A 57,671-nucleotide genomic window follows, 5' to 3' on the forward strand; every position below is an offset into this window, starting at 1 on the left:
CTTCGCCCCCCTCGAAGTGCAACTGCTGCGCATGGACCAGGCCGAGCTGGGTGCGGATGAGCAGGCGCGCCTGGAACATGGCCTGTACGCGGTGCGCATTGGCGAGTGGGGTTATTACGAGACGGTGCTGGCACCGCTGGACAAGCAATGGCTGGTGCGTCTGCACTCACCGCCAGACCCGCTGGACATCAATGTACTGTCGTGGGGCGTGACCGTGCTGATCGGTGCGGCCATGCTCGGTTGCCTGCTGCTGTGGGTATGGCCGCACTGGCGCGACCTGGAACGCCTCAAGGAGACGGCCCGGCGCCTGGGCCAGGGGCAGATGGCCGAGCGTACGCACATCTCGCCGCACTCCAACATCGGTGAGCTGGCCGGGGTATTCGACACCATGGCCAGCGACCTGGAACGCCACGTCAACCAGCAGCGCGAGCTGCTCAATGCAGTGTCCCACGAGTTGCGCACGCCGCTGACCCGGCTGGATTTCGGCCTGGTGCTGCTGTTCGACGAAGTGCCGCCGGCCAGCCGCAAACGCCTGCTGGAGCTGGTCGGGCATGTGCGCGAACTGGATGAACTGGTGCTGGAACTGCTGTCCTACAGCCGGCTGTACAACGCCGACCAGGCCCGGGAGCGGGTCGAGGTGTCGTTGCTGGAGCTGGTCGACAGTGTGCTGGGTGGCTTTGCCGAAGAGCTCGATGGCCGGGATATCCAGTGGGAAGTGCGGGCCGAGGGTGATTTGCCGCGTTTTGTGCTGGACCCGCGGCTGACGGCACGGGCGGTGCAGAACCTGGTGCGCAATGCCATGCGCTATTGCGATGAAAGCCTGTTGCTACGCTTGCGCCTGGAAGAGGACGGCGCTTGCCTGTTGACGGTGGAGGATGACGGGATTGGCATTCCGGTGGAGGAGCGGGAGCGGATTTTCCAGCCGTTCTACCGACTGGACCGTAGCCGTGACCGCAATACCGGCGGGTTTGGCCTGGGCTTGGCGATCAGCCGGCGGGCGATCGAGGGGCAGGGGGGGACCTTGACCGTGGCGCAGTCGGCGCTGGGTGGCGCGCAGTTCCGCATTCGTTTGCCTGCGGGGTGATGTGTCGCCTGTGCCCGCGAAAAGGCCGGGCCTGCTAATCCTGATCTACCAATTGGCTTGACCACAGCACAAAGCGGTCCTTGCCACCGTGCTTGGCCTCGTACAATGCCTGGTCGGCGCGCACCAGCGCGGTAGTCAGGCTGTCCCCCGGGTCCACCCGGGCCAGGCCGATACTGATGGTCACCGCGTGCTCGCCAATATCGTCGCGCACCCGTTGGCACAGTGCCGCCACCCGTTGCTCGGCGCCTTGCTGGTCCAGCCCGTGGAAAAAGATCGCGAACTCCTCACCACCCAGCCGGGCAATTTCGTAACCGACCATGCTCGCCTGGATATGCAGGGCCACGCGCTTGAGCACTTCATCGCCCACGTCATGGCCAAAGCGGTCGTTGACCCGTTTGAAGTTGTCGATGTCGACCATCGCCAGGTACTGCCCGGCCGTGGCCAGACGCAGTTGGTGGTCGGCCTTGGCCATGAACGAACGGCGGTTGGGGATTTCGGTCAGGGCGTCGACGTAGGCCTGCTCCAGCAGCACCTTGGATAGGTAGAAATTGTGCAGCTTGGCCTGGCGCATCTGCAGGTAGCTGTAGGTGACCAGGCCGCTGACGAACACCGCATAGCTGATCAGCATGGTGCCTTCGAGTTCATCGGGCGCGATGCGGGTGTGGTAGAGCGGGTTGAGCACCAGCCAGGTGATAACCATGGTGCAGAAGAACGACCACTGCCGCACCGGCAGCACCGACACCGCGTACAGCACGGTGGAGACCCCGAGTATCAGCCACACCGGGCGCAGGGCGACTGGAATGCCGTCGATCACCAGGCGCAGGCCCAGGGTGATGGTGGCGACGAACAGCAGGTTGAGCACATCGAAGTGCTGGCTGCGGCGGGTAAAGTACAGCACCACGGTGAGGCAGCCGAGCAGGGCGATGAACAGGTAGGAGCGCCAGGTGAAGCCCTGGCCGCCGAGGAAACTGACGAGCAGGTCGAAGACCAGCCAGATGAGGATGCTGACGCAGAACACCAGCAGGCAGAACGGGCGCATGGACTCGAATTCGTGTTGGCGGAACTCGGCGCGCAGGGCGGCGGGGGCTACCTGTTTGCGCACGTGCTGTTCGATGGTCTTGAACATGAGCGCTCCTGTGAGTACGGCAATGCCAGGCCCGGCCCCATCGCCGGCAAGCCAGCTCCCACAGGTTCACCAGGGCTCTTGAGATCTGTGCTTCACCTGTGACAGTACTGCTTTATCAGGCCCGGCCTCTTCGCGGGCTCGCCCGCTTCCACAGGAAACGCACAGTCTTCAGATACTGTGGAGGCCCTGTGGGAGCGGGCGTGCCCGCGAAGAGGCCGGGCCTGGAGACTCAATTCTGTGGCAGAAGCCCCCTTGCCCAAGGCCGGTAGCGCAAGGCGAACACCGCCTCGGCATGGCACCCGCCGCCCAGCTTCGGTTCGGCAGGTTCAGCCCGAAACGCCTGCCCCGGGGCACTCACCTGGCGGAACGCCTCGCGCACCACGCCCACCCGGCACGGCAAGGCAAGGCCTGTTCGTAACCTTGGCGCACCAACGCCGGCAAACGCCCGGTGCCGGCACCGTCCTGCCACCACACAGTCAAGCCCAACCCGGCCAGTTGATCCAGCCACGCGGCATTGGCTCGCGGGGACAGTTTGCCTGCGCTGAAGGCACTGATGTGCAAGGGCTTGTCCAACTGGCGGTTGAACGCCTGCAACTGGCTGTGCAGCGCAGTGCGCCGCTCGGCATCGCGAAAATGCTGGTCGTCCAGTTCCATGGGCAGGTACCAGCCGTCCACCGGCAGTTGCCAGGCTTGGCGCAGTTGCTGGTACTGGCTGAGCGAGCGCCCCAGTTGCGCCTTCCAGTAGCTGCTCAGGCCTTCGCCGTCCAGCTCGTCCAGGCGTTGGTAGTAGGCGGGGTCCATATACAGGCCCACTACCAGTTGCAGGCCTTGGGCACGTGCCGTGCGCAGGCTGTTGGCCAGCCAGCCCTGGGCACCGCCGAAGTCGCTGTCGCCATAGGCGCTCCACTGCACGATCAGGGTCTTGCCACCCTGGGCTACGGTGGCCTGCCACAGCTGTTGCCATTGGGCGGGGGTGACACTGGCATCGCGGTTGAGGGGTTGGTAGAACAGGCGCTGGTCGGCTGTGGCAGGCAGGCACAGGGCAAGCAGGCAGAGGGCCAGGATCGTCCGCATCAGAAGGTCATCTCCACACCGACCAGCACGCCGTTGGCGCGCTCGTATAGATTGCCGCCCAGCGACTGCTGGTACTCAGCGCGCACTTTCAGCGAGCCGCGGTAGGCGTTGTAACGGTCGTCATCGAACCACCACTGCCAGCGCACACCGACCCCGGCCCGGGCGTCCTGGCGCCAGTCGTTGCTCGGGTCCTGGCTGGAGAACTCGACAAAGCCATAGGGCATGATGGTTTGTGGCGAACTGCCGGGCAGTTTCCAGGCGTGGCCTTGCTGGAAGCGCGACAGCCAGGCATGGTCGCCGGCACGGGTCCACCAGGCGGCGTCGAGGTAGAGGAAGCGCTCGTTCCATTGGTCTTCATCGACCCGCCAGTCGTTGCGCCACTCGCCCTGGTCGAGGAACGAAGCGGTGGCGCGCAACAGCAGGTCGTTGCTCGATTCGGCGTGGTGGCGCAGGTCGCCCCAGTTGCCGCCGACCTTGGCCGGGCTCAGCAGTTGGCCCAGGCTGAGGCCGCGGTAGTGTTCGTCGTCGATCTGCCGCTGGTGGTACAGCTCGGCATACAGGTTGAGGTTGGCCTGGCCGAACGGCTTGTAGCGCAGGCCGACGCCGGTACCCAGGCTTTGCGCATAGTCGGTGCGGCTCTGGCCACCGAACAGTACCCGGCCATACACCGACAGGGTGCTGCCGTTGTGGCTGGGCTCTTCGCCCAAGGCGTGGTCCCACATGGCCAGCTGTACGTTCTGGGATTGCGCCCGGCGCGAACTGCCACTGCGTTGGCCGTTGTCGAGGAACTTGTCGTTGGTCGAGGTGCCGGCGGGCGACCAGGTGCTGGCCAGGGTGATGGTATCGCGCCGCGACAGGCTTTCGTGGGCGCGGCGCTGGCGGTACTTGCGGGCTCCCAGGCTGCCGTATTCGTCGTCGCCGTCGACCAGGTTCTGTTCCACATCGAGGATGCGGCGCAGTTCACGGCGTGCTGCGGCGCTGTCTTCGACTTCGTCGTAGCGCAAGGCCAAGGTCTCGCCAAGGCGGTAGTCCTCGGGGAAGTCGTGGGTGGCGCGCTCCAGGTAGGGGATCGACTGGCGGCGCAGGGCCTTGTCCGCCGAGCCGGCCAGGCGCATGGCGTAGTCCGCGCGATAGCGTGGCTGCTCCGGGGCCAGGCGCACGGCTTCGGCCAGCCAGGCCGTGCTCTGGGCGCTGTCGCCGGCCAGTTGTGCGGTACTAGCGGCGGCATAGTAGTGGTCGGCGCGCGGGTTGTGCGCCAGGGCCTGGCGCTGGAAGCCCAGCGCGGCCTGAGGGTCGCCTTGGCGCTGGGCGATGGCGGCGCCTAGCGCCCAGTCATCGGCGTTGTGGTGCGCGGCGGCGTTCCAATAGCGCCGTGCTGCATCAGCGTCGCCTGCATTCAGCGCACCGCGGGCGGCGGTGAGGCGGGCGTTGTCGGTCCAGACGCTGTCCGGCAGGCTGCGCCAGATGGACAGGGCGGTCTCGGAGTCACCAGCAGCCTCCAGCGCGTAGGCCAGGGGCAGGCGGTTGTCGCGCTTACCCAGGCGTTCGGCGGCCTGGTAGTAGACCACTGCTTCGCCGGGTTGGTCGGGCATGGCGCAGCGGCCCAGGGCACGGTACTGCCCGGGCTCGCTCGGGGTGGCCGGGACCGCCCGACGCACGGTGTCGCACTGGCCGGCCTCGGCCAGTCGGCCGAGCAGTTGGGCGCGGGTATTGGCGTCGACACGGGGGACCAGGCCGAGCATGCGGCGGTTGTCCAGTGGCCCGTCGTTACGCGCATACAGGTTGCCCAGGCGCTGCAGCAGTGACGGCGTGAGGCGGCCCTGACGGCGGTCGTAGGCCTGCTCCAGCAGTTGCCGGGTGCGCTCGTATTGGCCTTGTTGCATCAGCAGGAAGGTGGCTTGCTCGAGTGCAGTCAGGTCGCCGCCCTGGCGGTAGCGCGTCTCCCATTCGGCGGCGGTACGCGGTTGTGCCGGCTGCGGTGGGTCGCCGTACAGGCGTTGCTTGAGCACGGCATAGGCGCGAGGGTTGGTGCTGGCGCTGCAGCCCTTGAACTGTTCGCGCGCCAGGTCCGGGTCCCGGCGTGACAACCAGTCGACGGTTTCCAGGCAGGGGCGTTGCAGTTCATTGCTCAGGCGCTGTACCAGCGGGGCGTCATGGCTTTCGCGGGCCAGTTCCCACAGCTGCTGGCGTTGCTCGGGGCGGTTCAACTGTTCGGCCGGGAGTGCATGCAGCCAACGCATGGCCTGTTGCTTCTGCCCGACGGCGATGGCCCGGTTGGCCATGGCCAGGCGCGCCTGATCGCCCGCTTCGCGGGAGGGGGCGCTGGCCAGCAGTTTGCTCAGCCCGGGTTCATCCACCTGCTGGATATAGGCATTGGCCAGGCGTTGCCAATCTTGCGCTGGCAGTTGGCCTTTGTCGGCCAGGGGCTGCAGCTGTTCGATGGTTTCCTTCCAGTTGCGCAATTGCTCGGCGAAGTTGGCCCTGGCCAGGCGCAGGACCTGGCCATCCTCCCGTGGCGGCAGCTGGTTGAGCCAGTCCAGCGCCTTGGCGGCGCCACCGAACTTGGCCAGGCTCAGGCTATAGGCCTGCCATAGGCGCACCCGGTGGGTGCCTTCGCTGGTAGCGAGCCATTGTTCCACCTGGCTGGCCGGGGGCGGGTCCTGCTCGATCCAGGTCAGGCGCAGTTCGAGCAGCGCGTTGGCGTATTCGGGGCTGCCGCCCAACTGTTCGGCCAGTGCTTGGGCTTCCTTGTAGCGGCGCTGGTGGGCCAGGGCTTCTACCAGCAGCGCGCGGGCTTCGTCGTTGTTCGGCACCCGGCCCAGTACGTGACGGGTCAGGCGTTCGACCTCGGCCCAGTTGTCTTTCTTGGCCTCACGGTAGCTGCGCTCCATGAATGGGTAGCTGGTGAACCGCTGGAATTCGGTCATCGGCGCCGAAGCGGTGGCGGGCAGGGTGGCAGAGCATAGCAGCAGGCCCGTGAAAGCGAGGGAAAAACGCGGCTTCATGCCACCTCCCGGGTCAGGTCAAAGGCGGCCCGCTGTTCGCTGGCCTGCTCGATGAGGGCCTGCTGCAACACCTCTTCGGTGATGATGCCGCGGGCGATCAGGTGCTCGCCCAGGCTATGGTGTGCGGGGTCGAAGTCGATCAGTGCCTGGTTGAACAGGGTGACCGGAACCATGCCGCGTACCTGCAGCACGGTGCCGAGCATGACCTGGTGGTGGCTGACCCGTTCCAGCAGTGCTTCGTCGTCCTGGTGGCGTTCGAGGATGGCAAGCATGTCGTGGGTTTCTGGCTGCTGCCAAGGGCTTGGGTAGTGGTAGCGCAGGCCCAGGGTGACGCGCCCCTGTGGCGCCAGGCGCGCTTTGACCGGGCGTTTCAGCTGGCGGCTGATGACCCCCAGCGACACTTGGCTGACCGGGCTTTCGCTGGCCAGGATCAGTGTGTCGCCATCTTCGTCCACCGGCAGTACACCGTAGTGCGTGGCCAGTTTGCGCGGCAGCTTGGCGATCAGTTGCGGGTCGAGCTTGAATGGGTTCAGCGTTGCCCAGGGCAGGTCTAGCTGCTCGGCCAGGGTCGCCACCAGCTGTTCGCTGTTCAGCCAGCCGCGCAGCAGCAGTTCACGGCCCAGGCGTCGGCGCACCGGGCTGGTGATTGCCTGTTGCAGCTGCTCATCGCTGATCAGGCCCTTGGCCACCAGGCGTTGGCCCAGCGGCGTGCGGGCGGGGGTGGCGATGGCGGGGAACTCGTGGGTGGTCTTGTCCCAGGCCACGCGACGCGAATCGCCCATTTCCATCACCTGGCGCAGGGCGCGCAGGTTGGCGAAGAAATTGACGAAGTTGCTCCACATCATTCGCGGCGCCGACAACAGGCCTTCGCCGATGCCGTAGAAGCGGGTGACGAACCAGCCGCGCTGGAACAGGCGATTGAGCAGTAACAGCCCGTTCAGCCACAGCAAGGTCGACAGCAGCCAGCTGTCGCTGAGGATCGACATGAAACGCCACGACTCCGGCGCGATCACCGTCACCAGCCACATGGCCAGCAACACCAGCAGCAACAGGTTGACCAGGAAGCTCAGCAGGTAGGCGAACAACCCGCGGCGGTCACGCCAGAGAAAGTAGTTGAGCGCGCCCTTGCGACTCCAGCCCAGGTTGCTGGTGCCCTGGAACACGATGCCGACGATCCACCGCGACTTCTGCCGAATGGCATGCTGCCAGTCGCGCGGAAAGTGCTCGCGTACGCAGATCACCTGGGAGAACTCGCGGCTCATGCCCAGGCGCCATTCCTGCTTCAGGGTCAGCGCCGGGTCGCTGATGGAGTAGCGGGCAAAAATGCACTTCATGCCCTTTTGCTTCAGGCGGAAACCGATGTCGTAGTCTTCGGTGAGGCTTTGCACGTCGAAGGCGATGCCGTCACCGTCCTCGAGCAGCGCGCTGATGGCACGGCGGCTGAAGCAGGTGCCGACACCGGCGCTGGGCACCTGGCCGGTCAATGCTTCGCGCACGATCACGTCCTTGCCATGGTTCTCGGCGAACTCGTCGACATAGTGGCCGGCGGTGAAGCCTTTCCACTCCGGTGCGTAGGGGTACACCGGGATCTGGATCATGTCCTTGTTCGGCAGCAGGTAGTTGAACAGGCGCAACTCCATGGGCGAGATCACGTCTTCGGCGTCGTGCAGGATGAAGCCGGCGAACTCGATGCCGGCGTCCTGCTGGAAACGCAGCAGCGCGTCGATGATGTTGTTCAGGCAGTCGGCCTTGCTGGTGGGGCCGGGGCGGGCGCACACCACCTTGTGCACGTTGGGGTAGTGCAGGCATACCGCATCGACGTCGGCCTGGGTTTGCGGGTCGTTGGGGTAGGTGCCGACGAAGATCTGGTAGTTCTCGTAATCGATGGTCGAGGCCGCCAGGCGCGCCATCTCACCTACCACGCCCACTTCGTTCCAGGCCGGGACCATGATGGCCACGGTTTTTCCGGTACTTCGAACAGGCGTTTTTCGTCGGCCTTCTCGAACTTGTCGTAGATACGAAAGCGCCGGATCAGCTTGCGCCCCCAGTAGCACAGGTCGATGAACAGGTCATCCAGGCCCAGCAGGAACATCAGCGAGGCCAGGATGATCGCGAGGATCTTCAGGCCGAACAGTACGTAGGTGAGAAAATCGATGAATACCAGGTTCATGTGCCGACCACCGGTAAGGCGCAATGGGCCATCGTCTTTATCCCCGTTCGACTCCTTGGACGAAGTTGTACGACATGTCGCCGTTTGTACTGGATAGATACAAGCAGCCGAACACGGGGTTGTCCAAATTTCAGGGTTTTTCTTGTGGGCAACTTCTTGTAGTTTTACAGGTCGTTTACCCACGGAGCTGAACATGCAAGGCAAGGCACGCAAGATCGTCCAGGCCATTCTTTACGAAGCCATCGCTGTCGCCTGCGTGGCGCCTGCGCTGGAGCTGGCGTTCGGTGCCGGCATGGCGCAGTCGACCGTGCTGTCGGTGCTGATGTCGGGCATCGCGATGAGCTGGAACATGGCTTACAACTGGGCGTTCGAGCGCTGGGAAGCCCGCCAGCGCCAGCGTGAGCGCACCTTGCTGCGGCGCCTGCTGCATGCACTGGGCTTCGAGGGCGGGCTGGTGCTGATCCTGCTGCCGCTGGTGGCGTACTGGCTGGACGTGAGCCTGTGGGCGGCGCTGCTGACCAACCTGGCGTTGTTCGTGTTCTTCTTCGTCTACGCCTTTGTCTTCCAGTGGGGCTTCGACAAGGTGTTCGATGTGCCGTTGTCGGCGCAGCAGGTCAAGTGTTGACTTACCAAGGTGCGGCAGGCTAAGTTGCCATCCCATGAATACTTTCCCGCACGTGAACGCCATTATTATTACCGCCATTATCAGCTTGGCGGGCTAGCGCGTACGTGCACCGAACCCGCCCTGGAGGCGGGTTTCTTCTCTCTGACTCCTGGGCAACGTGAAAACAGCCAAGGAGTCATCGATGACCAGTTTCAGCGCCAGCCTACGTACCCCCGTCACCCCCCAGCAACTGCTGTCGGAGCAGGTGCGGCGCATTCTTGCTGCCCCGGTGTACGACCTGGCCATCGAAACGCCGCTGCAAGCTGCGCCTGCATTGTCTGCCAGCCTGGGCAACCAGGTATTGCTCAAGCGTGAAGATTTGCAGCCTACCTTCTCGTTCAAGATCCGTGGTGCCTATACCCGCCTGTCACGCCTGAGTGTCGCGCAACGCGAGCGCGGGGTGATTACCGCATCGGCGGGTAACCACGCCCAGGGCGTGGCCCTGGCAGCATCGCACCTGGGTATGAAGGCCACCATCGTCATGCCGACCACCACACCGTCGCTGAAAGTGGAAGGGGTACGTTCGCGGGGCGGGCATGTGGTGCTGCATGGCGAGAGCTTCCCGCATGCCCTGGCCCACGCGCTGAAGCTGGCCGACAGTGACGGCGCTACCTTCGTGCCGCCGTTCGACGACCCGGACGTGATCGCCGGGCAGGGCACCGTGGCCATGGAAATCCTCCGTCAGCGCCCAGGTGCGCTGGACGCCATCTTCGTGCCGGTGGGCGGTGGTGGGCTGATCGCCGGCATTGCCGCCTACGTGAAGTACCTGCGCCCTGAGGTGAAGGTGATCGGTGTCGAGCCAGAGGACTCCAATTGCCTGCAATCCGCCATGGCTGCCGGCGAGCGGGTGATCCTGCCGCAGGTCGGCACCTTCGCCGATGGTGTGGCGGTGGCGCAGATCGGCGCCCATTGCTTCGAGCTGTGCCGGCACTTCGTCGACGAGGTGGTGACGGTGAGCAGCGACGAGCTGTGCGCGGCGATCAAGGACATCTACGATGACACCCGCTCGATCACCGAGCCGTCCGGCGCCTTGGCCGTGGCCGGGATCAAGAAGTACGTGGCGCGCGACGGCGTGCAGGGGCAGACCCTGGTGGCCATCGACTCCGGGGCCAACGTCAACTTCGACCGCCTGCGCCATGTGGCCGAGCGGGCCGAACTGGGCGAGCAGCGCGAGGCGATCATCGCCGTCACCATCCCGGAACAGCCCGGCAGCTTCCGCGCCTTCTGCCAGGCGCTGGGCAAGCGGCAGATCACCGAGTTCAACTACCGTTATTACCCCGGCAAGGAGGCGCGTCTGTTCGTGGGGGTGCAGACCCACCCGCTGCATGATCCGCGCGAGCAGTTGCTGGCTGGCCTGCGCGAGCAGGGCTATAGCGTGCTGGACCTGACCGATAACGAACTGGCCAAGCTGCATGTGCGCCATACCGTGGGTGGCCATGCGGCGCCTGGCGCCGATGAGCGGGTGCTGCGCTTCGAGTTCCCCGAGCGCCCAGGGGCGCTGCTGGGTTTCCTGGAGCGCTTGGGCAAGCGTTGGAACATCAGCCTGTTCCATTACCGCAATCATGGGGCGGCGGAGGCCCGGGTGTTCGCGGCGTTGGAGGTGCCGGGGGATGAACTGGCAGGGTTGCCGTTGGCGCTGGATGAGATGGGGTACCGGTATTGGGATGAGACCGACAACCCGGCGTACAAGCTGTTTCTGGGCTGACAGGTATAGCGTTAGCCAGAAACCTGCACAGTACCTGTGGGAGCGGGCGTGCCCGCGAAGAATCCAGCGCGGTGAATGGCACCGGCTTTGCCGGTGTTCGCGGCTAAAGCCGCTCCCACAGGTTCTGCGTAGCTGGTAAAAAAGTTTTCAGCGTTCGCGCATGAAGAAGCCGGCGACGAATTTGCGGAAGGTTTCCAGGCTCTTGAAGTCGGCATAGCGCTTGAAGTTCTCGGCATCCGGTTCGGGCCCTATGGGCTGCTCCAGCAGCGACACCGACAGGACCCGGTCCTGGTCCGAGGTCATCACCAGTTCATCCATCACCTGGCCGCCGATCACTGGCCGGCGCATCTGCACCTTCACGCCCTTGCTGGCCATCCAGTCGACCAGTGACACCAGGGCCTTGAGCGGCTCGCGTTCCTCGTCGCGATACACCGGGAACAGGTGGGCGCGTGACAGCACCGGCACGCTGGCCACGTGAATCAGTTCGTAGTAATGGCTGCCGGCGCTGGTCGGTGAGTACAGCGCCAACGCGAGCAGCGGCCCGGTGGTGCGGTTGCCGCCCCAGTACAGGTGGTGCCCCTGGAAGTCGAAGCCGTCTTCACTGCGGTTGTTGAACAGCTTGCGCCCCTTGATCTGGTCCACGCAGTCGAGCAGCAGGCCATGGCGGCGGTGGTTGCCGAATACCTTGGCTTCGCGCAGGCGGGACTTGAGCATCATCATGTGCTTCATGTCCAGGCGGGTTTCCAGGTAGTTGCTGGCGGGGACCCGTTCCAGCAGCGGGTAGCGGCTGGCCACGCTGCGCAGTTCGGCAAACTGCCCGGTCAGGTCCTTCTTCAGGTGCGTGGCGTACAGGTTCAGGCCGCTGGTTTCGATCCAGGTCAGCAGCAGTGACAGCAGGCGCTGCTGCTCGCGCCGCTCGTTGCCTTCGCCGCCGGCACTGGCGGTGCCACTGCGAAAGTCGCCGATCAGGCGCAAGGGCGTGTCGGGCGGCAGCCAGGCCGCAGGGGGCGCGGGGTCGTTGTCCTGTTCGGCGGCTTCCCGCTCGTCCTTGGTGAACGGGCAGCCGGGCGCGTGGTCGGCGGTGCCCGGGTTGTTCTTGAGGAACAGCGTGCCGGTGTTGCCATTGAGGGTGACATTGAGCACCGGCAAGGCGTCGTTGCGGCAGTCGCAGGCCAGCCACTGGTTGGCGCTGCGCACCTTCATCAGCAATTGGTTGGCCTGCAGCAGGCGTGGCCCGGCGAGGCTGCCGGTGGCAAAGCCGACCAGCAGCTCCTCTTCGGCGGGGGTCAGGCTGCGCACCTGGGCGGCGGTTTTGTCGATGATTCGCATGAAGCAGCTCCAAGCTACGAGCCTCAAGCTTCAAGCAAAGTCGCGCCGCTTTCAACTTGCCGCTCAGTTGCCAGCGAACATCTTCGCGGCGCGGGCGCGGATTTCGTCAGGGGTGAGGTCCTCCTTGTGGGTGGAGACGAACCAGATATTGCCGAACGGGTCTTTCAGGGTGCCGCTACGGTCGCCGTAGAACTGGTCGGTCAAGGGGCGCAACTGGGTGCCGCCGGCGGCCAGGGCCTGGGCGTAGACCTTGTCGCAGTCTTCAACGTACAGGTGCAGGCCTACGCCTGCGCCGCTGAGCTTCTGGCTGGCGGTGAGGCCGCCTTCCATGTCGCAGGGGTCGCCGAGCATCAGCGAGGAATCACCGATCTTCAGTTCGGCATGGCCCACGCGACCGTCGGGTGCGTCGAGGCGGAACATCTCGACGGCACCGAAAGCCTTCTTGTAGAACTCGATGGCCTTGGCGGCGTCGTTGATGGCCAGGTAGGGGGTGATGCTGTGCTGGCCTTCGGGGATGGGTCTGGCTGCCATGTTCGACTCTCCTTTGCAGTGGGCGCCGGTCGGCGCCCTGTTGCTTGGAGTCGTTTGCACAGACGGAAAATCGACAGTGACGCTAGACCGATTCTCTATAAGCGCGACAGTCAGAAGATATAGTCGGTGGTCAGGAAGCTCGACTGGCGGTTGCGGATGATTTCACTGATCAACTGCTTGTTGGCTTCCTGGAAGCGGGTGGCGACCAGGGTACGGATCGAGAACACGCGCAGGGCGTCATGCACCGACAGGGTACCTTCGGCGCTGTTCTTGCGGCCGTTGAACGGGTAGGTGTCCGGGCCGCGCTGGCATTGCGCATTGATGTTGATACGCCCGACCTGGTTGGCGAAGATGTCGACCAGGCTGCCGATGGTCGCCGGGTCGTTGCCGAACAGGCTCAGCTGCTGGCCGTAGTCGGAGTCCAGTACATAATCGATCACCGTCTGCAGGTCGCGGTAGGGCACCACCGGTACCAACGGGCCGAACTGTTCTTCGTGGTACACGCGCATGTCGTGGTTCACCGGGTACAGCACGGCGGGATAGAAGAACGAGCCGCGGCTGTGCCCGCCACCTTCATTGAGCACCCGCGCGCCCTTGGCCGTGGCATCGGCGACCAGGCCATCGAGGTAGTCGACCTTGCCGGGCTCGGGCAGCGGTGTCAGCGCCACGCCAGGCTCCCATGGCATGCCGGGCTTGAGCGCGGCCAGCTTGCGCTGGAACTTGTCGAGGAAGGCTTCGACCACGTCTTCGTGGACGAACAGGATCTTCAGCGCCGTGCAGCGTTGGCCATTGAACGACAGTGCTCCGGTGACTGCCTCTTCGACAGCGTTGTCGAGGTCCACCTGGGGCAGCACGATGCCTGGGTTCTTGGCGTCCAGGCCCAGTACGGCGCGCAGGCGGTGTGGGCGTGGGTGCAGCTTTTTCAGATCGCTGGCGGCCTTGTGCGTGCCGATGAAGGCGAACACATCGACCTTGCCGCTGGCCATCAGCGCGCTCACCGTTTCCCGGCCACGGCCATAGATGACGTTGATCACCCCCGGCGGGAAGCTGTCGCGGAACGCTTCGAGCAAGGGACGAATCAGCAGCACGCCGAACTTGGCCGGCTTGAACACCACGGTGTTGCCCATGATCAGCGCCGGGATCAACGTGGTGAAGGTTTCGTTCAGTGGATAGTTGTACGGCCCCATGCATAGCGCCACGCCCAGTGGCGCACGGCGGATCTGGCCTAGCGTGCCCTGTTCGAGCTCGAAGCGGCTGGAGCGGCGGTCGAGGTCCTTGAGGGCATTGATGGTGTCGACGATGTAGTCGCAGGTGCGGTCGAATTCCTTTTCCGAATCCTTGAGGTTCTTGCCGATTTCCCACATCAGCAGCTTGACCACGGCCTGGCGTTGCTCGCGCATGCGCGCGAGGAAAGCTTCGACGTGCTGGATGCGTTCGGCCACACGCATGGTCGGCCAGGCGCCGCGGCCTTTGTCGTAGGCCTGCACGGCGGCATCGAGGGCGGTGAGCGCGGTGTCGGCATCGAGCAGCGGGGCGCTGCCCAGCACCACCTGGTGCTCATCGGTACCTTCCTTGAGCCAGACCGGGCTGCGCACCGTGGCCAGGGGGCCGTCCCAGCGCCTGAGCTCACCATTCACCAGGTAGTCGCGTTGTTCCAGAGGGGCTTCCAGGCGCCAGGTTTCCGGGATGTTCTCGGCGCTGGGGAAGAGTGAATCGAGCAGACGGTCCATGGGTACTGCACCTCACATTGCTGGGTGGGTTTCGAGCCTAGTGAATCGCTTCAGCATATGAGCATGCACCGGCTATGGGAAAAACACCAGTGTGGTTCACGCGGATGGGCTGCGCCTGTCTGTGAAGGCGGCTACCACGATGCTGCTTTTTTGCAGCGAACTATCGGACGGTATTGCTCTATAGCAAGGTGGTAATGGGATATCACCCGGTGTCGGCACGCTTATAGCGAAGTTCTGCTGTTGCGGGCATTTCATGGAGGAAATTTGACGCCAGCAAACTTCATGCAAATCCACGCAGAGTGCCGCTTGCCAAACTGTTTTCGGCCATCTTAAATTGTTACTGAATGTGGAGTAGGGGTTAGGGGCTAACCCGTAACTATCAGATTGTTAAGCGTTTTTCTGAATTATTGTCTTTCTCCGATAGGCCCTGGGCACTTCAAAGGACGACGAAGAAGAAATGAAAGCGACCTTGACGGCAGTGGCGCGAAGGTTCATATCGCCCTCCCTGCGCTACGAATTGAGACATCTGGCCAACAACGTGCGTGAAGTGATGGCGCGTGCCTGTTTCTGGCGCTGGGAAGTTGCCCGGTTTCGGTTGCAGCAGGAGAGCCCCTACGAGATCGTCTATGTCGGCAGGAAGCAACAACGGGAAATGGCCAAACTGCTGATTGCCGGCAAGGGCCAGGGTAGTGCGTCGATCGTTGACAGCGCAAATGCCACGGTGGCTGCCAACCACGTGGTGCTGGTCAGCGAAATGCCGACTTCCGGTGCCTTGTCGGTGCCGCACTACCTCAGCGCCGTAGTGCCACTGGGGCGCGCGCTGGAGGACATCACCGCGCGCTACGACAGCGAACTGCGGCGCAGCATTCGCAAGAGCCGCCCGCTGTACCAGATGCGTCAGACCCTGTCGGACGACGAGATCGCCATGGCTGACCGCGACCTGCTGCGCCCCTATGCCAGTGCCCGGCAGGGCATCCACGCCGCGCAATTCCCTACGGATGAGGTATTTCGCATCGCCAAGGGCGTCGGCCGGCTCGACTTGATCACCTTGGGCGACGAGGTCATCGGCTGCCACCTTGGCTGCGAAGTGGCACGTGGCGGCAAGCGTTACTGGAGCACCTTGCGTTTCGGCTATTGCGAGGCGGTGTTCAGCGATGCCAGGAAGTTGCGCGAGGTGAATTCGATCACCACCTTCATGGCCCTTGAATGGGCACTGGAGCAGGGCTACGACTACTACGACATCGGCCTGTGCCTGGCACGGCCGGACGACGGCTTGTTGAAATGGAAGCGCCGCCGCGGTGGCGATATCGATTCGCTGGGCAATCATGCCTACCTGTTTGTCCGCTTGCCCAAGACCGGCACGGCGAAGTTTCTCTGGGACACACCGATGTTCGCGATGGAAGGCGACAAGCTCACGCTGCACCTGGGGCTGCCCGAGGGGCCGAGCGATGAGGAAGTTGCCAGCCGCTACCACGAAATGGTGTTTGGCGGCCTGCACAAGATCTACCTCTATGGTGGCGACGCTGCGGGTGAGTCGTTCATGGAAACCTTGCGTAGCCGTTATGCCAACCTGCAGTCGCCGCCCAGTATGGAAAGGGTCATGTGCAACTGACCTGTTGCCGTGATAAGCGTGTAGTATCTGGGCACATCGCAGTAGCAGCCAGCGGGGCTAGGGATGATCGAGGTATCACGGTTCTGGCGCGACCCTGCGTTGCCTTTCATCGAAGCCCGGCGGGTAGGGGATGGCCGCCAGGTGTGCTACGCCGCACATTCCCACGAGAGCTTTTCCATCGGGGTGATCACCGCAGGGCGCAGCACCTACCTGAACGGCGACCAGCGCATCGAGGTGGCGGCGGGTACCACGGTGTTGATGAACCCGGGCGTGGTACATGCCTGCAACCCCATTGCTGGGGAGCCGTGGTCGTACCTGATGCTGTTCGTCGACTGGCCGTGGCTGCAGGCGTTGGGGTTTGCCTTGCCGGCACAGACCTGGAGCACTTCAGCGGTCTTGTATTGGCGGCTGTTACAGGCCTCTGCCGACCTGTTCGATGCCCGCCTGGCGGATCGTGAAGCCCGCCTGGCTGCCCTGTTCAGTGCATTGCCAGGCTTGCTTGGCGGCAATGCCAGTGTGGGCGGCGAGGGCAACCCGCGGCTGGACGCGGCGGCGGCTTTCATCCGCGCCCATCGCAGCGACCCGCTGAGCCTGGAGGATATCTGCGCGGCCTGCGGCCTGTCGCGTTCCTACCTGATTCGTGCGTTCCGCCAACGTTTCGGCCTGACGCCGCATGGCTATCTGCTCGACCAACGCGTGCAACTGGCCCGCGCGCAGTTGCGCCAAGGCCGGGCGATTGCCGAGGTGGCGCAGGAGGCCGGGTTTGCCGACCAGGCGCACCTGCAGCGGGCATTCAAACAGCATTTGGCCGCAACACCGGGGCATTACCGCAACGCCGACGTCAGATGACCAGATAAACCGCGCTGCCCACCAGCAACACTGCCAGGCCCCGATTGAGCAGGCGCATGTGCCGTGGGTTGCCCAGATACTGACGAACAACGCTCCCGGCCCACGCCCAACTGGCCACTGAAATGAAGCAGATCGGCCCGTAGATCCAGGTAAACAGCCATAGCAAGTGCTGTTCACCGCCGGTATAGGCGCCGATCCCGGCCACCGCCGCCAACCAGGCCTTGGGGTTGAGCCATTGCATTGCTGCACCGTGCCAGGCCGACGGTGCTGGCGCGGCATCGCCGCTGGCCAGTTGTCCGTTGTCGGCTGCCAGTTTCCACGCCATGTACAGCAGAAACACCACGCCGCCCCAGTGCAACAGCACGCCCAGCAATGGCCAGCGCAGCAGCAATTGATGCAGGCCCAGCCCGACCAGTACCAGCAGCAGGCAGAAGCCCAGCGTGGCACCGGCCACATGCGCCAGGCTGGCGCGCAGGCCATGGCGGGCACCGCTGCCCAACGCAACGATGTTGACCGGGCCGGGGGAGATCGAAGCCGCCAGTGCAAAAGCGGCCATGGACAGGGAAAGGCTCATGGGGGAGTCCGTCTGGTTGGAGGAGGCCTTCATCCTCGGGCTTCGACAAGCTGGCGGTATTGAAGAAAAGTACCCACTCCGCCGCCGGGGCGACTGTATTGATCCCTGCTTGCTCCTGAGGCTTACGCCCGAAGTGTTGCTTCCGGGCGTAACCCGGTCGTGGGTCCGAATCATCGCGCCTCGCTCACCGGCCCAAAGCACCTGCCAACTCGCTCCAAGGCAGCATATCTGGCTGTTCGCCAGCTTCTGATAATCGCCTCCGACATCGAGTCCCCGATTTTGGAGCGCGCCATGCACAACAACAATAAGCACCTGCCGCCTCGTTTCCTGGCGGCTGCCATCGTCAGCTTTTCGAGCCTGGGCCTGAGCGCTGTCGCCGAGGCCGAGATCATGCTGTACGACAAGGACCAGACGACGTTTTCCACCGATGGCTATATCAACGCCTTCTACGTCAACAGCGATGTCGACCGCGCGGGCGACCAGTACGATCGCCGCCAGTCGCGGGTGAAGATGGGGTTTCTGCCCAACTACCTGGGCTTCAACATGGGTAAGCAGGTGGATGAGCTGAAGCTCGGGGCGCGCGCCTCGTTCTGGGTCACCATCAACGACAGCGAAACCAATGGCACTGACACTGCCATCGACGTGCGCCAGTTCTACGGCACCGTGGCCAACCCCGAGTGGGGCGAGGTGCTGATCGGCAAGGACTTCGGGTTGTTCGCCCGTTCCAACATCCTGCTCGACGAACTGCTGGCCGGTTATGGCCAGGTCAGCGATACCCTGGGGCTGGTGGACGGGGGCGGGGTGTCGTTCGGCAACATCGGCAGCGGTTACCCGTACCCATTCCCCACGTCGCAGATCACCTACCGTACACCGGTGATGGACGGCCTGCGGGTGGCAGTGGGCATCATGGACCCGGTGGACACCAACGACAGTAGCCCAACCGGCAAGGCCTACCAGGAAAACCCTCGCACCGAAAGCGAGATCACCTACCAGTTCGACCTGGGCGGGGCGCAGATCTACAGCTGGGTCAACGGTAGCTACCAGACCTCCGACAACACTGACCCTGCGGTGCAGTCGGTCACCTCCAAAGGCGTGGGTTATGGCGTGCAGGCCAAGATGGGTGGGCTGTCGCTGACCGGCTCGGGGTTCCAGGCCAAGGGCATCAACCCGTTCTTCACCAACAATGCCGGCGAGCCGGTTTTGCGTAATGTCGACAGTGATGGCTACCTGCTGCAGGGGTCGTACAAGATCGGCAAGAACCGTGTGGCGCTGTCCTATGGCAAGACCAAGGACGATGGTAACGGCGCGGTGGGCAGTGGTGCGGATTACGAGACCCGCGGCGTGGCGCTGTTCCATGACGTCAACGACAACCTCAAGCTGGTGGCCGAGTACAACCAGTTTTCCATCGACGGGCATGACAGCAGTGCGCAGAACGAAGACACCGATACCTTCGCGGTGGGGGCGGTGTTGACCTGGTAAGACGTTGGGGCTGCTGCGCAGCCCTTTCGCGACACAAGGCCGCTCCCACATAGACCGCGCAAACCCAAATTACGAGGTGTACGCGGACATTGTGGGAGCGGCCTTGTGTCGCGAAAGGGCCGCACAGCGGCCCCAGCAATTTCAAGTGAGCAACATTACTCCCATGGAACCGCCCACCCGCTACCCAAGTAGCATTCGTCCTCCGAGGCGCCCTTCGTACACTCATCGCTCAGCCCCGCGCCGGAGACCACCATGCAGCAGGCTCACAACGACGGTGTGGTCAGCGCCATGTCCCAGGCAACCGACGCCCGGTTGGCAGCCCAGGAACTGGCGCGGCACTTGCTGCACCCGCACCTGGGCTTCGTGCTGTTCTTCTGCTCCGCCGAATACGACCTGCAGGTGCTGGGCCAGGCCTTGGAGCAGGGTTTTGGCGGCATTCGCCTGGTGGGCTGCACCAGCGCTGGCGAAATCACCCCGCTGGGCTACGGCCGCAATTGCGTGACGGCGGTGGGGTTCGATCATCGGCACTTTTCCATCGCCACCGAGCTGATCGACGAAATGGAGCGCTTCAGCCTGATCGATGCGCAGCAGATGGTCGAGCGGCTGGTCGGCAACTGTCGCAGCAATACCCTGGCGCCAATCAAGGGCCACAGCTTTGCCCTGACCCTGCTCGATGGCTTGTCCAGCCGCGAGGAAATGGTACTGGCTGCCCTCAGCGCGGCCCTGGGGGACATTCCGCATTTTGGCGGCTCGGCTGGCGACGACAACTACCTGACCCGCACCCATGTGTACTTCGGCGGCACCTTCCACAACGGCGCGGCAGTGGTGGTGCTGGTCAATACCTGGCTCGACTTCGAAGTGTTCACCACGCACCACATCCTGCCACGCCAGGAAAAACTGGTGGTCACCGGTGCCGACAGCGCCCAGCGTCGGGTTTTCGAACTGAATGCCGAGCCCGCTGCCGAGGAGTACGCGCGGCATATCGGCGTGCCGGTGGCCGAACTCGACCACCGGGTATTCGCCGCCCACCCGTTGGCCGTTCGCATCCACGATCAGTATTACGTGCGGGCGATCCAACAAGTGCACCCGGACCTGAGCCTGAGTTTCTACTGTGCGGTGGAAAACGGCATCGTGCTCACGGCCATGGCCCCAGGCCCGCTGTTGCCGAACCTGCATCAGCTGTTCGACGGGCTGCACCGGCGCCTTGGCCCGCTGCTGCTGACCATCGGTTGCGACTGTTTCCTGCGGCGCCTGGAGCTGGAAGGCCAGCACAGCCTGGAGCAGGTCGGTGCGTTCCTGCGGGAGCAGTGGGTGATGGGGTTCAACACCTATGGAGAACAGTTCAATGGCATGCACATCAACCAGACCTTCACTGGGGTCGCCATTGCCCGCAGCCGGCCTCCAGTCAGTCGCTGAACTGCAGGCCCAGGTCGCCCGGCTGCAGCGCGAAAACCACAAGCTGCAGCGGATCAATGGCGCGCTGATCGAACGTGTCGAATCTGGTGTAACGCGAGGCAACGACCCCTATGCGGCGTTCCAGCATTCGGTGGTGCTGGCCGAGCAGGTGCGTGAACGCACAGATGCCCTGAACCAGGCCATGGCTGAGCTCAAGGCCGTCAACCACTTGCTCAGTGAGGCCCGGCAGCGGGCCGAGACTGCCCACCAGCACCAGATTCGCCTGATTACCGACAATGTCCCGGCGCTGATCGCTTACTTGAACGCCGATCTGGTCTACGAGTTCACCAACAAGGTTTACGAACAATGGTATTGCTGGCCGCACGGCGTGATGCTTGGCCAGAGCCTGCGCGAGGCCCACAGCGAGCAGCACTACCAGCGCCTGGAAACCTACGTGGCGCGGGCATTGGCGGGGGAGAGCGTGACCTTCGAGTTTGCCGAAACCAACAGCAACGGTCAGGAGCGCTACATGCTGCGCTCCTATGTACCGAACCGCCTGGCCAACGGCGAAGTGGTGGGCATCTTCGTGCTGATCCGTGACATCACCGAGCGCCGTAATACCGCGCAGGCGCTGCACCAGGCCTATCAGCACCTGGAGCAACGGGTACGCGAGCGCACCGCTGAACTGACCAACCTCAACGAGCAACTGCTGCGCGAGATCGATGAGCGCAGCCGGGTCGAATCACGCCTGCGCGAGGCCAAGCGCGAGGCCGAGCAAGCCAACCTGTCGAAAACCAAGTTCCTCGCCGCAGTCAGCCATGACCTGTTGCAACCGCTGAACGCGGCACGGCTGTTCACCAGCGCCTTGCTCGAACTGCGCGAGCCGCAAAACAGTGCTCACCTGGTGCGTAATGTCAGCAACTCTCTGGAGGACGTGGAGAATTTGTTAGGCACCCTGGTGGATATTTCCAAGCTCGACGCCGGGGTGATCAAGGCCGATGTCGCGCCCTTCGTCCTCAGCGAACTGATGGACAACCTCGCCGCCGAATACGCCCAGATGGCGCGCAGCGAGGGGCTGGAGCTGCACTTCGTGGGCTGTTCTGCAGTGGTGCGCAGTGACATTCAGCTGCTGGCGCGGATTCTGCGCAACCTGCTCAGCAATGCCATCCGCTACACCCGCAGCGGCCGTGTGGTGCTGGGCTGTCGGCGCCAGCGCGGCTGCCTGCGGATCGAAGTGTGGGACAGCGGCGTCGGCATTGCCGAAGAGCGCCTTGAAGAGATTTTCCAGGAGTTCAAGCGTGGTGATGTACAGCGTCCGGACCAGGACCGTGGGTTGGGCCTGGGCCTGGCGATCGTGGAAAAGATCAGCGGCATCCTCGGCCACCGGATTCGCGTGCGTTCATGGCCGGGCAAAGGTTCGGTGTTCGCCGTCGAAGTACCGCTGAGCGCAACCGCGCCCAAAGCCCAGCCGTGCCAGGCGATCTGCGAACCGCTGCTCGAGCGCCTGCGCGGGGCACGGGTGTGGGTACTGGACAACGATGCGGCGATTTGCTCCGGCATGCGCACATTGCTGGAAGGCTGGGGTTGCCGGGTGGTCACCGCGCTGTCGGAGGAAGACCTGGCGCGGCAGGTGGACAACTACCACGCCAAGGCTGACCTGCTGATCGCTGACTATCACCTGGACAACGACTGCAATGGCGTCGATGCGGTGGCGCGAATCAATGCCCGTCGCGCCCTGCCAATACCGGTGTTGATGATCACCGCCAACTACAGCAACGAACTCAAGCAGCAAATCCGCGAGTTGGGCCATACCCTGATGCACAAACCGGTACGGCCGATGAAACTCAAGACTGCGATGAGCCACCTGCTGGCCGGCCGCGAGGCACAACCCCTTCAGCGGCGCAGGTAGTCGGCAAAATCGATATCGCCGGCACTGAGGATCGCCTGTACCCGGTTGTGCACGTTGAGTTTGCGCAGGATCGCCGAAACATGGGCCTTGACCGTGGTTTCGGCGATATCCAGGGTGTAGGCGATCTGCTTGTTCGATTCGCCCTTGGCCATGCGTTCGAGTACCAGCAGTTGCTTGCGGGTCAGGGCTTGCAGCATCTCGGGCGGGAAGCTCGGGGCATCGTTCAGGCGCCGGCTGGTGCTGCTCTTCTGAGCGCGAATGATGTCGGGCGGCAGGTAGACATTGCCGTTGAGGATTTGCTCGATCGCCTCGATCATCTGCGAGCGCGGCGAGGACTTGGTGATGAAGCCCACGGCGCCGTAGGTGATGGCCTGCAGCACGATCTGCTTTTCCTGCTCGGCCGAGACGATCACCACCGGCGTGGTCGGTGCCTCGTTGCGCAGTGTGATCAGGCCATTGAGGCCATGCATGCCGGGCATGTTCAGGTCGAGCAGGATCAGGTCGAGGTCGTCATGCGCCTGGGTCAATGCCAGGGCGCTGTCCAGGTCGGCAGTTTCCATGACTTCGCTGCCGGGGAAACCATCGCTGATGACATTGTGGATGGCTTCGCGAAACAGTGGGTGATCGTCGGCAATCAGAATTTTGTACATGGCCTTTTCACCTCGTTCTTGTTGGATGGGGCAGGGCTAGCGCACGCCGGCGGTCACTTCAGGGAAAGGGCTCGGGCTGTGCCGGCTGAAGCGGCAGGTTGGCCTCCTGCCAGGCGTCCAGGCCGTCGCGGTACCAATACAGATTCTTATAGCCCAGGGTCGCCGCGCGTTTTACCGCGTTCCAGCTTAACCAGCAATCGGCGCGGCAGTAAAAGACCAGCGGTTGGTCCGTGCGCCCGGCGGTGGCTTTTTGCAGGTTGCGCACCAAGTAATCCTGCCAGGCCGGGCTCAGCTCGCCGTCGCCGGTATTGGCCAGCCAGAGGCTGCCAGGGAGGTTGGCGTGGGGTTGCTCTTCGATGAAGCGGCCTTTCAGCCATTGCCGACGATAGACGTCGATCAGCACCGGCCTGGGTGTCTGGCCCAGCAAGTCTTGCAGCGCGGCCGTGTCGATGACCCGGGCGCCATCGACCTGGGGCGGTGTCGGGCTGCGATAGAGGGCGCTGCGGTAGCCTTGGGCGGAAAACAGCGGTGTGGTGTCGGCTTGGGCGACGCCCAGCGACAGACTCAGTGAAAGGGCCACCAGCAAAGGGTGCGGCAGCCTGGGCACGGCATGTGGCATGGGATTTATCCTTTTTGTTATAGGCCCATTACATGCCGGCGGCGGTGCTTTGTGAATGCGACGATAGACAGCAAAGGCAGTACCAAAGTAGTAGACGGACGGGATTGAGAAGGGAAGCCAAGGCGTCACACGACAGATGGCGCCAGCATGGGAAGCCCACCGCGAAGGGGGAAATATGCAGAAAGTAGCGCTCGGCCGGTACCAAGGTAGTAATTCACCACGGGAGCCTCGGTCTTACGATGGGCTACCGCCCTTGACCCTGGCGGCTGCAACCCTGAGGAGAACTGCCCCATGCGCCTCATCGACCTGTCGGCCCTTTGGCGTATCAACCTCTGGGTCACGTTTTGCTTCGCCCTGGTGACGCTGGCCTGTGCCGGCTTGCTGTTGCACCAGGCGGTGGCCGATGTCGAGCGTGAATTGCAGGCCACTGAAGCGGTGGTGGAGTACCTCAGCGACACCGCCGTGCGCGACCCGGCCAGCCTGCAACCGCGGCTGACCCAGAGCTTGCGCCATGTGCGGGTGCATTGGCTGGCGGCGGATGAAGCGGCGAGGATACCAGCGCAGGCAGGCCTGGACGCCTGGCTGGGCCGCCAGCTGTTCGGCGAGCGCCACAACAGCAGCCGCCTGCTGGACCTGAGTGACGGGCGCCGGGTGTTGATTGCCGTGGATACGCGGGATGCAGTCGCTGACGTGCGGGATGCCCTGCAGCAGTTGCTGAGTGTGTGCGGCCTGGCCTTGTCGTTGAGCCTGCTGACCATCCGCTGGGCGGTGCGGCGCGGCATGGGCTTGTTGGATGAGCTACTGCAGGCCTTACGCCAGGTCTCGGGCGGGCAATTGACCGCGCGCCTGCGCGAAGCCGGCCTGCCGGAGGCGCGCCAGTTGGCGGAGCATTTCAACCGCATGGCCGCGACGCTGGAGCAGGCCCAGGCCGACAATGCCCAACTGACCCAGGCCCTGCTGGCGGTGCAGGAACAGGAACGCACCCACTTGGCGCAGACCCTGCACGACGACCTCGGGCAATACCTGGCGGGGATCCGTGCCCAGGTCTGCCTGCTGCGCATGGTAGCCGACCAGCCCACCGTGGTGGAGCAGACGGCGCGGGCCCTTGCGCTCAATTGCGAGCGCCTGCAGCAGGGCTTTCGCGCCCTGGTACACGACCTGTATCCGGTGGCCTTGCAACACCTGCCGCTGGCCGAAGCCTTCGGCCTGCTGGTGAGCCAATGGCAGGCCAGCCAGGGCATCGATTGCCGCCTGCGGGTTGGCGAGCACCTGCCGCTGCTGCCTGGGGCGAGCAGGACGCACTTGTATCGGTTGCTGCAGGAGGCGTTGACCAATGTCGCCCGGCATGCCGACGCCAGCCAGGTGCGGGTACGCCTGCAACGCAGCGCCAAAGGCTTGCGCCTGCTGATTCGTGACAACGGCTGCGGCGCGAGCCAGCCCCAGCGCCCCGGGGTGGGGCTGCACTCGATGGCCGAGCGCGCCCGCAGCCTGGGGGGCGAACTGCGTATCCTCAGCCGCCCGGGTGGCGGTTGGGCGCTGGCGCTGAACATTCCCCTGGAGGTGTGATGAATATCGTATTGGTCGATGACCACGCTGTGGTCCGTCAGGGTTACGCCAGCCTGCTGCGGGCGGTGCTGCCGGCGATGCAGGTGCGCGAAGCCGCCAGTGGCGAAGAGGCCTTGGTCCGGGTTCAGGAGCAAGTGCCGAACCTGGTGATCATGGACTTCGGCCTACCCGGTATCAGTGGCCTGGAAGCCACCCGCCGGCTGCGCCAGCGCCTGCCACAGCTGCGGGTGCTGTTTTTCAGCATGCACGACGAACTGCCCTTGGTGCGCCAGGCGCTGGAAGCAGGGGCCTCGGGTTACTTGACCAAGAACTCGGCGCCCGAGGTGTTGATCGAGGCGGTGCATCGGGTGTTGGCCGGGCATGCCTATATCGAACAGCCCCTGGCCACCCAGCTGGCCTGCACGTCGCAACAAAGCGCCAGCGACCCACGCTTGCAGCGCATGACCCAGCGTGAGCTGGAGATCTTCGTGATGCTGGCCAAGGGCACCCCGGTGCGGGCGATTGCCGAGCAGCTATGCATTAGTGCCAAGACTGTGTCCAACCACCTGACTTTGCTCAAGAGCAAGTTGCAGGTCAGCTCGCATGCCGAGCTGGTGCACCTGGGGATCGATCTGGGCGTGGTGAGGGTGGCGGGGTGATCGTGATCGATGGGCACAGGCCTTGTAGGAGATCACCTAGCCCTATGAGCTGCGCTGTCGCGCAGGGAACAAGGGGCCATTGTGGGAGCGGGTTTACCCGCGAAGCAAGCAACGCGGTGGTTGGCACCGGCTTTGCCGGTGTTCGCGGGTAAACCCGCTCCCACAGAGACCCTGCTGAATCAATAAGTCATGTGTTGTTCTATGAGGGCGGCCTGTGCCGGTTGGATGTAGCTGTTCAATTGTCCCAGGTCTCAGGGCACCCCATGCACCCCTCCATGTTGGCGTCCTGAAAATTTCCATAGTGCCGGCGTGCCCCTCGCAAATCGGCATGCGCCAGGTTGCTCTGGCCAAACTTGGCCTCCTGCAGATTGGCATCGCCAAGGTTGGCGCCTTGCAGGTCGGTCTTGCTCAGCCAAGCCATTTCCAGGTCTGCCGCTCGCAGGTTGGCCCCATGCATCTTCGCCCCGGAAAGCCTGGCGAACTGCAAGTAGGCTGCGCTGAGGTCGGCATTTTCAAACTGTGCACCCTGGGCGAACAGGCCCCAGCCTTGAATGGCCATGAGCCTGCTATTGCTCAGGTCTGCCAGGCGCAGGTTGCTCTGCTGCAAGCTGGCACGGGTCAGGTTGGCGCCCTGCAGGCGGGCTTTCTCCAGGTTGGCCAGGTCCAGCCTGGCGTGGCGCAGGTCGGCATCGCGCAGGTCGGCGCCGGCCAGGTTCATCTTGCGCAGGTCCTGGTTGGCCAGGTTGGCGCCGCGCAGGTTGGCCCCTGGGCACTGGCTGGCTTCGGCGATCACGCAGCCGTTTACGGTCAAGGGGGCATCGTTGCCATCGTCGTCGGCGCTCACGGCCAGGGCAGGGGCAAGGGCCAACAGCAGGGCAAATGGCAGGTAGTTCATGGCGAAAGGCTCTTGGCGAAAGGAGTGCAGTTGCGGGGAGGGGCAAGCCGCTCCCCGCAGGTGGTCAACGCTGTGCGGTCTTGTTATCCCAGCTCGGGATCTTGAACACCCAGAACGAGCCGCCCTGGGCCACCGGCTTGGTTAGCTCGGCCATGTCGCCGCCCCACAGCGGCACGGCGCCGCCGTAGCCCACGGTCACGCCGATGTACTGCTCGCCGTCCTGTTCCCAGGTGATCGGCGGCGAGACGATGCCGCTGCCGGTCTGGAACTTCCACAGTTCCTTGCCCGTCTTGGCGTCGAAGGCCTTGAAGAAGCCGTCACCCGTGCCGGTGAATACCAGGTTGCCCTTGGTCGCCAGTACACCGGCCCACAGTGGCAGGTGCTCCTTGTGCTCCCAGACCAGCTTGCCGGTAGTCGGGTCCATGGCGCGCAAGGTGCCAACGTGGTCGTCGTACATGCGCTTGATACGGAAGCCCATGCCCAGGTAGGCCGAGCCCTTCTTGTAGTTCACTTCCTCGGTCCAGTACTCCTCTTTCCACTGGTTGCCGGGGATGTAGAACAGGCCGGTGTCCTGGCTGTAGGCCATGGGGTTCCAGTTCTTGCCGCCAAGGAACGGTGGCGAGACCTCCACCGGTTTGCCCTTGGTTTCGCCCGGCAGTGGTTTGGCTGGCCGCTGGCCGGGGTTTTCCACCGGGCGCCCGGTCTTGAGGTCGATATGGCTGGCCCAGGTGATGTTGTCGACGAAGGGGAAGGCGTTCTGCAGCTTGCCGTTGTTGCGGTCCACCACGTAGAAGAAACCGTTGCGGTCGGCATGTCCGGTGGCCTTGACCACTTTGCCGTCCTTGTCCTTGTAGTCGAACAGCACCAGTTCGTTGTTGCCGGAGAAATCCCAGGCATCGTTCGGCGTGTGCTGGTAGAACCACTTCACCTCACCGGTGCTCGGGTCGACGCCGACCTGGCCCGAGGTGTAGAGGCTGTCGTAGTCGTGCGGGTTGCCATCCTTGGACGTACGCGCCCAAGTATTCCACGGGCCCGGGTTGCCGGCGCCGACGATGATGGTGTTGGTCTCGGCATCGAAGCTGGCGCTCTGCCAGGGTGCGCCGCCGCCGTGGCTCCAGGCCTCGACCTTGCCGGTTTCGGTGGTAGGGTCGTTGGGCCAGGAAGGCGCCTTGACGTCACCGGTCGGCGTACTGTCCTTGCCGTTCAGGCGGCCCATGTGGCCTTCGACGAAGGGCCGCATCCACACTTCTTCACCGGTGTCCGGGTCGCGGGCGAACAGCTGGCCGACCACACCGAATTCATCACCGGAGCTGCCATGGATCAGCAACACCTTGCCGCTGGTCTTGTCCTTGATCAGCACTGGGGCGCCGGTCATGGTGTAGCCGGCGCTGTGGTCGCCGAACTTCTTGTTCCACACCACCTTGCCGGTGTGCTTGTTCAGCGCGATGACCCGGGCGTCCAGGGTGCCGAAGTAGATCTTGTCGCCGTAGATCGCCGCCCCACGGTTGACCACGTCGCAGCATGGGCGAATGTTGTCCGGCAGGCGGTGGCTGTAGGTCCACAGGCGTTTGCCGGTCTTGGCATCGAGGGCGAATACCCGCGAGTATGAGCCGGTAACGTAGACCACGCCGTCGCTGACGATGGCCTGGGACTCCTGGCCGCGCTGCTTCTCGTCGCCGAACGAATAGGACCAGGCCGGGGTCAGCTTGAACACGTTCTGGTCATTGACCTGGGCCAGCGGGCTCCAGCGTTGGGCGTTGGTGCCCATGCCGTACTGCAGCACGTCCTGGGTGGTCAGGTGGTCGTTGGCGATGTCTTCCCAGGTTACGTTCTTGCTGGCAGGTGCCGCCGGGGGAGTAGCCGCCGTGGCCACATTGCCCAGGGCCAGGCTACCGGCCAGCAGCAAGACCCGCACGCTCAGGGCCAGAGGGGAAAGGGCGGGTAGCGATCTTATTGTCATGGTTGCAGTTCCCTGTGGAGGTTTTGGCCTGCACAGGGTGGGGTGGGGCGGCTGTCGGGGGATACGGAAAAATTCCCGCCCTTGCGGGGAAAAGTTCCCGTGGGGCACCTCATTTGGCCTTTCACCACAAGCCCTACTACCAAGGGAGTACGGCCTGGCCACCAAAGCAGCATTCGGTGACTTGCGGGCTGTTCCTAAGATGGTGGCACGGCCTCTGTGGTTGAGGCTTTGCGTGCAATCGTGAGGGCATAACAATGACAAAAAAACGCAACGTCTTGCTCGCCACCGGGCTGCTGGCCGCTGCCTTGCTGAGCGGCACGGCCTGGGCCCATGGCAACGTGGTGCCCCAGGCGGTGGAAACCCAGGGCCTGACCCCGATCAAGGACGCTGGGGTAACCCTGGATGGCGACGGCTGGGCGGCAGTCAACCCGTATCGCACCTCCGCCGAGCACGACAAGGCCGTGGAAATCGGTGCCTCGGCCTACAACCAGAACTGTGCCGCCTGCCATGGCCTGGAAGCCAAGTCCGGTGGTATCGCCCCGGACTTGCGCATGCTCGATGCCGGCGAGGCTGGGGATGAATGGTTCGTCGAGCGGGTGCGCCACGGCGCGGTTCGTGACGGCCGGGTGTACATGCCGAAGATGGCCGATTACCTGAGCCAGGAAGCCCTCTGGGCAGTGCGCACCTACCTGGACAGCGTGCATGTCGAGGAGTGATGACGACACACCGCATGGTGTTCTTCGCGGGTAAAACCCGCACCCGCAAGGGGCCTGCCAAATCAATGAGGAACGGGCCATGAACTGGCGAGCGACTTTCCTGCTGGCCTGCTGGATGCCCTGGGCAGCCCAGGCCCTGGCCGCCGAACAGAGCGCCAACCCAGACCCGGTGCCGTCGGTGATGTGGGACTTCTACCACAAGCAGTTGCTGGGGCAGGCGGCGTTCGTTTTCGATGACCGGGTCAAGCTGTTGGCGCCGCCCTTCGCCGAGGACGCGCGCCAGGTGCCGCTGGAGATCGATGCCCGGGCGTTCGCCGGCGAGGTGGTACGGATCCTCGCCTGGGCCGAGCTCAACCCGCTGCCGCGCATTGTCGACTTCGAGCCCGCTGCGCGGGTGCTGCCCTGGTTGTCGATCCGCATCCGCATCGAGCAGGCCACGCCGCTGCGCGCCGCCGTGCTGACGCGCGACGGCCTGTGGCATGTTGGCTCGACCCTGATCGATGCGGCCGGCGGCGGCTGCACCGCACCCAGCGTGGTGCGTACCCAGCCCGGCTGGGAGGAGCACCTTGGGGAAACACTGGGCGGGCGCTATCCGCGGGGCGCTGGCAGCCGTTTGCGCTTGCAGGTGGCCCACCCGATGGATAACGGCCTGGTCAGCGGCATTCCCGAATTCTTCCTCAACCATGCCGAGTTGCAAGGTGCCGATGGCCAGCGTTTGGCCAGCATCGAGCTGTACCCGGCGGTCAGCGAAAACCCCAGCCTGGGCTTCGATATCCAAGGCTCCGGGCCGATCCGGCTGTTGTTGCAAGACAACAGCGGTAACCAGTTCGAGGCGGCTGTGCCCTGAGCGCGTTGCCCGACTTTACCCCCTGAGCAGAGGTGCCCGTCATGCGTTGGATGCTGCTGTCGCTGCTGTGCCTGGGCCTGCCGGCCTGGGCTGACCTGGACTATCGGCTCACGCCCAGGCAGATCGCCGAGGGTACCTGGCTGCTGGAGGGCAGCACCGACAATTTCGCCAAGGCCAATGGCGGCAATGTTGTCAACACTGCGTTCATCGTCACCGACAGCGGCGTGGTGGTGATCGACAGCGGGCCGTCGAAACGCTACGGCGAAGCTCTGCGCCAAGCCATCGCCGCCACCACCGACAAACCAGTGCTCGAAGTGTTGCTGACCCATCATCACCCCGACCATGTGCTGGGCAACCAGGCCTTTGCCGACGTGCCGATCGGTGCCCTGGCTGGTACCAGCGAGCTGTTGCGCCAACAGGGCGAGGCCATGGCCGAGAACATGTACCGCTTGGTCGGCGACTGGATGCGCGGTACCGAGGTAGTGCTGCCCACTCGAGTACTGACGCCTGGCATCCATGAGGTCGGCGGGCACCGGCTGCGGTTGCTGAGGTTGGGCGGGCATACCGGTGCCGACCTGGCGATTCTCGATGAGAAGACCGGCGTGCTGTTCGCCGGCGACCTGGTGTTCCACGACCGCGCCCTGACCACCCCCAACAGCCCTGGGCTGGGCGTTTGGCTCAAGGACCTGGACACTCTGCAAGCCCTGCCCTGGACGCGCCTGGTACCTGGGCACGGCCCGGTGGCCAGCGATGCACGGGCTTTTGCGCAGATGCGCGACTATCTGGGCTGGCTCGATGGCCTGATGGGTGAGGGCGCGGCGCGCGGTGATGACATGGTCGAGATGATCCGCCGGCCGATCCCCGAGCGGTTTGCCGCTGTCAGCCTGAGCCGCTACGAGTTGATCCGCAGCGTCAGCCACCTGTATCCGCGTTACGAGCGCCAGCGCATGCAGCGTGTCGACGGCAAGCCCGCCAACTGATCGGCTGACGCGGCTGGGCTCTGGGAGCAACTGTCGTGCTCAAAATATGAAGGCTTGCACGATCTTTGTGGGAGCGGGCATGTCGAGGCGTCGAACCGCCGCGAACACCGGCAAAGCCGGTGCCATCCATCGCGCTGGATTCTTCGCGGGCGAGCCCGCTCCCACAGGTGCTGTGCAGGTTTCGGGCGGACGCTATACCTTGTGGGCATGCCCGCGAACACCGGCAAAGCCGGTGCCATCCACCGCGCTGGATTCTTCGCGGGCGAGCCCGCTCCCACAGGTACTGTGCAGGTTTCGGGCGGACGCTATACCTTGTGGGCATGCCCGCGAACACCGGCAAAGCCGGTGCCATCCACCGCGCTGGAATCTTCGCGGGTGAACCCGCTCCCACAGGTGCTGTGCAGGTTCGGGCTCACGCTATACCTGTAGGAGCGGCTTTAGCCGCGAACACCGGCAAAGCCGGTGCCATCCATCGCGCTGGATTCTTCGCGGGTGAACCCGCTCCCACAGACGCGGTGGGCTCACGGGCTGTGTTCTCCTACCAACGCATCCTGCAAGTTTGTTCCAAAGTAGCATTCGGCTCCGTCGCTCCCCATGCATTAATGCCTCTACCGGACTTTTCCGGCACAAGAAGAGGACTGCCCATGTGGAATAAACCCGCCTTTACCGACCTGCGCATCGGCTTTGAAGTGACAATGTACTTCGCCAACCGTTGATGTGCCTCCGGCCATCGTTGCGGTGGCCGGTCTCCCCTGATTGTCCGTGGCTGAGCCAGTGCTAGGCGTTGGTCTGGTTGCTTTCGCTGCGGGATGCTTTACGCTGGCGATTACCTTCCAGAACAATAAGAACAGGCTTGCCAATGAGCCAGAGTTTCAGCCCGCTGCGTAAGTTCGTTTCGCCTGAAATCATCTTCGGTGCCGGCTGCCGGCATAACGTCGCCAATTACGCCAAGACCTTCGGCGCGCGCAAGGTGCTGGTGGTCAGCGACCCTGGTGTGATCGCCGCCGGTTGGGTGGCGGACGTGGAGGCCAGCCTGCAGGCCCAGGGCATCGACTACTGCCTGTACAGCGCCGTGTCGCCCAACCCGCGGGTCGAAGAGGTGATGCTAGGCGCTGAGATCTACCGGCAAAACCACTGCGATGTGATTGTCGCGGTAGGCGGCGGCAGCCCGATGGATTGCGGCAAGGCGATCGGCATCGTGGTCGCCCACGGGCGCAGTATCCTCGAGTTCGAAGGCGTGGACATGATCCGCGTGCCCAGCCCGCCGCTGATCCTGATCCCGACCACGGCCGGCACTTCGGCGGACGTGTCGCAGTTCGTGATCATTTCCAACCAGCAGGAACGCATGAAGTTCTCCATCGTCAGCAAGGCGGTGGTGCCGGACGTGTCGCTGATCGACCCGCAGACCACCCTGAGCATGGACCCGTTCCTGTCGGCCTGCACCGGCATCGATGCGCTGGTGCATGCGATCGAAGCTTTTGTCTCCACTGGCCACGGCCCGCTGACCGACCCCCATGCGCTGGAAGCCATGCGCCTGATCAATGGCAACCTGGTGGAGATGATCGCCAACCCGACCGATATCGCCCTGCGCGAGAAAATCATGCTGGGCAGCATGCAAGCCGGGCTGGCGTTCTCCAATGCGATCCTGGGCGCGGTCCACGCCATGTCGCACAGCCTGGGTGGCTTCCTCGACTTGCCCCATGGCTTGTGCAACGCCGTGCTGGTGGAGCATGTGGTGGCCTTCAACTACAGCTCGGCGCCGGAGCGCTTCAAGGTGATTGCCGAGGTGCTGGGCATCGACTGCCGTGGCCTCAACCACCGGCAGATCTGCGGGCGCCTGGTGGAGCACCTGATCGCGTTGAAGCATGCGATCGGTTTCCATGAAACCTTGGGGCTGCACGGGGTCAGGACATCCGACATTCCGTTCTTGTCGCAACATGCGATGGACGACCCGTGCATCCTCACCAATCCCCGTGCGTCGAGCCAGCGTGATGTCGAGGTCGTCTATGGCGAGGCGCTCTGATGAGCAGCAGCGGGCGCTGGCCGGGCTGTTGGGGCTGGGCGACCACTCGGCACGCAAAAGCCATTACCCGGAGCTGGCGGCCCGGCTGGATGAGCTGGAGGCCGAGCGCAACCGCTACAAATGGCTGTTCGAAAACGCCGTGCATGGGATTTTCCAGGCCAGCCTGCAAGAGGGCATGCGTGCCGCCAACCCGGCGTTGGCGCGCATGCTCGGTTACGACAGCCCGCAAGCGGTGCTGTTTTCCCTGACCGACCTGGCCGCCAACCTGTTTGTCGGCGGCGCCCAAGAGTTGCAGGCCATCACCACCATTCTCTCCCGTGAGCGCAGCCTGCACGGCTATGAAACCTGCTTGCGGCGCAAGGATGGCAGCCACCTCGAGGTGCTGATGAACCTGCTGCTCAAGCCCGGCCAGGAAGGCCTGGTGGAAGGTTTTGTCGCTGATATCACCGAGCGCAAACAGGCCCAGCAGCGCCTGCAACAGCTCAATGACGAACTCGAGCAACGGGTCGCCGCCCGTACCGATGAACTGCTGGAGGCCAACCGTAACCTGCAACAACAGATCACCGAGCGCAAGCAGATCGCCCGGGCCCTGCGCGACGCCCGCGACGCCGCCGAAACCGCCAACCGCAGCAAGGACAAATACCTGGCCGCCGCCAGCCATGACCTGCTACAACCGCTCAATGCCGCCCGCCTGCTGATCTCGACTCTGCGCGAAAGGCCTTTGCCGGAGGCGGAACAGGTGCTGGTGGAGCGTACCCATCAGGCACTGGAGGGCGCCGAAGATCTGCTGACCGACTTGTTGGACATTTCCCGGCTCGATCAGGCGGCAGTCAAGCCTGACGTGGCGTTGTACCGCCTCGACGAACTGCTCGGGCCGCTGGTCTCGGAGTTCCGTACGGTGGCCGACGCGGCAGGCCTGAAGCTGCGCGCACGTATCGCCGATTATGCCATCAGCACCGATCTGCGGTTGATGACACGCATCCTGCGCAACTTTCTCAGCAACGCCTGCCGTTACACCGACGAGGGCGGGATTCTGCTGGGGGCCAGACGCCGGGGCGGCCACTTGCGCCTGGAGGTCTGGGATACCGGCCGGGGTATCGCGCAGGACAGGCTGCAGGCGATTTTCCTCGAGTTCAATCAACTGGACGTCGGCCGCGCTGCCGATCGCAAGGGCGTGGGCCTGGGCTTGGCGATCGTCGAACGGATCGCCAAGATTCTTGGCTACAGGATTGAAGTGCGGTCGTGGCCGGGGCGTGGCTCGATGTTCAGCATCGAGGTACCGATCGGCGCACAAGTCCCGCTGCCGATCCACCAGACCGCACCACAGCCCGGTACCGGTAACCCGTTGCCGGGCCGCCGCCTGCTGGTGCTGGACAACGAAGTGAGCATCCTCGAGAGCATGGGGGCGTTGCTCGGGCAGTGGGGCTGCGAGGTGGTGACCGCGACTGACCAGGCTGGCGCCTTGCTGGCCTTACAGGGCCAGGCACCGGAATTGATCCTGGCCGATTTTCACCTGGATCACGGCGTCGTCGGCTGCGAGGTGGTCAGGCACCTGCGCGAGCATTTTGCCGCCGCCATACCTGCGGTGATCATTACTGCAGACCGCAGCGATCAGTGCCGGCGGGCCTTGCAGAAACTCGGTGCACCGCTGCTGAACAAACCGGTCAAGCCAGGGAAATTGCGGGCGGTGTTGAGCCAGTTGCTGGGGTAGCCCCAATACCAGCCAGTTAAGCAATTTGGGGCCGCTTTACGGCCCATCGCCGGCAAGCCAGCTCCCACCTCGATCGCATAGGCCTCAAGCCCTGTGCAGTACCTGTGGGGGCTGGCTTGCTGGCGATGAGGCCAGTCCAGGCAATACAAGACAGTTGCTCCCACAGGTACTGTGCAGGTTTCGGGTGCACGCATCTGTGGGAGCGGCTTTAGCCGCGAACACCGGCAAAGCCGGTGCCATCCACCGCGATAGGCTCTTCGCGGATGAATCGGATCGCCGCACTCGACCGCATCAACTATTTCTCCAGCAAGGAAGAAGTGGCGCGCGCGGTGTTCATCGACGATGCGCTGCTGATGATCGAAGCCCTGGATGCCGCTGCCAACCCGACTGCGGGCATTGCCGAAAGGGTGGGGTGAACATCCGCCGGCCCATCCACCGTGGCCTGACCGACCCGGTCTGGGGCTGGTTCCTGGTGCATTCGGTTTACAGCATCAACGACATGATCGAGACCATGGGTAATCCGCTGGCCCGGGATATTCAGGTCGGTAACGATGAGGCCACGACCGGTCAAGCTGGCGCCCGCCGATAGGCCAGAAATTCGCGACCCTCACGCGAATTGAGGTTCAATGCCCACACCGGCCGTGGCAGGTCGAGCGCCCCTGAGCCCCAGTCCTGCAGGTAGTTCAACGAAAAGTCCACGCCGCGCCGGCAGGTGGCAGGGTCGATGCCCACGCTGACCATGGCCATGTGGACACAGGCATCCATGTATTCATTGACGTTGTCCACCCCTTGCAGGATGGCCTGGATGGAGTGGGCGGACGCGCCCAACAGGAAGTCGGTGGCGGCATCCAGGCGATCGAAGGCCAACTGGCCGGCAGCGCGGCCACTTTCCAGGTCGCGGCTCATGTATTCGGCCACCAGTGCATGGTGCGGCCACACATCCACACGGGTCACGAAGCCTGCCCACTTGCGGTCCAGCAGGGCGCGGACCAGGAATACCCGAAAACCGACCGAAATGCGTTTCCAGGGTTCTTCGAGGATGTCGTAGAGCGGCAGGATGTCGGTGGTCATCTGGTTGCTCAGCTCCTGGCCAAGCGCGATCAGCACTTGCTCCAGCGAGTCGAAATAACGATAGAAGGTGCCACGGGACACCTTGGCTTCGCGGATCACATCGTCGATCACCGGTGTGGCGCCAGCCGCTTCGGCAAACACCCGCATGGCCGAATCGAGCAACCGTGTGCGCATCATCAGGCGTTTCTTTTCTGCCATCCGCGGGCGATGGTCGGTGGTGGTGCGCCCGGCAGGGGCGAGTGAGTCGTGGCTGGGCATGGTCATCTCTTCCAGTGACAAAATGTCATTGTTAAAAACTATGCAGATCGTCTGGTAAATATATTTATTTGATCAAGGCTATTGAACACGGGCGTGTCTTGTCCTACATTCTAGTCAATGTCGGAATGACAAGCATGTTTCATCTGATGCTGCGTCAGGCAGGCAGTTTCGTCATAAAAACAACAGGAGACGAAAAATGATCGTTCAAGCCCTTACCCCTCGTCTGTCTCGTCCTCTTCCTCCGCCGCCGCGCCGCAAGCGCCGTCGTCTCTGATTTTTCATCTGCATTCGCTGTCATTTTCGGATAACCGGGAGCACTAGAGCCCTGTGTGGGCGTTGCCTGACCCGTTTGCCCGTGATGCCGTTCCGCTCGCCCGGGTTCGCCCGAGGTGTGGATTCGTTCGCCCACAATAAATAAATGACATTTTAGTCATTATTAGAAAAAGGTTGAAAGCCATGAAAGAAGCGATCAAAGAGTTTGATGTAAGCGTGCTGCCGGTGGCCGACCAGGGGCCTTCGCTAGAAGAGCTGGTCAAGCGCGCCGTGGCGCTGCAGCCCTTGCTGAGCAAGAATGCCGCCGACTCCGAGAACAACCGCCGTGCTGCCGAGGAGAATATCCAGGCGATCCGTGACGCTGGCCTGTTCCGCCTGATGGTACCCAAGCGTTTCGGCGGCCATGAAGGCACGCTGCGTTCGCACCTGGAGGTATCCGCGGCACTGGCAGAGGCATGCGGTGGCACCGCCTGGGTGGTGGCCTTGAGCAACGTCTGCGCCTGGTTCACTGGCCTGTTCGACGAGCGCGCGCAGCAAGAGGTATTCGGTGCCAACCCTGATGCCCGCGTGGCAGGCGTCTTCAATACCTCGCCGAGCACTCGCCGGGTAGAGGGCGGCCTGGTGATTTCCGGCAAGTGGTACGCCTCTTCCGGTAGCCTGCATGCCGACTGGGCGGCGGTCGGCGCCGAGGAGCGCGATGCCAACGGTGCCCTGGTGGGCCAGTACCTGGCGCTGATGCCCAAGGAGCAGTACCGCATCGACGATACCTGGTTCACCGCCGGCATGCGTGCCTCTGGCAGTAACTGCATCGTCGCCGACGAGGTGTTCGTGCCCGATCACCGCTTGCTGAACATGGGGGCGGCCATCGAGGGCGAATACGCCACCAGGTTCAAGGACGAGATCGCCTACCGGCCGTTGTTCGTACCGTTCGCCGCACTGATCCTCAACGGCCCGCAACTGGGCCTGGGGCGCGCCGCGCTGAAGTACGTGATCGACAACGCCCCGCGCCGCGCCGTGGCCTACACCTCGTTCGAGAAGCAGACCGACTCGGTGGTGTTCCAGACCCAGATCGCCGAAGCGGCGCTGAAGATCGACAGCGCCCACCTGCGGGCCATGCGCGCCGTCGACGAACTGGACGAAGCCGCTCGCCAGGGCGTCAAGATCGACATGCTCACCCGCGCCCGTATCCGTGCCGACGTCGGCCTGGTCAACACCCATATCACCGATGCCATCAACATTCTGCTGTCCGCCCATGGCGCCGGCAGTTTTGCCGAGAGCAGCCCGATGCAGCGCTGGTGGCGCGACTCCAACACCGCTGCGCGGCATGCCGTGGCATTGCCGGCGATTGGCCTGGAGTTGTACGGCAAGGCATTGCTGGGCGTGGACAACACGGTCACCGCGCTGATCTGACAGGAGGGCAGCCCCATGGATCCCAAACTTCTGCGCACGGTAATGGGCCAGTTCGCCACCGGCGTCACCGTGGTGACTTTCGTCGCCGATGGCGAGCCGGCCGGCATGACCGCCAATGCCTTCATGTCGGTATCGCTGGAACCGCCGCTGATCCTCATCTCGGTGCGCAATGCCTCGCGCTTCAACCAATGGGTGAAGGAAGGGGTGCGCTACGGCATCAATTTCCTTGCCGAAACCCAGCGTTCGCTGAGTGCCCACTTCGGTGGGCGACCGGAGGAAGGCCTGGCGCTGCCGTATTGCTTCCACGAGCAGACCCCGTTGCTCGAAGGCAGCCTGGTGCAGTTGGTGGCGCGCACGGTGGATGTGCATCCGGCCGGCGACCACCTGTTGTACATCGGCCAGGTCGAGCACCTGCGTATCGGTGAGCAACGCAAGCCACTGCTGTTCTACAGCGGCCGTTACCACCAGATGCACGCCCGTTCGCCATGCGTGGAGTGGAACGGCTGCCACGACGGCTGGTAAGTCGCGCGTACTGAAGTCGAGCACAAGTGCACCCAGGGTTGCCCGTGACCGGGCAGCGAGGGGCGACTTGTGCCTGTGAAACCTGATTTGAGCCTTATGCCATGACCGCCAAGATCACCGATTTACCGAGCGCTCGTACCGAACAGGACAGCGACCGCCAGGAAACCCACGAATGGCTCGATGCCCTGGAAGCCGTGGCGCGTAGCGCCGGCGGCGAGCGCGTCGATTTCCTCCTGCAGCGCCTGGCCGAGCACGCCAGCCACCTGGGCGTGCGCCCGGGCGCCCACCCTTACTCGCTGTACCAGAACAGCATCGCCCTGGAAGAGCAACCGGTATTTCCCGGTGACCTGGCCATGGAAGAGCGCATCACCTCGATCATCCGCTGGAATGCCCTGGCCATGGTGGCGCGGGCCAACAAGGCCTATGGCGAGTTGGGCGGGCATATCGCCAGCTACGCCTCGGCGGCGGAGATCTTCGAAGTCGGTTTCAACCACTTCTTCCGCGCCGACAGCGAGGCCGGCAAGGGCGACCTGGTGTACTTCCAGCCGCACTCGGCCCCGGGCGTGTATGCCCGGGCGTTCCTCGAAGGGCGCATGAGCGAGGAGCAACTGCAGCGCTACCGCCAGGAAGTGGATGGCGGCGGCTTGTGCTCCTATCCACACCCCTGGTTGATGCCGGACTTCTGGCAGTTCCCGACCGGCTCCATGGGCATCGGCCCGATCAGCTCGATCTACCAGGCGCGTTTCTTGCGCTACCTGCAGCACCGCAACCTCGCCGATACCGCGCAGCGCCACGTCTGGGGCGTGTTCGGCGACGGCGAGATGGACGAGCCGGAATCCATCGCGGCGCTGTCCCTGGCGGCGCGCGAAAAGCTCGACAACCTGACGTTCGTGATCAACTGCAACCTGCAGCGCCTGGACGGCCCGGTGCGTGGCAACGGGCAGATCATCCAGGAACTGGAGTCGCTGTTCAGCGGCGCCGGCTGGAACGTGATCAAGGTGGTCTGGGGTTCGGACTGGGACGCGCTGTTCGCCCGCGACCGCAACCACGTGCTGCTGCGCCGTTTCGCCCATACCGTCGATGGCCAGTACCAGACCCTGGGTGCCAACGATGGCGCCTACAACATGGAGCACTTCTTCGACCTCGACCCAGAGCTGCAAGCCCTGGTCGCGCACATGAGCCCGGCCGAGATCGATGGCCTGCGCCGGGGTGGTCACGATTTCCGCAAGCTGTATGCCGCCTTCGCCGCCGCCAAGGCGCACAAGGGCCGGCCGACGGTGATCCTGGCCAAGACCAAGAAAGGCTACGGCATGGGCCAGGCGGGTGAATCGCGCAATACCTCGCATATGCAGAAAAAGCTCGACGTCGAGGCGCTCAAAGCCTTCCGTGACCGTTTCGCGTTGCCGATGGATGACCAGGCGCTGGAGGAAATGCGCTTCTACAAACCGGCCGAAGACAGTGCCGAAATGCGCTACCTGCATGCCCGACGCACCGAGCTGGGTGGCTACATGCCGCAGCGCAGCAGCCGGGCCGACGCACTGCCGGTGCCGGCGTTGGCGAGTTATGCGCAGTTCGCCCTGGCCCCCGACGACCGTGAAGCGTCGACCACCACCGCCGTTGTGCGGCTGTTCACCAACCTGCTCAAGGACAAGCAGCTCGGCCCGCGCATCGTGCCGATCGTCGCCGACGAGGCGCGCACCTTCGGCATGGCCAACCTGTTCCGCCAGGTCGGCATCTATTCGCCGGTCGGGCAGCTGTATGAGCCGGAAGATGCCGGGGCGATGCTCTATTACAAGGAGTCCAGGGACGGCCAGTTGCTGGAGGAAGGCATCACCGAAGCCGGGGCGATCTCGTCCTGGGTGGCGGCGGCGACCTCCTACAGCGTCAACGGCGTGCCCATGCTGCCGTTCTACATCTACTACTCGATGTTCGGTTTCCAGCGCATCGGCGACCTGATCTGGGCCGCTGCCGACCAGCGCGCCCGTGGCTTCCTGATCGGCGCCACCGCCGGGCGTACCACCCTGGCCGGTGAGGGCCTGCAGCACCAGGACGGCACCAGCCAGCTGATCGCCGCCACGGTGCCGAACTGCCGTGCCTACGACCCGGCGTTCGCCGCAGAAGTGGCGGTGATCATCGACCACGGCAGCCGGCGCATGCTCGAAGAACAGCACGACGAGTTCTACTACCTGACGGTGACCAACGAGAACTACGTGCAGGCACCGCTGGACGCTAGCCAGCACGCCGACGTGATCAAGGGCATGCGCCTGTTCGGCACGCGTGGCGAGGGCGCGCCTGCGGTACGCCTGCTTGGCTCCGGGGCCATCCTGCGCGAAGTGATCGCCGCCGCCGAGCTGCTGGCCGAAGAGTGGGGCGTGGCCAGCGAGATCTGGAGCGTCACCAGCTTCTCCGAGCTGGCCCGCGAGGCCCGTGAAGTCGAGCGCCAGCAGTTGTTCGCTGGCGACGACAGTGCCGGCACCAGCAGCCATCTGCAGGCCTGCCTGCCCGGCAGCACCCCGGTGGTGGCGGCCAGCGACTACGTGCGCAGCTATGCGCAACTGATCGCTCCGTACCTGCAGGCGCCATACACCGTGCTGGGCACCGACGGCTTCGGCCGCAGCGATACCCGCCCGGCGCTGCGCCGCTTCTTCGAAGTGGACCGCCAGCACATCGCCTTGGCGGCGCTGGCCAGCGTCGACCGCGACAAGCATGCCCAGGCCCGCGCGCGCTACGCCATCGATGGCGCCAGCGCTGCCCCCTGGAACCGTTGAGGAGTGAACACCATGCAACAACTGATGGTTCCGGATATCGGCGACTTCAAGGACCTGCCGGTAGTGGAGGTGTTGATCAAGGCCGGCGACGTGGTCGCGGTGGAACAACCGCTGATCGTGCTCGAGTCGGACAAGGCGGTGATGGACGTACCCAGCACCTTGCAGTGCGTCATTCGCCAGGTGCTGATCAAACCGGGTGACAAGGTGTCGCGCGGTAGCGTGATCGCCGATATCGAAGTGGCTGGGGAGGGGGGTGCTGCACCTGCACCTGTTGCCGCACCCGCTGCATCCGCGCCAGCCTCCGCACCAGCTGTACCTGTACCCGCGCCCGTCGAGGCCGCGCCGGCACCTAAAGCCGAGCCCGTGGCTGCTGAAACGGTGCGCAAACCCCAACTGGCCCTGGCCGGCCCGGCCGTGCGCAAACTGGCGCGGGAACTGGCCGTGGACCTCGACCAGGTGCCGGCCACCGGCCCCAACGGCCGCTTGCTGCGCGAGGACGTGCTGGCCTTCGTCAAGGCCCAGCGCGAGCGACCCACGGCTGCCGCCAACGCTGGCGAAGGGTTGAACCTGCTGCCCTGGCCAGAGGTGGACTTCAGCCAGTTCGGCCCGGTCGAGCGCCGTTCGCTGTCGCGCATCAAGCGCCTCTCGGCGGCCAACCTGCACCGCAACTGGGTGCGCATCCCCCACGTCACCAACCACAGCCAGGCCGATGTCACCGAGCTGGAGGCCCTGCGCGTGCAGCTCAACCAGGAAGCGCGCGACGGCCAGGCCAAGGTCACCCTGCTGGCGTTCCTGATCAAGGCCTGCGTGGCGGCGTTGCAGCGCTTCCCGCAGTTCAACGTGAGCCTGGAAGGCGACGAGGTGGTGCAAAAACACTACTACCACATCGGTTTTGCCGCCGACACGCCCAATGGCCTGGTGGTGCCGGTGATCCGCGATGCCGACCGCAAGGGTATCGCCGCGCTGGCCGCGGAAATGGCCGAGCTGTCGCAGCAGGCGCGCGCCGGCAAGCTGTCGCCGGCCCAGATGCAGGGCGGCTGCTTCTCCATCTCGTCGCTGGGTGGCATCGGTGGCGGGCACTTCACCCCGATCATCAATGCCCCCGAGATGGCGATCCTCGGCGTCGGCCGCGCCGACTTGCAACCGCGCTGGGACGGCAGCGCCTTCCAGCCGCGCCTGCAGCTGCCGCTGTCGCTGTCCTGGGACCACCGTGCGGTGGACGGTGCCGAGGCCGGCCGCTTCCTGGCCTACCTGGCGACCCTGCTCGGCGACTTCCGACGGGTGTTGGTCTGACAACAACAAGAAGGAGAACCGAAATGAGCGTTTCCCAAGCCCGCACCGCGGTGATCGCCGAAGGCGAGCGCGTGGTGCCGATGAAAATGGCGCACCTGGTGTTCCGCTGCGCCGACCGCAAGGCCATGGTCGACTGGTACCGCAAGCTGTTCCAGGCCGACCTGGTGTTCGAGGACGAAATCCTCACCTTCATCACCTACGATGACGAGCACCATCGCCTGGCCTTCTTCAACATGCCGCACCTGCCGCCGAAGTCCGACGAAGTCACCGGCGTGCACCACATCGCCTACAGCTACGCGCGCATCGACGACCTGCTGCGCACCTACCTGCGCCTGAAGGAGGAGGGCATCCGCCCGTACTGGTGCATCAACCACGGCCCGACCACCTCGCTGTATTTCCGCGACCCGGAAGGCAATGACATCGAGCTGCAGGTGGACAACTTCAGCGAGGCCGCCGACGCGGCGGCGTTCTTCCACAGCGAAACCTTCGCCAACGACCCCATCGGCCTGGAGTTCGACCCCGACACCATGGTCGAGCTATGGCTCGCAGGCGCCAGCGAAACCGAGCTGTGCCGCTTGGGCACCGCCGGCACCGGCACCCGCACCTTGCTTGGATGAGGAAAGACCTATGAAGCTGTGCACGTTCAAGACCCCCGGTGGCCTGACAGGCATCGGCATCGTGACGGAAGATGGGCTGATTCGCATCGCCGATCATTTGTCTGCCGCGCCGCGCGACATGCTCGGGCTGATCGACGAATGGCGGCTCTGGCAGGAGCCGTTGCAGCGCCTGGCGCAGATCCAGCCGGTGGACTTCGGCCTCGACGAAGTCACCCTGCTGGCGCCGGTGCCGCGCCCGGGCAAGATCCTCGGCATCGGCCTGAACTACGCCGACCACGTCGCCGAGTCCGGCATGGCCACGCCCGCCGACCAGTTGTGGTTCGCCATGATGAATACCACGGCCAACGCGCCCTTCGCGGCGATCGACGTGCCGCGTGTGTCGGAGCAACTGGACTACGAGGCCGAGATGGTCTTCGTGATCGGCAAACGCTGCCGCCACGTGACCCGCGAGCAGGCGCCGGAGATGATCTTCGGCTACTGCGTGGGCAACGATGTGAGCGTCCGCGACTGGCAACTGCGTACCTCGCAGTTCGTGCTTGGCAAGTCGTTCGACGGGCATGCGCCGTTCGGGCCTTGGCTGGTGACCCCGGACGAAGTGGGCAACCCGCACGAGCTGGGCATCCGCTGCTTCGTCAACGGTGAGAAACGCCAGGACTCCAACACCCGTGAGCTGATCTTCGACTGCTACCAGCAGATCGAGCACTTGTCGAAAGTGATGACCCTGGAACCTGGTGACGTGATCTACAGCGGCACGCCGGGCGGGGTAGGGGTTGGCTTCAAGCCGCCGCGCTGGTTGCGCGCGGGCGACCGGGTGCGGGTGGAGATCGACGGCCTGGGCGCGATCGACAATGTGGTGCGTGCAGAACCGACGGGGAGCGACAGCCATGCCGGTTGAAACGATCGAGCAGCACATCCTCGGCCTGGAAAGCGAGCGCTGCCGCGCCCTGGTCGAGCGTGACCTGCAGGCGCTGGCGGCACTGATGGACGACGCGCTGGTGCATGTGCATGCCACCGGCAAGGTGGACGACAAGGCGCAATACCTGGAGATGGTCGCCGAGCACATCGACTTTCTCAGCGTCGAGCGTGCCGACATGCGTGTGCGCGTGAACGGCGACACGGCCATCGCCAGCGGCCGCCTGGAGCAGACCATCGTGCTGCGCGCGAGCGGTGAGCAGCGACTGATGAGGGCCTACGCCACCCAGGTGTGGCTACGCGGGGAGGACGGTTGGCGCCAGTGCGCCTTCCACGCCACCAATACCTGACCCATGCAAACCCGCGGGCTGGCAACGGCCCGCGCCGGCAGGGATGCCGGGCCTTGCACCAACGACGATAAAAAACAACAACAAGAGTCCCTATCGATGAACAATATCCGGGTGAAAGCGCTGGGTGCGGTATTGGCCGCCTTCGCGATAATCGATTGCCATGCCGAGCCGGGCGACGAGCCGGCCGAAGGCACGCTGTTTCGCCAGTTGTTCGGCGACAGCCTGGAGCGCGACTACGGCATCACCACTTCCTTCCTGCTCGATATCGGTTATTCCCGCAACAACCGCTCTACCCACGATGAGCGCCGCGATGGCCTCAGCAATCTACCTGTCACCGGTTTTTCCGATGAGGGCTTCGAACTGGGCAGCTTGCATCTGTTCGTCGACAAACCGCTCAAGGCCAACTTCATCCCGCGCATCACCCCCTTGCCTGGCCCCGCACCCGATACGGCCGATTTCGGCTTCACCTTTGAAACCCTGTATGGGCGCAATGCGCAGTTTTCTAGGGCCTTTGGCTGGGACATGCACTGGGACGTCAATTCACCGGGCGATGACGATACCGACAAGGCCCGGCGTGACAGGCAGAACTTCGTCTCCACACCCAACCTGGCCGCCACGGCATATCTGCCCTACGGGCCGGGCTTCACCCTGATGGCGGGTATCTTCGGGCCCGCCTTCGGCTACGAGATTCCGCCGAACATCCGCCTGGCTCGCAACCCCTTCGCCAGCCGCACCTATGCCTTCGTCAGCAACCTGGTGACGGTCAGCGGGGTAATGGTGAGCAGTCGCATCGTCGACAGTCCCCAAGGGTTGCTGGGCGTGGAACTGGGCGTGGCGCAGGGCTGGAGCAACCTGCGCGACAACAACGACGACAAGGCGCTGTTCGGCGCGTTGCGCTGGCGTACGCCGGACATGAATACCTGGATCGACTACGAGTTCATGGTGGGCAACCAGGAGAACGAAAGCGTCAAGGATGTTCAGGCCCCGACTTCACGGCTGATTTCCCCGGACGGCCAGCTCCGGCAGCAGCATTCGTTGAACGGTTGGCACCGCTTCGACGAGCGCTGGTCGATGGGCGCCGAACTGGTCTACGGCCGGCAGGACGGCGACGGCAAACCGACGACGGTGGACATCCTTACCGGGCCTGGCTTCGATGGCGCCCATTGGTGGGGCGTCAATGCGGTGCTTACCTATCAGATCAGGCCGAACCTGTCGTATTCGGTACGTGGGGAGCATTTCAGCGACCCGGATGGTTTCACGCTGTTTCCCACGACCACCGCGCGCGGTGACTTCAACGCGATCACCACGGGGTTTCGCTACGATTTCAACAAGTACCTTTCGCTGCGTCCGGAGCTGCGCTACGACTGGTTCGATGCCCGCGAGCACGACCGCCCGTTCGGCAACGGCCGTGATCGCAGCCAGTTGACCGCGATGGTGGAGGCGCTGTTCTATTTCTGATCATCGATGAAAAAAACCCCGGCAGCTCGAGCTGCCGGGGCCTTCGCTGGCGAGTTTCAGCGGCGAGTGGCGCAATGCCGGGCGAATGCCAGTTGTTGCAACTGGAACGCTTCACCCACATGGTGGAAGTCGATGCAGTGACCTGCCCCTCTCAGGATCGCGGCATCCATGTCAGGGCAATTCACGAATGCCTGGGCAAACCGTTGCACCGTCGCTTCGTCAACCGGCCACAGCCGTTCGAATTCAGGCTGACGGTAATGCACCGGAACCTTGACCTGTTCTGCCAGGCGAGCAACCTGCTTCGGCCAATACATGCCGATATCGACCAGCTCACTGCGTGGTGCGGGCGCTGCGGCTGCATAACTGGCGTGAGGCATGACGCCAGGTTCGTAGGTATCCGCTGGGCCGAAGAAGAAGCCGTCCATGGCCTCGGGCGGAACGCTGACCAGAGGCTGGTCGGCAGGCACGCCGTTCCATTTGTCCTTGGAGGCCGCTACAGGGTCCAGCCCTACACCCGAGATGGCGATACCCAGCAGTGGCCAGGCAGGCTGGTGCGCGGCGATGGCGATGCTGATGGCAGCGCCGATCGAATGGCCGATGAGCACGATGCCGGAGCAGCTTCGGTGCGGGTAGCTGTTCCACAGGTCGTGGATCGCCGAGTCGAGGATCTGCGCATTGTCGGTAATGCTTGGAGCGTTCGCGGCGTAGTCTGCACTCAAGCCATAGCCTGGCCGATCAATGGCGAAGATCGGCAACTGCCGGGCCTCGGCTCTGTCCAGCAGCGAATACCCAGGTACGTCGAAATACCTGGAAGAATAGGTGCCGCCATGGATGGCGATGATCAGCGGGTGCTGGTCCTCGCTTGCGGTTTCCGGTACGCGCCCGCGGCCAGACATGGAAATCCCCAGCCCGCGAAAGACGAAATCCTGCTTGCACATGCGTGGTACTCCTTTCTTGTTGTTGTGTGTCGGGACGACCAGCTGTCAGGCCGCAAGCCAAGCTTGTGCGGACTGGCGCATGGTGCGTTCGAGCTCGCTGCCGCGGGTGGCGAAGGTGCGGCCGAGGGGGAAACCGCTTACCTCCAGCAGATAGGCGAGGGGTGCATATTCACGCGGATAGCGTGCCACTATCTGTGTATCGACCGGCATCGGTCCACGGGGGAAGTTGAAGCTGCCCATGTCATAGATGCTCTGGCGTTTGACCAGCTTCCACTGGCCGTCGCGTTTTTCCGCAAGGTCGTAGAAACGGTTGTGCACGCTGCACCCCAGATCCAGCCGAACGTTTTCGGCAATGATCACCGCATTGGTTTCGACGATGGCACGGTCGCCGTTCATTTCCACCACAGGGGTGCCAATCAGGTGTTTGGTGCGCAGATCGGAAGCGCCCATGCGTTGCGAGCCGGCGATGAATTCGCTGAACGGGCCTTCGAACCAGGTGACTTCGATTATCCCGTCGGGGTGGAACAACGCGGCCAAACGCTCCCATTGGCCAAGATCGCGGTGAATCCAGCCAGTCATGAGGTCGGAGATTTGCTGGCGGTCCTGTAGGTAGCTGTGCATGGTGAACTCTCTTGCAGGGGAAGAAGTTGACTGAGCATCTTCCCCTTGGGTGGCAAACTCAAATAGATTGATCTGAACGATCAATCATTAAAAATGAAGGGTTTGCGATCATGGATCTGCGCCACCTGCGGTATTTTCTTGCCGTTGCCGAAGAAGGACACTTTGGCCGCGCTGCCCAGCGGCTGCACATCGTGCAGTCTGCACTGAGCATGCAGATACGGGGGCTTGAGGAGGAGCTCGGTGGCCCATTGTTCGTGCGGACCAGCCGCCGGGTGGAGTTGACCGAAGCCGGCATGCTGCTGCGTAGCGAGGCAGAGCGTACCCTGGCCCAGGCCGCACATGCCCAGAACACGGTGCAGCGGGCGATACGCGGGGAAATGGGCACGGTGCGCATCGGCTTTGCCGGCAATGCGGTGTTCAGTGGGCGCTTGATGACCGCGGTACGGGCGTTCCACGCCGCCTATCCGCAGGCTGAGCTGGTGCTGCGCGAGCTGGCGCCGCAGCAGCAGGTCGAGGCGGTGCAGGCAGGCCAGCTGGATGTCGGCTACGCGCCCAGCCACGGCGGTCAGGTAGTCGACGAGACGCTATGTTTCGAACGTATCGGCACCTGGCCATTGCTGGTGGCGATGCCTGATAGTCATCCGCTGATCGATGTCAGCCCCTTTGAGGTAGCCATGCTCGGCAGCGAGTCACTGATCGTCTACGCCGCCCACGGTGCCGACGAGAATATGCTTCGCAGCTTGCGCCGGGCGCTGGGGCGCGAGCCCAAGGTGCACCGCACCGGCAGCACCTTGAGCGTTCTGGCGCTGGTGGCTGCTGGCATGGGGGTGGCGCTGGTGCCTGAGCCGTTGGCGCAAGTCAGCATCCCCGGCGTGGCTTACCGCCGTCTCGATGGCGTGGAGCAACAAGCCGACCTGTTGTTGGTCAGCCGCAATGGCGAGAGTAATGGTGCCGTGCGGGCATTTCTGGGCATTGCCCGCAATGCCGTGGCGGCCGGGTAGTTGCAAGGCGTCACTGTGGGGTTTATCGAGGCGTCGAACCGCCGGGAAGCAGGCGCCGCGGTGGATGGCACCGGCTGCGCCGGTGTTCGCGGGCATGCCCGCTCCCACAAGGATTTGCGCAAGCTTTTAGATTTTGAGCAAGACAGTTGCTCCACAAAGATTGCTGTTCGGCTCAACGGCAGCCATAGGTCGACAGCAGCCCTTCGCGACAGTCCATCGCCGGCAAGCCGGCTCCCACAGGAATATCGCCAGCCTCCAGGCCTGCTCTGTACCTGTGGGAGCCGCGCTTGCCGGCGATGGGCCGCGAAGCGGCCCCAACATCCAGGCGTGCGCCATGGGTCGCTAGCAGCCGGGCAGCACTGACCGCTTACGGTCCAGGCTGTGTGAAAACTGCCGGATCGATTCGGCTGGTTGAAAAATAACCTAGATTTCGCGTTTCTACGCGAATTCTGGGTTGGCTGAGTGGCTAAGCCTTTTCAGATTTCAAGCAGGAACGCGCTCTTCGAGGAGCCGCGTGGGTTTTCACACAGCCTGGGTCGACTACGGTCAGTCGCGCCGATAGCTTTCGACCCGACCCGGACGTTCGCCAAGGGCTGAACAGGCACCTCTCAGGAAATCGGTCGGCGCGTAGCGAGAATGGCAACACCAAAGCAGATAAACGTCGAGCCGACCAATCTGCTGATCCACACGGAAAACGCAGGCCGGCTCAGCATGCCTTTGGCTTGCGCCGCAGCAGCGGCATACAGGCTCAATGAAGCCAGTGACAGCCCCATGAATATCGCCGTGAGAAGCAGAAACTGCGGCAGCATTGCCGCGCCTTGGTCGATGAATTGCGGGAACAGCGCAGTGAAGAATATCGTGGCCTTTGGGTTGGTGGTCGCCGTGAGAAAGGCCGATTTATACAGCTTCAAACGCGACGGCCTATATGTTTGTCCGTCTGGGTGTACTTCCTGGGCAAGTACCGAGCCCTTCTTGAACAACTGCCTGGCCCCCAGATAGAACAGATAGCCAGCGCCCAAGATCTTCACAACGCTGAACATCCACTCAGAGCTTGCGAGCAGAGCGCCTAATCCGAGCATCGCCGCAGCCGACAAGCAGAACAGCCCGGACGCATTGCCTATTGATGACCATATGGCGTAACGCGGTCCGTAGGCCAGGCTGTTATTGATCGCCATCAAGGTCGCAGGCCCGGGGCTCGCAATGGCAATGGCTGCCACCACGGTAAAAGCAAGAATTGAATGCAGATCCATTTTTCACGTTCATCGATAAGTGTGAAAGAACATCCTACAAGGCGCCCTGCAAGTGCCTGAACACCGCAGCCATGACAATGCCTGCCGCAATTGCGGGTAATGGCTTACGCAGCGCCAACATCACGATTGCCGTCGTCAACAAGGCAAGCCGTGCGCCGTTATCGCCGCTAACCGCCAATGGTGCAAGGACCGCCACCAGCACCGAGCCGGACATGGCGCCGATGAACTGCTGCACTCTGTAGTTGATGGGAACGAAGGCCATCACGAACACGCCTCCCCAACGGGTCGCCAGGGTGACCACGGCCATGATGAGAATGATGAAGAAGGTGCCCAGGCCAGTGCTTTCAATGTGCATCTTTCTTCTCCATCCAGACAGCGCCCAACAGACCGCCAGCCAATGCGCCAGCTACGACATGACTGTTTTCAGGCAAATACCTGTACGCAAGCAATGACGCGCCAGCTGCCACGCTCCAGATGACCAGCATGCGCAGGCTCTTCTTCCCGCCGATCACCATCGCAAGCAAAAAGCAGCCCATCACCATATCCAGGCCCAGACTTACCGGGTTATGAATCGCGCTACCAAAATACAGACCCAGCCAGCTGCCGAGCGTCCATGCCGACCACAAGGCAAGACCACCACCAAACAACAGCCCCATGCCTGGTTTTCCGCCATTGAGTGCTTGCATCGCCATCGCCCAGTTGGCGTCGGAAACTACAAGCATCACACCGTAGCGCTTGGCCCGGGGCAGCTCACGCAGCCAGGGATACAAGGTTGCCCCCATCAACAAGTGCCGGGCATTAATTGCGAATACCGTGATAATCAACGGAACGACCGGAACATGCTGCCCCCACAGATCAAGAACCGCAAACTGCGCCGCGCCCGCAAACACCAAGGCGCTCATTAGCACAGTTGAGAATTCGCTCAAGCCTGTCTGCGCGGCGGCAAGGCCGAAGGCCACTGCAAAAACCACAACGAACGAGGAAATCGGTAACAGCTGCTTGAAGCCACTCCATACCTCATCTCTATCAAGCCCGACCGAGCCACTGCTGATACTCAACAAAATTTCCTCTCCTCTGCCACGGCACGGCAATTCATGCGGTATTTTGCGGGGTCGACTGGAAGCCAGAAAAGCGAATAAGTGTTATAAAAGGCATTCGATTTTCGAATGGGCGGGTTCGACGGTGCAATCCAAGGATTTGCAGATCGATTGGCTACGGACGTTCGTTGCGGTCGTTGATACTGGTTCCATGACAGCGGCGGCTCGACAGATCGCGCGTTCTCAATCTGCCGTAAGCATGCAATTGAAGAAGCTCGAAGACAGCGTAGGTCGACCACTTCTGAATCGGGAGCCGAGGCAGCTTTCATTAACGCCGGCAGGCTTTGATCTGCTGGGGCACGCGCGAAAGCTGTTGGCGTCCCACTCCGCCCTGGTGCTTGCGATGCATGGGGGAGCACTCTCCGGAAGGGTGACCTTCGGTGTACCCGATGACTATGCAGAACCCTACCTTGTGCCAGTACTCAAAAGCTTTACCACCCGCTTTGGCGAAGTCGAAGTAACCCTTGTCTGTGAAGAGTCCACCGCACTGTTGGCCAAAGTCGATCGAGGCGAAATCGATTTGGCGGTTGTCACCCGTGATGCACCCTCGCGCGGTGCGCTGCTCTTCAGGGAAGCGCTGGTGTGGGGAGCAGACGAGCAGCACGAAGTCTGGAAACGCGATCCGCTGCCGATTGCGGTTCATGAGCTCGGTGGGCGCTTGCGCACCGAAATCCTGGCGGCGCTTGACGTTCAACAACGCGAGTACCGTGTCGTTTACAACAGCCCGAATGTGGGCGGCCAGATAGCCGTTGCACTGAGCGGCATGGCGGTCGCAGTACTGACCCGATGCAGCCTTCCTCCAAGCCTGAAGATGCTTGACGGACGCCAAGGGTTGCCCGAGCTTCCCGTGGTGGAGGTCGTACTCATCCGTAGCCGGGATTCAAAAGGGTCTCGTGCCGTAGACGCCATGTATGAGCAAGTCATGAGCACCCTCAGGGATCCACTGGTCATTGAATGACGTGGGCAATTCGGTTTGTGGCTGTCCGCTATCGACCAAAGCAGACGCTGAAAGATAACTGGCTTCGCAAGCGCGCAGCGCACTCTGGGTGAGCGGGTTTATCGAGGCGTCGAACCGCCGCGAAGCAGGCGCCGCGGTGGGTGGCACCGGCTGTGCCGGTGTTCGCGGGTAAACCCGCTCCCACACACGCGACTAGTCGCTCGCCGCTAGCGACAGCCGCTCAGCCAGGCGGGTGTTGCGAATCACCCATTTCTCTAACTCGACCACCAGATACACCAGCAGCCCGGCACCGATGACTTTCCCCCACTCCTGCAACGTCAGGTCGGTAGAGCCGAAGATCTCCTGCATGATCGGTGCGTGGGTGAAGAGCAACTGCAACGGGATACAGGCGGTAATCGCCAGAAGCACGTAAGGATTGCCGAGCAGCCCCTGGCGGTTGCTGACCGGCGCGATCAACGACCGGCTATTGATCAGATACAGCATCTCGGCGGCAACCACGGCATTGACCGCCATGGTGCGTGCTGTCTCGATGCTGGAGCCTTCGCCCAGTTGCCAGAGAAACAACCCGATCGCGCCCGCCATCATCAGCACTGAAACCATGACGATGCGCCAGATGAAAAAGCCGGAAAGCAGCGGTTCCCCAGGCGCCCGCGGAGGCCGGCCCATGATGCCTCGCTCGGCGGGCTCGAACGCGAGTGCCAGCCCCAGCGTGCTGGAGGTCACCATGTTGATCCACAATACCTGCGCGGGAGTGAGCGGCAATGCCAGCTCGAACAGGATGGCGGCGATCACCACCAGGGCTTCGCCGCCGTTGGTGGGCAACATGAACAGGATGAACTTCTTCAGGTTGTCGTAGACCGCCCGGCCTTCGCGCACCGCGGTGGCGATGGTGGCGAAGTTGTCGTCGGCGAGGACCATGTCGGCGGCCTCCTTGGCCGCTTCGGAACCCTTCATGCCCATGGCGATGCCGACATCCGCGCGTTTGAGCGCGGGGGCATCGTTGACGCCGTCGCCGGTCATGGCGACGATCTGGCCGTTGTCCTGCAACGCGGTCACCAGGCGCAGCTTGTGCTCCGGGCTGGCCCGGGCGAACACGTCCACGTCGGTTACCACCCGGCGCAGGGCTTCGTCGTTCATCGTCGCCACTTCGGCGCCGGTGAGGGTCGGCTTGCCGACGCCGATGGCCAGTTGGGCGCCGATGGCCCGGGCGGTTTCGGCATGGTCACCGGTGATCATCTTCACCCGGATGCCCGCCTGATGGCATTCGCCAACCGCCCGCATCGCCTCCTCGCGTGGGGGGGCGACGATCCCCACCAGGGCTAGCAAGGTGTATCCGCCATTCATGTCCTGCAGGCTCAGGCTGCCGTCGACGGGCGCCCCGGGCTTGCAGGCCAAGGCCAGCAGGCGCAGGCCCTGGGCTGCCGTATCAGTGGTCATGCGCCGCCAGTAGTCGACATCCAGCGGATGATCGCCATCGTGGCCCCGTTGGCTATCGCACATCTCCAGGATACGTTCGGGCGCGCCCTTGACGAAGATCCACGATTGCCCCTCGCCATCGCGATGATGGGTGGCCATGAAGCGATGTTGCGATTCGAACGGGATCGAGTCCAGACGGGCCCATTGCGTGGCGACGAACCCGGTCTTGTCGCCGAGCACCAGCAGGGCGCCCTCGGTAGGGTCACCCTCGACCCTCCACAAGTCGCCCTCATTGCGCAGATGCGCATCGTTGCACAACACGCCGGTGCGGATCGCCAGGCCCAGGGCCGGATAGTGGCTGGGGTCGATGATTCGTCCGTCGATGCTGCAATCGCCCACGGGGGCATAGCCGACGCCGCCGATGTCGAACACGTGGCCTGCGCATACCACGCGTTGCACGGTCATTTCATTGCGGGTCAAGGTGCCGGTCTTGTCAGAGCAGATCACGGTCACCGAACCCAGCGTTTCCACTGCCGGCAACAGCCGGATGATCGCATTGCGCCGGGCCATGCGCTGTACCCCCAGGGCCAGCGTCACGGTCATGATTGCCGGCAAGCCTTCGGGGATGGCCGAGGCGGCGAGGGCGACCGCCATCATGAACATTTCCGCCGGCGGATGACCGCGCCAGAGCGTGCCCAGGACGAAGGTGGCGGTGCACACAGCGAGGATGGTCATGGCCAGCAGGCGGCCGAAGCGGTCGACCTTGCGCAGCAGCGGGGTGGCCAGGGTATGGATGTCGACCAGCATCTGGTTGATCTTGCCCAGCTCGGTCATGACGCCGGTGCCGACGACGATGCCTCTGGCCTGGCCATGGACCACCACGGTCCCGGCGTAGGCCATGCCGTGCCGATCGCCCAGGGGCGCGTCGGCCGGGGCGGTGTGGGTGTCCTTTTCCACCGGCATCGACTCGCCTGTCAATGCCGCTTCTTCAACACGCAATGCTTTGACCGCGATCAGGCGCAGGTCGGCCGGCACCCGGTCCCCGGAAGCCAGCAGGACCAGGTCGCCCGGTACCAGGTCAGCGGCGTCGATCTCCTGTGTGGTGCCGTTGCGGATCACCATCGCATGGGGCGCGAGCATCGCCCGGATGGCGTGTAAGGCACGCTCTGCCTTGCCTTCCTGGATGAAACCGATGATCGCGTTGATCACTACGGCGCCGAGCAGGACGCAGGTGTCGACCCAATGGTCGAGCACGGCGGTGATTACCGCCGCGGCGATCATGACGTACAGCAGGATGTTGTGAAATTGCGCCAGAAAGCGCAGCAGCGGCCCGCGACGCTTGGGCGGGGCCAGTTTGTTGGGCCCATATCGGACAAGGCGCTCGGCCGCCTGTGCGTCTTCCAGTCCATCCGGCCCGGTGTGCAGCAGTTGCTCGACTTCCGTGACCGTGAGCGTCTGCCAGGTGGGCGGCAAATGGGGCTTGGGCGGATCGGTAAAGGGAACTGTCATGGGCTCAGGTCTTCCGCGTCCAGGAGATGAAACCGCACGAACTACAGTGACACCAGCACGTCGCACTGCGACTCGCTGAGCACATGCTTGGTGATGCTGCCGACCAACAGTTCTTCCAGCGCGCTTTCGCCTTGTTTGCCCATCACGATCAGGTCGCAATCCAGCTCCTGCTCCTGTTCGACGATGCGCCAGGAGGGGTCACCGTGCACCACCACCTGACGTGCAGCGGGCAGCCCGGCTGCCTCGCTCAGCGCCGCGAGTTTTTCCACGGCGTCTTTCTTGATGACCGTGCGGTAGTGATTGAGGGTGTCATGGTCAACGTTGGCAAAGCGCATGCTGCCCTCGAAGGGGGCTTCGAACACGTGCAGCAGGGTGATCTGGGCCTGTGGTGCGATGGCCCGGGCAACCTCGATCGAGCGTAGCGATACCGGCGAGAAATCGACCGGCACCAGCAAGCTGCGGTACTCACAGCGTGGAGCCTGCTTGACCACCAGCAAAGGGCAAAGCATACGGCTGAGCATTCGCTGCACGGTCGAGCCCAGCAGCAGATGACGGGCCAGGCTCTGGCCCTTCGCGCCACAGACCAGCAGGCTGGTACGTTGGTCCTGCACCTGGCGGGTGATTTCGCTGACGACCGAGCCGGGCATGACATGCGCGCCAGCGGCCACCTCATAGCGCTGGTAGAGCAGCTCGGCCAGCTCGTGGGCTTTTTCTCGTGCGCTATCGAGCACGCGTTCGAGCAGGTCGTCATCAGGTGCGATTATCTGCCTGAGGCGCTCGAAGGGCGCCGGGTTGGCGACGTAGAGCAAGTCCAGTGAAGCGTCCAGCGCCTTGCTCACCAGTGCGGCCCGCTCTGCGGCGTGGCGGGCAGCTGTGGACAGGTCGGTGGCAACCAGTATGTGGCTCAACGTGGACATGGCGGTCTCCTTGAGGCAGCGCTGTGTGACCGAAGGGCGAGGCGTTGGCCCATTGTCGGTCCGTTGTATGTTGCCGATCATCGTCGCGTGAACCGGGCCCGACGTTTTGATCTGCATCAATGGTGCGAGGGCACTCACGCAGGGAAGTAAAGCCGGTAGTCGTGCATGGCCCAGCGCGATGGCCAAAGCAGGCCTGCCAGGCAGCGACATATTGGTCCTCTACGAGGATGCAATTTGTTGAATTGACTAAGGTTTTTGCTTGGAGGATGGGTTTGCCGGGGGCGTCGGATTGACGGTATTGTTTTGTTTCAAAATGGTTCTGAGGACAGCTGAGATGGGCAAACAAGCCACCTCGCGTGTTGCTGGCGCTAACCGAAGATGTGAGTAAGCCCTTGGCGATAAGTCGTGACCTTGAACTCCGGGAAACGCTGTTTGTACTTCGAGGAGTCGAACAGGTTGTCGTGCGCGTAGCGCGGCAGCAGCTCCCGCAACTCTCGCACCTGCTTGGAGAACAGGCCAGCGGCCGTCAAGGTGCACTTGCCAAGAACTTTGTAGGAAGGCTCCCTGCCAAGGATCTCGGACGCCAGGGCGACGAACTGCTGGTAGGTCAGGCGGTCGTCATCGCAGGGAAGGTGCCAGGTTTGTCCGAACGTGTCTGGTGTATTGCCCAGGGCGGCCAGCGCGCGGCTCGCATCTGGGGTCCAGATGAGTGTGCGCTTGGTATCGTCCCGGACTGGCACGCGGGGTGTCTTGCCAGCTTTCATGTTGTCGATGATCAATGTGTTGGTGATGCTCTGCGTCTTGTCTGGCCCGTAGAACTCGGGGGCTCGGCCGATGACCACAGGGATATCGCCTCGCTGCATTTCCTGCAGCACCATGGATGCCATTTGCGCACGCACCCGACCTTTGCGGCCGACCGGCTCGAACGGAGCGTTCTCGCTCAGCATGCGGTCATCCTGCGGATACATATAGGTATTGTCGAAGTAAACGAATTTGGCATCGGCTGCGCGAGCCGCATCGAGAGCGTTTCGCAGCATCGCAGGGAACTGCGTTTCCCATAGTCGTGTGTCGGGTGGCAAACCGGCCGTGAAGTAGACGATGCTACTGCCTTTGACAGCCTTGCCCGCCTGGCTGGCATCGAGCAGATCCGCCGATACCAGCGTGTCGGATTGATTGACTTTGCGCGGGTTTCGGCTTACCAGCCTGATATCCTCCGTGAAAGTACGGCTCAGTTCTCGCGCCAACTCCACGGCAATCTGGCCGGTTGCTCCTAGAACGGTTTGCATGAGGTCTCCTTGAAACGTTTGAGAATGTGTCAGGGCTGGCAGGTGTTCGTGATGACTGGTCCCGCGCCTGTCAGATCGAGTGCCGCCCGCGCGGCGCTCGCTCTACGCCCCTCAGCACCTAAGACAAGCACCGATCACGGGCCTCTGCGGTCGATCAATCGCCAGCGTTCAGGGCCGTCAGCGGCTTGGGCGCATAGAGGGCGCTCTGGAACTCCGGCACATATTCGTATTTCACCATCTTGCCCAGCTGCAACGAGCGGATGTAGGCCGACAGGCTGCCCTCGCCGAGTATCAGGTGGGCCGAGTCCGCGCTGGAGCTCGATGCGTGGCGGGTCTGCCGGGACGTCGCATAGCCGTAGCTCAGCTGGCCGTTGTGGTCGAGGTTGGTGAATCTGTTCGTCACCAGGCCGACTTCGCTGGACAGGTCTTCTAGCTTCTTCGCTGTGAAAACTACATCGATCTTGCCGGTCTGGGCGTCGACGATATCGTAAGTCACGGTGGCGGCTTCCTCGCGACGATCGATGTCCGTCAGCCATTTCGGCAGGTTGTAGCCAACCACGCCACGTACACGAGCGAGCTCGGTGTTCACCGGTAGTTTGAGCACGTAACCCCAGAAGTCCTTGGACATCGATTGCCCGATCAAACTGAAGGGGCCGAGATTGGACTTGCCTGGCTTGTTGGTGATGATCGACAAGGCGATTTCGTTGTAGCTGTCGTTGTCGCAGTAGTCATAGGTGTAGGCGGTGAAAGCCACCAGACCACGCCCTGGCCATACTTGAAGGGGCTGCACCTGCTCGAGCACTTCGGCGGGCATCAGTTCGCGCAGGCGGTCGATGTCTGCCGTGTAAACGGCGGTTACCCGGCTGTTCTTGTAGTAGAAGTTCGGCGAGTACGACTCGAAGCCG

General features: G+C 63.5%; 47 protein-coding genes and 2 pseudogenes (2 of these 49 only partly in view). 27 read left to right on the forward strand and 22 right to left on the reverse strand.

What is annotated here, in order from left to right; translation table 11 throughout:
- Positions 1–1,084, forward strand: the 3' portion of a protein-coding gene (locus TZ03_RS00725) for an ATP-binding protein (RefSeq protein WP_051095059.1). 215 nt of this gene lie to the left of the window's left edge; the window shows 1,084 of its 1,299 coding nt (coding positions 216–1,299); the start codon falls outside the window, past its left edge; the stop codon is at positions 1,082–1,084.
- A gap of 34 nt (positions 1,085–1,118) precedes the next feature.
- On the opposite strand, the gene TZ03_RS00730 is transcribed toward TZ03_RS00725, so the two are convergent.
- The 4 genes and pseudogenes from TZ03_RS00730 to nrfB form a co-directional block, all read right to left on the reverse strand.
- A complete protein-coding gene (locus TZ03_RS00730) occupies positions 1,119–2,210 on the reverse strand; it encodes a sensor domain-containing diguanylate cyclase (RefSeq protein ID WP_051095061.1) in 1,092 nt (363 codons plus the stop codon).
- A 229-nt stretch (positions 2,211–2,439) separates the two neighbouring features.
- A pseudogene (locus tag TZ03_RS00735) lies at positions 2,440–3,284 on the reverse strand (DUF4434 family protein).
- Positions 3,284–6,289, reverse strand: a complete 3,006-nt coding sequence (locus TZ03_RS00740) for a phage receptor (protein WP_051095062.1) — start codon at positions 6,287–6,289, stop codon at positions 3,284–3,286. Before TZ03_RS00740 ends, TZ03_RS00735 begins: the two are co-directional and overlap by 1 nt.
- A pseudogene (gene nrfB / locus TZ03_RS00745) lies at positions 6,286–8,459 on the reverse strand (cyclic di-3',5'-guanylate-activated glycosyltransferase NrfB). The gene TZ03_RS00740 and the pseudogene nrfB overlap by 4 nt, the downstream one beginning before the upstream one ends.
- Before the next feature lie 193 nt (positions 8,460–8,652).
- On the opposite strand from nrfB, the gene TZ03_RS00750 reads away from it, so the two are divergent.
- Complete coding sequence (locus TZ03_RS00750; RefSeq protein ID WP_051095063.1) at positions 8,653–9,084, forward strand: PACE efflux transporter; 432 nt, start codon at positions 8,653–8,655, stop codon at positions 9,082–9,084.
- A gap of 181 nt (positions 9,085–9,265) precedes the next feature.
- Positions 9,266–10,828, forward strand: coding sequence for a threonine ammonia-lyase, biosynthetic (ilvA, locus tag TZ03_RS00755; protein WP_082056499.1), 1,563 nt, complete (start codon positions 9,266–9,268; stop codon positions 10,826–10,828).
- A 147-nt stretch (positions 10,829–10,975) separates the two neighbouring features.
- Here ilvA and TZ03_RS00760 read toward each other — a convergent pair whose 3' ends face one another.
- From TZ03_RS00760 to TZ03_RS00770, 3 genes are all read right to left on the reverse strand, one after another.
- A complete protein-coding gene (locus TZ03_RS00760) occupies positions 10,976–12,157 on the reverse strand; it encodes a hypothetical protein (RefSeq protein WP_051095064.1) in 1,182 nt (393 codons plus the stop codon).
- Between the two features lie 63 nt (positions 12,158–12,220).
- Positions 12,221–12,688 (reverse strand): VOC family protein, encoded by a 468-nt coding sequence (locus TZ03_RS00765; protein ID WP_051095065.1) that lies wholly within the window; start codon positions 12,686–12,688, stop codon positions 12,221–12,223.
- 110 nt (positions 12,689–12,798) lie between these two features.
- The gene (locus TZ03_RS00770; protein WP_051095067.1) at positions 12,799–14,418 is read right to left on the reverse strand and encodes an NADP-dependent glyceraldehyde-3-phosphate dehydrogenase; all 1,620 of its coding nucleotides are present in this window, start codon (positions 14,416–14,418) and stop codon (positions 12,799–12,801) included.
- Between the two features lie 457 nt (positions 14,419–14,875).
- On the opposite strand from TZ03_RS00770, the gene TZ03_RS00775 reads away from it, so the two are divergent.
- On the forward strand, positions 14,876–16,030 hold the full coding sequence (locus TZ03_RS00775; RefSeq protein ID WP_051095070.1) for a hypothetical protein: 1,155 nt from the start codon (positions 14,876–14,878) through the stop codon (positions 16,028–16,030).
- A 63-nt stretch (positions 16,031–16,093) separates the two neighbouring features.
- The gene (locus tag TZ03_RS00780) at positions 16,094–16,879 is read left to right on the forward strand and encodes a helix-turn-helix transcriptional regulator (protein WP_051095072.1); all 786 of its coding nucleotides are present in this window, start codon (positions 16,094–16,096) and stop codon (positions 16,877–16,879) included.
- Here TZ03_RS00780 and TZ03_RS00785 read toward each other — a convergent pair.
- The gene (locus TZ03_RS00785; RefSeq protein WP_051095074.1) at positions 16,872–17,453 is read right to left on the reverse strand and encodes a LysE family translocator; all 582 of its coding nucleotides are present in this window, start codon (positions 17,451–17,453) and stop codon (positions 16,872–16,874) included. The two genes, TZ03_RS00780 and TZ03_RS00785, sit on opposite strands and share 8 nt — an antisense overlap.
- Positions 17,454–17,744: 291 nt before the next feature.
- Between TZ03_RS00785 and TZ03_RS00795 the strand changes: the two genes are divergently transcribed.
- From TZ03_RS00795 to TZ03_RS00805, 3 genes are all read left to right on the forward strand, one after another.
- Positions 17,745–18,932, forward strand: coding sequence for a porin (locus TZ03_RS00795; RefSeq protein ID WP_051095079.1), 1,188 nt, complete (start codon positions 17,745–17,747; stop codon positions 18,930–18,932).
- Between the two features lie 252 nt (positions 18,933–19,184).
- On the forward strand, positions 19,185–20,348 hold the full coding sequence (gene nosP, locus TZ03_RS00800) for a nitric oxide-sensing protein NosP (protein WP_051095081.1): 1,164 nt from the start codon (positions 19,185–19,187) through the stop codon (positions 20,346–20,348).
- Positions 20,317–22,236 (forward strand): PAS domain-containing hybrid sensor histidine kinase/response regulator, encoded by a 1,920-nt coding sequence (locus tag TZ03_RS00805; RefSeq protein ID WP_051095083.1) that lies wholly within the window; start codon positions 20,317–20,319, stop codon positions 22,234–22,236. Before nosP ends, TZ03_RS00805 begins: the two co-directional genes overlap by 32 nt.
- Here TZ03_RS00805 and TZ03_RS00810 read toward each other — a convergent pair.
- Together TZ03_RS00810 and TZ03_RS00815 are read right to left on the reverse strand one after the other, a co-directional pair.
- Positions 22,221–22,886, reverse strand: a complete 666-nt coding sequence (locus TZ03_RS00810; protein WP_051095085.1) for a response regulator transcription factor — start codon at positions 22,884–22,886, stop codon at positions 22,221–22,223. The genes TZ03_RS00805 and TZ03_RS00810 overlap by 16 nt on opposite strands.
- A gap of 58 nt (positions 22,887–22,944) precedes the next feature.
- Entirely contained in the window at positions 22,945–23,505 is a 561-nt protein-coding gene (locus TZ03_RS00815; protein WP_051095087.1) for a PQQ-dependent catabolism-associated CXXCW motif protein, read from the reverse strand.
- A gap of 291 nt (positions 23,506–23,796) precedes the next feature.
- Between TZ03_RS00815 and TZ03_RS00820 the strand changes: the two genes are divergently transcribed.
- Together TZ03_RS00820 and TZ03_RS00825 are read left to right on the forward strand one after the other, a co-directional pair.
- The gene (locus tag TZ03_RS00820; RefSeq protein ID WP_051095088.1) at positions 23,797–25,071 is read left to right on the forward strand and encodes a histidine kinase; all 1,275 of its coding nucleotides are present in this window, start codon (positions 23,797–23,799) and stop codon (positions 25,069–25,071) included.
- Positions 25,071–25,709, forward strand: a complete 639-nt coding sequence (locus TZ03_RS00825) for a response regulator transcription factor (protein WP_051095090.1) — start codon at positions 25,071–25,073, stop codon at positions 25,707–25,709. Before TZ03_RS00820 ends, TZ03_RS00825 begins: the two co-directional genes overlap by 1 nt.
- A 235-nt stretch (positions 25,710–25,944) precedes the next feature.
- Here TZ03_RS00825 and TZ03_RS00830 read toward each other — a convergent pair whose 3' ends face one another.
- The gene (locus tag TZ03_RS00830) at positions 25,945–26,604 is read right to left on the reverse strand and encodes a pentapeptide repeat-containing protein (RefSeq protein ID WP_051095092.1); all 660 of its coding nucleotides are present in this window, start codon (positions 26,602–26,604) and stop codon (positions 25,945–25,947) included.
- Positions 26,605–26,668: 64 nt separating this feature from the next.
- Positions 26,669–28,564: a quinoprotein ethanol dehydrogenase gene (gene exaA / locus TZ03_RS00835; RefSeq protein ID WP_051095094.1), complete on the reverse strand. Its 1,896-nt coding sequence runs from the start codon at positions 28,562–28,564 to the stop codon at positions 26,669–26,671.
- A 254-nt stretch (positions 28,565–28,818) separates the two neighbouring features.
- On the opposite strand from exaA, the gene pedF reads away from it, so the two are divergent.
- From pedF to TZ03_RS31060, 7 genes are all read left to right on the forward strand, one after another.
- On the forward strand, positions 28,819–29,280 hold the full coding sequence (pedF, locus tag TZ03_RS00840) for a cytochrome c-550 PedF (RefSeq protein WP_051095096.1): 462 nt from the start codon (positions 28,819–28,821) through the stop codon (positions 29,278–29,280).
- 79 nt (positions 29,281–29,359) lie between these two features.
- A complete protein-coding gene (locus tag TZ03_RS00845; protein WP_051095099.1) occupies positions 29,360–30,127 on the forward strand; it encodes a quinoprotein dehydrogenase-associated SoxYZ-like carrier in 768 nt (255 codons plus the stop codon).
- A 41-nt stretch (positions 30,128–30,168) separates the two neighbouring features.
- Positions 30,169–31,107 carry a quinoprotein relay system zinc metallohydrolase 1 gene (locus TZ03_RS00850; protein WP_051095101.1) on the forward strand — a complete coding sequence of 313 codons (939 nt, stop codon included), beginning with the start codon at positions 30,169–30,171 and terminating at the stop codon, positions 31,105–31,107.
- 644 nt (positions 31,108–31,751) lie between these two features.
- Positions 31,752–31,823, forward strand: coding sequence for a pyrroloquinoline quinone precursor peptide PqqA (gene pqqA, locus TZ03_RS28080; protein WP_010455123.1), 72 nt, complete (start codon positions 31,752–31,754; stop codon positions 31,821–31,823).
- A gap of 143 nt (positions 31,824–31,966) precedes the next feature.
- Entirely contained in the window at positions 31,967–33,130 is a 1,164-nt protein-coding gene (ercA, locus tag TZ03_RS00855) for an alcohol dehydrogenase-like regulatory protein ErcA (RefSeq protein ID WP_051095104.1), read from the forward strand.
- A complete protein-coding gene (locus TZ03_RS00860) occupies positions 33,114–34,841 on the forward strand; it encodes a NahK/ErcS family hybrid sensor histidine kinase/response regulator (RefSeq protein ID WP_051095105.1) in 1,728 nt (575 codons plus the stop codon). The genes ercA and TZ03_RS00860 overlap by 17 nt, the downstream gene beginning before the upstream one ends.
- Before the next feature lie 263 nt (positions 34,842–35,104).
- Entirely contained in the window at positions 35,105–35,257 is a 153-nt protein-coding gene (locus TZ03_RS31060) for a hypothetical protein (RefSeq protein WP_160297732.1), read from the forward strand.
- A 151-nt stretch (positions 35,258–35,408) separates the two neighbouring features.
- On the opposite strand, the gene TZ03_RS00865 is transcribed toward TZ03_RS31060, so the two are convergent.
- Complete coding sequence (locus TZ03_RS00865; protein WP_051095402.1) at positions 35,409–36,170, reverse strand: TetR/AcrR family transcriptional regulator; 762 nt, start codon at positions 36,168–36,170, stop codon at positions 35,409–35,411.
- A 456-nt stretch (positions 36,171–36,626) separates the two neighbouring features.
- Between TZ03_RS00865 and TZ03_RS00870 the strand changes: the two genes are divergently transcribed.
- The 8 genes from TZ03_RS00870 to TZ03_RS00905 all read left to right on the forward strand — a co-directional run bounded on the left by TZ03_RS00870 (position 36,627) and on the right by TZ03_RS00905 (position 45,773).
- Positions 36,627–37,853, forward strand: coding sequence for an acyl-CoA dehydrogenase family protein (locus tag TZ03_RS00870; RefSeq protein WP_082056501.1), 1,227 nt, complete (start codon positions 36,627–36,629; stop codon positions 37,851–37,853).
- A 15-nt stretch (positions 37,854–37,868) separates the two neighbouring features.
- Entirely contained in the window at positions 37,869–38,375 is a 507-nt protein-coding gene (locus TZ03_RS00875; protein ID WP_051095106.1) for a flavin reductase family protein, read from the forward strand.
- 101 nt (positions 38,376–38,476) lie between these two features.
- Positions 38,477–41,143, forward strand: a complete 2,667-nt coding sequence (gene mdeB, locus TZ03_RS00880; RefSeq protein WP_051095107.1) for an alpha-ketoglutarate dehydrogenase — start codon at positions 38,477–38,479, stop codon at positions 41,141–41,143.
- A 12-nt stretch (positions 41,144–41,155) separates the two neighbouring features.
- Positions 41,156–42,436, forward strand: a complete 1,281-nt coding sequence (aceF, locus tag TZ03_RS00885) for a dihydrolipoyllysine-residue acetyltransferase (RefSeq protein ID WP_053388378.1) — start codon at positions 41,156–41,158, stop codon at positions 42,434–42,436.
- A 23-nt stretch (positions 42,437–42,459) separates the two neighbouring features.
- Positions 42,460–43,053, forward strand: a complete 594-nt coding sequence (locus TZ03_RS00890; protein WP_051095108.1) for a VOC family protein — start codon at positions 42,460–42,462, stop codon at positions 43,051–43,053.
- Between the two features lie 10 nt (positions 43,054–43,063).
- A complete protein-coding gene (locus TZ03_RS00895) occupies positions 43,064–43,948 on the forward strand; it encodes a fumarylacetoacetate hydrolase family protein (protein ID WP_051095110.1) in 885 nt (294 codons plus the stop codon).
- Positions 43,938–44,315, forward strand: a complete 378-nt coding sequence (locus TZ03_RS00900) for a nuclear transport factor 2 family protein (protein WP_051095112.1) — start codon at positions 43,938–43,940, stop codon at positions 44,313–44,315. Before TZ03_RS00895 ends, TZ03_RS00900 begins: the two co-directional genes overlap by 11 nt.
- Before the next feature lie 96 nt (positions 44,316–44,411).
- Entirely contained in the window at positions 44,412–45,773 is a 1,362-nt protein-coding gene (locus tag TZ03_RS00905; protein WP_051095114.1) for an outer membrane beta-barrel protein, read from the forward strand.
- Between the two features lie 56 nt (positions 45,774–45,829).
- Here the strand turns inward: TZ03_RS00905 and TZ03_RS00910 are convergent, their stop codons facing one another.
- The gene (locus TZ03_RS00910; RefSeq protein WP_051095116.1) at positions 45,830–46,711 is read right to left on the reverse strand and encodes an alpha/beta fold hydrolase; all 882 of its coding nucleotides are present in this window, start codon (positions 46,709–46,711) and stop codon (positions 45,830–45,832) included.
- Positions 46,712–46,756: 45 nt separating this feature from the next.
- Positions 46,757–47,332, reverse strand: a complete 576-nt coding sequence (locus TZ03_RS00915) for a nuclear transport factor 2 family protein (RefSeq protein ID WP_051095118.1) — start codon at positions 47,330–47,332, stop codon at positions 46,757–46,759.
- 110 nt (positions 47,333–47,442) lie between these two features.
- Between TZ03_RS00915 and TZ03_RS00920 the strand changes: the two genes are divergently transcribed.
- Complete coding sequence (locus TZ03_RS00920) at positions 47,443–48,333, forward strand: LysR substrate-binding domain-containing protein (protein WP_051095121.1); 891 nt, start codon at positions 47,443–47,445, stop codon at positions 48,331–48,333.
- Positions 48,334–48,941: 608 nt separating this feature from the next.
- On the opposite strand, the gene TZ03_RS00925 is transcribed toward TZ03_RS00920, so the two are convergent.
- The 3 genes from TZ03_RS00925 to TZ03_RS00935 are packed head-to-tail and all read right to left on the reverse strand — an operon-like array spanning position 48,942 to position 50,644.
- Complete coding sequence (locus TZ03_RS00925; RefSeq protein WP_051095122.1) at positions 48,942–49,583, reverse strand: LysE family translocator; 642 nt, start codon at positions 49,581–49,583, stop codon at positions 48,942–48,944.
- Positions 49,584–49,617: 34 nt separating this feature from the next.
- Complete coding sequence (locus TZ03_RS00930; protein WP_051095123.1) at positions 49,618–49,938, reverse strand: AzlD family protein; 321 nt, start codon at positions 49,936–49,938, stop codon at positions 49,618–49,620.
- Entirely contained in the window at positions 49,928–50,644 is a 717-nt protein-coding gene (locus TZ03_RS00935) for an AzlC family ABC transporter permease (protein WP_051095124.1), read from the reverse strand. Before TZ03_RS00935 ends, TZ03_RS00930 begins: the two co-directional genes overlap by 11 nt.
- Before the next feature lie 121 nt (positions 50,645–50,765).
- Between TZ03_RS00935 and TZ03_RS00940 the strand changes: the two genes are divergently transcribed.
- Complete coding sequence (locus TZ03_RS00940) at positions 50,766–51,638, forward strand: LysR family transcriptional regulator (RefSeq protein WP_051095126.1); 873 nt, start codon at positions 50,766–50,768, stop codon at positions 51,636–51,638.
- A gap of 192 nt (positions 51,639–51,830) precedes the next feature.
- Here the strand turns inward: TZ03_RS00940 and TZ03_RS00945 are convergent, their stop codons facing one another.
- The 4 genes from TZ03_RS00945 to TZ03_RS00960 form a co-directional block, all read right to left on the reverse strand.
- Positions 51,831–54,563 (reverse strand): cation-transporting P-type ATPase, encoded by a 2,733-nt coding sequence (locus tag TZ03_RS00945; RefSeq protein ID WP_051095129.1) that lies wholly within the window; start codon positions 54,561–54,563, stop codon positions 51,831–51,833.
- Between the two features lie 41 nt (positions 54,564–54,604).
- A complete protein-coding gene (locus TZ03_RS00950; protein WP_051095131.1) occupies positions 54,605–55,480 on the reverse strand; it encodes a universal stress protein in 876 nt (291 codons plus the stop codon).
- 368 nt (positions 55,481–55,848) lie between these two features.
- Positions 55,849–56,766 (reverse strand): NAD-dependent epimerase/dehydratase family protein, encoded by a 918-nt coding sequence (locus TZ03_RS00955; RefSeq protein WP_051095134.1) that lies wholly within the window; start codon positions 56,764–56,766, stop codon positions 55,849–55,851.
- 154 nt (positions 56,767–56,920) lie between these two features.
- On the reverse strand, positions 56,921–57,671 hold the 3' portion of the coding sequence (locus TZ03_RS00960; RefSeq protein ID WP_152645342.1) for an acetoacetate decarboxylase (ADC). The gene runs 233 nt beyond the window's last position; only the last 751 of its 984 coding nucleotides appear in the window; its start codon lies beyond the right edge, outside the window; it ends in the stop codon at positions 56,921–56,923.

This window comes from Pseudomonas sp. 10-1B (genome assembly GCF_000935045.1).
Taxonomy (GTDB): Bacteria; Pseudomonadota; Gammaproteobacteria; order Pseudomonadales; family Pseudomonadaceae; genus Aquipseudomonas.

What these genes read in the sequence shown, in the direction of transcription:
- TZ03_RS00865 (WP_051095402.1), bottom strand. Translation starts at nt 36,170, where the DNA reads ATGCCCAGCCACGACTCACTCGCCCCTGCCGGGCGCACCACCACCGAC.
- TZ03_RS00915 (WP_051095118.1), bottom strand. Translation starts at nt 47,332, where the DNA reads ATGCACAGCTACCTACAGGACCGCCAGCAAATCTCCGACCTCATGACT.
- TZ03_RS00870 (WP_082056501.1), top strand. Translation starts at nt 36,627, where the DNA reads ATGAAAGAAGCGATCAAAGAGTTTGATGTAAGCGTGCTGCCGGTGGCC.
- exaA (WP_051095094.1), bottom strand. Translation starts at nt 28,564, where the DNA reads ATGACAATAAGATCGCTACCCGCCCTTTCCCCTCTGGCCCTGAGCGTG.
- TZ03_RS00895 (WP_051095110.1), top strand. Translation starts at nt 43,064, where the DNA reads ATGAAGCTGTGCACGTTCAAGACCCCCGGTGGCCTGACAGGCATCGGC.
- TZ03_RS00810 (WP_051095085.1), bottom strand. Translation starts at nt 22,886, where the DNA reads ATGTACAAAATTCTGATTGCCGACGATCACCCACTGTTTCGCGAAGCC.
- aceF (WP_053388378.1), top strand. Translation starts at nt 41,156, where the DNA reads ATGCAACAACTGATGGTTCCGGATATCGGCGACTTCAAGGACCTGCCG.
- TZ03_RS00815 (WP_051095087.1), bottom strand. Translation starts at nt 23,505, where the DNA reads ATGCCACATGCCGTGCCCAGGCTGCCGCACCCTTTGCTGGTGGCCCTT.
- TZ03_RS00730 (WP_051095061.1), bottom strand. Translation starts at nt 2,210, where the DNA reads ATGTTCAAGACCATCGAACAGCACGTGCGCAAACAGGTAGCCCCCGCC.
- TZ03_RS00875 (WP_051095106.1), top strand. Translation starts at nt 37,869, where the DNA reads ATGGATCCCAAACTTCTGCGCACGGTAATGGGCCAGTTCGCCACCGGC.
- TZ03_RS00905 (WP_051095114.1), top strand. Translation starts at nt 44,412, where the DNA reads ATGAACAATATCCGGGTGAAAGCGCTGGGTGCGGTATTGGCCGCCTTC.
- nosP (WP_051095081.1), top strand. Translation starts at nt 19,185, where the DNA reads ATGCAGCAGGCTCACAACGACGGTGTGGTCAGCGCCATGTCCCAGGCA.
- TZ03_RS00770 (WP_051095067.1), bottom strand. Translation starts at nt 14,418, where the DNA reads ATGGACCGTCTGCTCGATTCACTCTTCCCCAGCGCCGAGAACATCCCG.
- TZ03_RS00950 (WP_051095131.1), bottom strand. Translation starts at nt 55,480, where the DNA reads ATGTCCACGTTGAGCCACATACTGGTTGCCACCGACCTGTCCACAGCT.
- TZ03_RS00910 (WP_051095116.1), bottom strand. Translation starts at nt 46,711, where the DNA reads ATGTGCAAGCAGGATTTCGTCTTTCGCGGGCTGGGGATTTCCATGTCT.
- TZ03_RS00765 (WP_051095065.1), bottom strand. Translation starts at nt 12,688, where the DNA reads ATGGCAGCCAGACCCATCCCCGAAGGCCAGCACAGCATCACCCCCTAC.
- TZ03_RS00900 (WP_051095112.1), top strand. Translation starts at nt 43,938, where the DNA reads ATGCCGGTTGAAACGATCGAGCAGCACATCCTCGGCCTGGAAAGCGAG.
- TZ03_RS00820 (WP_051095088.1), top strand. Translation starts at nt 23,797, where the DNA reads ATGCGCCTCATCGACCTGTCGGCCCTTTGGCGTATCAACCTCTGGGTC.
- TZ03_RS00760 (WP_051095064.1), bottom strand. Translation starts at nt 12,157, where the DNA reads ATGCGAATCATCGACAAAACCGCCGCCCAGGTGCGCAGCCTGACCCCC.
- TZ03_RS00775 (WP_051095070.1), top strand. Translation starts at nt 14,876, where the DNA reads ATGAAAGCGACCTTGACGGCAGTGGCGCGAAGGTTCATATCGCCCTCC.
- TZ03_RS00920 (WP_051095121.1), top strand. Translation starts at nt 47,443, where the DNA reads ATGGATCTGCGCCACCTGCGGTATTTTCTTGCCGTTGCCGAAGAAGGA.
- ilvA (WP_082056499.1), top strand. Translation starts at nt 9,266, where the DNA reads ATGACCAGTTTCAGCGCCAGCCTACGTACCCCCGTCACCCCCCAGCAA.
- TZ03_RS00925 (WP_051095122.1), bottom strand. Translation starts at nt 49,583, where the DNA reads ATGGATCTGCATTCAATTCTTGCTTTTACCGTGGTGGCAGCCATTGCC.
- TZ03_RS00930 (WP_051095123.1), bottom strand. Translation starts at nt 49,938, where the DNA reads ATGCACATTGAAAGCACTGGCCTGGGCACCTTCTTCATCATTCTCATC.
- TZ03_RS00845 (WP_051095099.1), top strand. Translation starts at nt 29,360, where the DNA reads ATGAACTGGCGAGCGACTTTCCTGCTGGCCTGCTGGATGCCCTGGGCA.
- TZ03_RS00955 (WP_051095134.1), bottom strand. Translation starts at nt 56,766, where the DNA reads ATGCAAACCGTTCTAGGAGCAACCGGCCAGATTGCCGTGGAGTTGGCG.
- TZ03_RS00830 (WP_051095092.1), bottom strand. Translation starts at nt 26,604, where the DNA reads ATGAACTACCTGCCATTTGCCCTGCTGTTGGCCCTTGCCCCTGCCCTG.
- TZ03_RS00850 (WP_051095101.1), top strand. Translation starts at nt 30,169, where the DNA reads ATGCGTTGGATGCTGCTGTCGCTGCTGTGCCTGGGCCTGCCGGCCTGG.
- TZ03_RS00795 (WP_051095079.1), top strand. Translation starts at nt 17,745, where the DNA reads ATGCACAACAACAATAAGCACCTGCCGCCTCGTTTCCTGGCGGCTGCC.
- ercA (WP_051095104.1), top strand. Translation starts at nt 31,967, where the DNA reads ATGAGCCAGAGTTTCAGCCCGCTGCGTAAGTTCGTTTCGCCTGAAATC.
- TZ03_RS00860 (WP_051095105.1), top strand. Translation starts at nt 33,114, where the DNA reads ATGGCGAGGCGCTCTGATGAGCAGCAGCGGGCGCTGGCCGGGCTGTTG.
- TZ03_RS00740 (WP_051095062.1), bottom strand. Translation starts at nt 6,289, where the DNA reads ATGAAGCCGCGTTTTTCCCTCGCTTTCACGGGCCTGCTGCTATGCTCT.
- mdeB (WP_051095107.1), top strand. Translation starts at nt 38,477, where the DNA reads ATGACCGCCAAGATCACCGATTTACCGAGCGCTCGTACCGAACAGGAC.
- TZ03_RS00780 (WP_051095072.1), top strand. Translation starts at nt 16,094, where the DNA reads ATGATCGAGGTATCACGGTTCTGGCGCGACCCTGCGTTGCCTTTCATC.
- TZ03_RS00750 (WP_051095063.1), top strand. Translation starts at nt 8,653, where the DNA reads ATGCAAGGCAAGGCACGCAAGATCGTCCAGGCCATTCTTTACGAAGCC.
- pedF (WP_051095096.1), top strand. Translation starts at nt 28,819, where the DNA reads ATGACAAAAAAACGCAACGTCTTGCTCGCCACCGGGCTGCTGGCCGCT.
- TZ03_RS00825 (WP_051095090.1), top strand. Translation starts at nt 25,071, where the DNA reads ATGAATATCGTATTGGTCGATGACCACGCTGTGGTCCGTCAGGGTTAC.
- TZ03_RS00785 (WP_051095074.1), bottom strand. Translation starts at nt 17,453, where the DNA reads ATGAGCCTTTCCCTGTCCATGGCCGCTTTTGCACTGGCGGCTTCGATC.
- TZ03_RS31060 (WP_160297732.1), top strand. Translation starts at nt 35,105, where the DNA reads ATGAATCGGATCGCCGCACTCGACCGCATCAACTATTTCTCCAGCAAG.
- TZ03_RS00945 (WP_051095129.1), bottom strand. Translation starts at nt 54,563, where the DNA reads ATGACAGTTCCCTTTACCGATCCGCCCAAGCCCCATTTGCCGCCCACC.
- TZ03_RS00890 (WP_051095108.1), top strand. Translation starts at nt 42,460, where the DNA reads ATGAGCGTTTCCCAAGCCCGCACCGCGGTGATCGCCGAAGGCGAGCGC.